General features: G+C 71.3%; 46 protein-coding genes and 1 pseudogene (1 of these 47 running past the window's edge). 29 read left to right on the top strand and 18 right to left on the bottom strand.

Annotated elements, in window-relative coordinates; genetic code table 11:
- The 4 genes from ABH937_RS32985 to ABH937_RS32970 all read left to right on the top strand — a co-directional run.
- A protein-coding gene (locus ABH937_RS32985) for a glycosyltransferase family 2 protein (RefSeq protein ID WP_370220325.1) crosses the window boundary here: on the top strand, window positions 1-402 show its end. 549 nt of this gene lie to the left of the window's left edge; only the last 402 of its 951 coding nucleotides appear in the window; the start codon falls outside the window, past its left edge; it ends in the stop codon at window positions 400-402.
- Between the two features lie 100 nt (window positions 403-502).
- On the top strand, window positions 503-1,909 hold the full coding sequence (gene tyrS / locus ABH937_RS32980) for a tyrosine--tRNA ligase (RefSeq protein ID WP_370220324.1): 1,407 nt from the start codon (window positions 503-505) through the stop codon (window positions 1,907-1,909).
- A gap of 81 nt (window positions 1,910-1,990) precedes the next feature.
- Window positions 1,991-4,090 (top strand): site-specific DNA-methyltransferase, encoded by a 2,100-nt coding sequence (locus tag ABH937_RS32975; protein WP_370220323.1) that lies wholly within the window; start codon window positions 1,991-1,993, stop codon window positions 4,088-4,090.
- Window positions 4,090-6,657, top strand: coding sequence for a DEAD/DEAH box helicase family protein (locus ABH937_RS32970; protein WP_370220322.1), 2,568 nt, complete (start codon window positions 4,090-4,092; stop codon window positions 6,655-6,657). Before ABH937_RS32975 ends, ABH937_RS32970 begins: the two co-directional genes overlap by 1 nt.
- Window positions 6,658-6,764: 107 nt before the next feature.
- Here ABH937_RS32970 and ABH937_RS32965 read toward each other — a convergent pair whose 3' ends face one another.
- From ABH937_RS32965 to ABH937_RS32955, 3 genes are all read right to left on the bottom strand, one after another.
- Window positions 6,765-7,202, bottom strand: a complete 438-nt coding sequence (locus tag ABH937_RS32965) for a restriction endonuclease (protein WP_370220341.1) — start codon at window positions 7,200-7,202, stop codon at window positions 6,765-6,767.
- 1,542 nt (window positions 7,203-8,744) lie between these two features.
- Entirely contained in the window at window positions 8,745-10,676 is a 1,932-nt protein-coding gene (locus tag ABH937_RS32960; RefSeq protein WP_370220321.1) for an ATP-binding protein, read from the bottom strand.
- A complete protein-coding gene (locus ABH937_RS32955; protein ID WP_280691736.1) occupies window positions 10,666-11,382 on the bottom strand; it encodes a response regulator transcription factor in 717 nt (238 codons plus the stop codon). Before ABH937_RS32955 ends, ABH937_RS32960 begins: the two co-directional genes overlap by 11 nt.
- A gap of 113 nt (window positions 11,383-11,495) precedes the next feature.
- On the opposite strand from ABH937_RS32955, the gene ABH937_RS32950 reads away from it, so the two are divergent.
- From ABH937_RS32950 to ABH937_RS32935, 4 genes are read left to right on the top strand one after another with little or no spacing between them, the layout of a single operon-like run.
- Window positions 11,496-12,224, top strand: a complete 729-nt coding sequence (locus ABH937_RS32950) for a hypothetical protein (RefSeq protein ID WP_370220320.1) — start codon at window positions 11,496-11,498, stop codon at window positions 12,222-12,224.
- Window positions 12,208-13,632, top strand: coding sequence for a peptidoglycan-binding protein (locus tag ABH937_RS32945; protein ID WP_370220319.1), 1,425 nt, complete (start codon window positions 12,208-12,210; stop codon window positions 13,630-13,632). Before ABH937_RS32950 ends, ABH937_RS32945 begins: the two co-directional genes overlap by 17 nt.
- On the top strand, window positions 13,629-14,315 hold the full coding sequence (locus ABH937_RS32940) for an ABC transporter ATP-binding protein (protein ID WP_280691739.1): 687 nt from the start codon (window positions 13,629-13,631) through the stop codon (window positions 14,313-14,315). The genes ABH937_RS32945 and ABH937_RS32940 overlap by 4 nt, the downstream gene beginning before the upstream one ends.
- On the top strand, window positions 14,312-15,589 hold the full coding sequence (locus tag ABH937_RS32935) for an ABC transporter permease (protein WP_370220318.1): 1,278 nt from the start codon (window positions 14,312-14,314) through the stop codon (window positions 15,587-15,589). Before ABH937_RS32940 ends, ABH937_RS32935 begins: the two co-directional genes overlap by 4 nt.
- Here the strand turns inward: ABH937_RS32935 and ABH937_RS32930 are convergent.
- From ABH937_RS32930 to ABH937_RS32920, 3 genes are all read right to left on the bottom strand, one after another.
- Window positions 15,532-17,133 carry an MFS transporter gene (locus tag ABH937_RS32930; protein ID WP_370220317.1) on the bottom strand — a complete coding sequence of 534 codons (1,602 nt, stop codon included), beginning with the start codon at window positions 17,131-17,133 and terminating at the stop codon, window positions 15,532-15,534. The two genes, ABH937_RS32935 and ABH937_RS32930, sit on opposite strands and share 58 nt — an antisense overlap.
- Before the next feature lie 64 nt (window positions 17,134-17,197).
- Window positions 17,198-17,983: an alpha/beta fold hydrolase gene (locus tag ABH937_RS32925; RefSeq protein ID WP_370220316.1), complete on the bottom strand. Its 786-nt coding sequence runs from the start codon at window positions 17,981-17,983 to the stop codon at window positions 17,198-17,200.
- A gap of 80 nt (window positions 17,984-18,063) precedes the next feature.
- Entirely contained in the window at window positions 18,064-18,543 is a 480-nt protein-coding gene (locus tag ABH937_RS32920) for a cupin domain-containing protein (protein WP_370220315.1), read from the bottom strand.
- Between the two features lie 266 nt (window positions 18,544-18,809).
- On the opposite strand from ABH937_RS32920, the gene ABH937_RS32915 reads away from it, so the two are divergent.
- Together ABH937_RS32915 and ABH937_RS32910 are read left to right on the top strand one after the other, a co-directional pair.
- Window positions 18,810-19,817, top strand: coding sequence for a helix-turn-helix domain-containing protein (locus ABH937_RS32915; protein WP_370220314.1), 1,008 nt, complete (start codon window positions 18,810-18,812; stop codon window positions 19,815-19,817).
- Window positions 19,818-19,937: 120 nt separating this feature from the next.
- Window positions 19,938-20,354 (top strand): ester cyclase, encoded by a 417-nt coding sequence (locus tag ABH937_RS32910; RefSeq protein WP_370220313.1) that lies wholly within the window; start codon window positions 19,938-19,940, stop codon window positions 20,352-20,354.
- A 71-nt stretch (window positions 20,355-20,425) separates the two neighbouring features.
- Here ABH937_RS32910 and ABH937_RS32905 read toward each other — a convergent pair whose 3' ends face one another.
- The gene (locus ABH937_RS32905; protein ID WP_280691746.1) at window positions 20,426-21,445 is read right to left on the bottom strand and encodes an aldo/keto reductase; all 1,020 of its coding nucleotides are present in this window, start codon (window positions 21,443-21,445) and stop codon (window positions 20,426-20,428) included.
- A gap of 198 nt (window positions 21,446-21,643) precedes the next feature.
- Window positions 21,644-23,758 carry a right-handed parallel beta-helix repeat-containing protein gene (locus ABH937_RS32900; RefSeq protein WP_280691747.1) on the bottom strand — a complete coding sequence of 705 codons (2,115 nt, stop codon included), beginning with the start codon at window positions 23,756-23,758 and terminating at the stop codon, window positions 21,644-21,646.
- Window positions 23,759-24,165: 407 nt separating this feature from the next.
- Between ABH937_RS32900 and ABH937_RS32895 the strand changes: the two genes are divergently transcribed.
- Window positions 24,166-24,771 carry a hypothetical protein gene (locus ABH937_RS32895; protein WP_370220312.1) on the top strand — a complete coding sequence of 202 codons (606 nt, stop codon included), beginning with the start codon at window positions 24,166-24,168 and terminating at the stop codon, window positions 24,769-24,771.
- A 29-nt stretch (window positions 24,772-24,800) separates the two neighbouring features.
- On the opposite strand, the gene ABH937_RS32890 is transcribed toward ABH937_RS32895, so the two are convergent.
- Complete coding sequence (locus ABH937_RS32890) at window positions 24,801-25,565, bottom strand: hypothetical protein (protein ID WP_370220311.1); 765 nt, start codon at window positions 25,563-25,565, stop codon at window positions 24,801-24,803.
- Between ABH937_RS32890 and ABH937_RS32885 the strand changes: the two genes are divergently transcribed.
- Complete coding sequence (locus ABH937_RS32885) at window positions 25,537-25,956, top strand: hypothetical protein (protein WP_370220310.1); 420 nt, start codon at window positions 25,537-25,539, stop codon at window positions 25,954-25,956. The genes ABH937_RS32890 and ABH937_RS32885 overlap by 29 nt on opposite strands.
- Window positions 25,957-26,332: 376 nt before the next feature.
- Entirely contained in the window at window positions 26,333-27,805 is a 1,473-nt protein-coding gene (locus ABH937_RS32880) for an aminopeptidase P family protein (RefSeq protein WP_280691751.1), read from the top strand.
- A 77-nt stretch (window positions 27,806-27,882) separates the two neighbouring features.
- Here the strand turns inward: ABH937_RS32880 and car are convergent, their stop codons facing one another.
- Together car and ABH937_RS32870 are read right to left on the bottom strand one after the other, a co-directional pair.
- The gene (gene car, locus ABH937_RS32875; RefSeq protein ID WP_370220309.1) at window positions 27,883-31,491 is read right to left on the bottom strand and encodes a carboxylic acid reductase; all 3,609 of its coding nucleotides are present in this window, start codon (window positions 31,489-31,491) and stop codon (window positions 27,883-27,885) included.
- Window positions 31,492-31,567: 76 nt separating this feature from the next.
- On the bottom strand, window positions 31,568-32,959 hold the full coding sequence (locus tag ABH937_RS32870) for an MFS transporter (protein WP_280691753.1): 1,392 nt from the start codon (window positions 32,957-32,959) through the stop codon (window positions 31,568-31,570).
- Window positions 32,960-33,175: 216 nt separating this feature from the next.
- On the opposite strand from ABH937_RS32870, the gene ABH937_RS32865 reads away from it, so the two are divergent.
- The 11 genes from ABH937_RS32865 to ABH937_RS32815 are packed head-to-tail and all read left to right on the top strand — an operon-like array spanning window position 33,176 to window position 44,145.
- Window positions 33,176-34,849 (top strand): 2-isopropylmalate synthase, encoded by a 1,674-nt coding sequence (locus tag ABH937_RS32865; RefSeq protein ID WP_370220308.1) that lies wholly within the window; start codon window positions 33,176-33,178, stop codon window positions 34,847-34,849.
- On the top strand, window positions 34,846-35,349 hold the full coding sequence (locus ABH937_RS32860) for a MaoC family dehydratase (protein WP_280691755.1): 504 nt from the start codon (window positions 34,846-34,848) through the stop codon (window positions 35,347-35,349). The genes ABH937_RS32865 and ABH937_RS32860 overlap by 4 nt, the downstream gene beginning before the upstream one ends.
- Window positions 35,346-36,338: an isopenicillin N synthase family oxygenase gene (locus ABH937_RS32855; RefSeq protein WP_280691756.1), complete on the top strand. Its 993-nt coding sequence runs from the start codon at window positions 35,346-35,348 to the stop codon at window positions 36,336-36,338. The genes ABH937_RS32860 and ABH937_RS32855 overlap by 4 nt, the downstream gene beginning before the upstream one ends.
- A complete protein-coding gene (locus ABH937_RS32850; protein WP_280691757.1) occupies window positions 36,335-37,180 on the top strand; it encodes a CoA ester lyase in 846 nt (281 codons plus the stop codon). Before ABH937_RS32855 ends, ABH937_RS32850 begins: the two co-directional genes overlap by 4 nt.
- A gap of 41 nt (window positions 37,181-37,221) precedes the next feature.
- Complete coding sequence (locus ABH937_RS32845) at window positions 37,222-38,127, top strand: hypothetical protein (RefSeq protein ID WP_280691758.1); 906 nt, start codon at window positions 37,222-37,224, stop codon at window positions 38,125-38,127.
- Complete coding sequence (locus ABH937_RS32840; protein ID WP_280691759.1) at window positions 38,124-39,038, top strand: alpha/beta hydrolase; 915 nt, start codon at window positions 38,124-38,126, stop codon at window positions 39,036-39,038. Before ABH937_RS32845 ends, ABH937_RS32840 begins: the two co-directional genes overlap by 4 nt.
- Entirely contained in the window at window positions 39,035-40,261 is a 1,227-nt protein-coding gene (locus ABH937_RS32835) for an aminotransferase class I/II-fold pyridoxal phosphate-dependent enzyme (protein WP_280691760.1), read from the top strand. The genes ABH937_RS32840 and ABH937_RS32835 overlap by 4 nt, the downstream gene beginning before the upstream one ends.
- The gene (locus tag ABH937_RS32830) at window positions 40,258-41,151 is read left to right on the top strand and encodes an ornithine cyclodeaminase family protein (protein ID WP_280691761.1); all 894 of its coding nucleotides are present in this window, start codon (window positions 40,258-40,260) and stop codon (window positions 41,149-41,151) included. The genes ABH937_RS32835 and ABH937_RS32830 overlap by 4 nt, the downstream gene beginning before the upstream one ends.
- Window positions 41,152-41,174: 23 nt before the next feature.
- The gene (locus ABH937_RS32825) at window positions 41,175-41,372 is read left to right on the top strand and encodes a hypothetical protein (protein WP_280691762.1); all 198 of its coding nucleotides are present in this window, start codon (window positions 41,175-41,177) and stop codon (window positions 41,370-41,372) included.
- Window positions 41,365-42,816: an amidase gene (locus ABH937_RS32820; RefSeq protein ID WP_370220307.1), complete on the top strand. Its 1,452-nt coding sequence runs from the start codon at window positions 41,365-41,367 to the stop codon at window positions 42,814-42,816. The genes ABH937_RS32825 and ABH937_RS32820 overlap by 8 nt, the downstream gene beginning before the upstream one ends.
- Window positions 42,817-42,819: 3 nt before the next feature.
- On the top strand, window positions 42,820-44,145 hold the full coding sequence (locus tag ABH937_RS32815; RefSeq protein ID WP_280691764.1) for a hypothetical protein: 1,326 nt from the start codon (window positions 42,820-42,822) through the stop codon (window positions 44,143-44,145).
- Window positions 44,146-44,200: 55 nt separating this feature from the next.
- Here ABH937_RS32815 and ABH937_RS32810 read toward each other — a convergent pair whose 3' ends face one another.
- Together ABH937_RS32810 and ABH937_RS32805 are read right to left on the bottom strand one after the other, a co-directional pair.
- Entirely contained in the window at window positions 44,201-46,921 is a 2,721-nt protein-coding gene (locus ABH937_RS32810; protein ID WP_370220306.1) for a LuxR C-terminal-related transcriptional regulator, read from the bottom strand.
- Window positions 46,918-48,360: an aminopeptidase P family protein gene (locus ABH937_RS32805; RefSeq protein WP_370220305.1), complete on the bottom strand. Its 1,443-nt coding sequence runs from the start codon at window positions 48,358-48,360 to the stop codon at window positions 46,918-46,920. The genes ABH937_RS32810 and ABH937_RS32805 overlap by 4 nt, the downstream gene beginning before the upstream one ends.
- Window positions 48,361-48,643: 283 nt before the next feature.
- Between ABH937_RS32805 and ABH937_RS32800 the strand changes: the two genes are divergently transcribed.
- The gene (locus tag ABH937_RS32800) at window positions 48,644-49,807 is read left to right on the top strand and encodes a nitric oxide synthase oxygenase (RefSeq protein WP_280691766.1); all 1,164 of its coding nucleotides are present in this window, start codon (window positions 48,644-48,646) and stop codon (window positions 49,805-49,807) included.
- 56 nt (window positions 49,808-49,863) lie between these two features.
- Here ABH937_RS32800 and ABH937_RS32795 read toward each other — a convergent pair whose 3' ends face one another.
- Together ABH937_RS32795 and ABH937_RS32790 are read right to left on the bottom strand one after the other, a co-directional pair.
- Window positions 49,864-50,685, bottom strand: a complete 822-nt coding sequence (locus ABH937_RS32795) for a hypothetical protein (RefSeq protein ID WP_370220304.1) — start codon at window positions 50,683-50,685, stop codon at window positions 49,864-49,866.
- 37 nt (window positions 50,686-50,722) lie between these two features.
- Entirely contained in the window at window positions 50,723-51,409 is a 687-nt protein-coding gene (locus ABH937_RS32790) for a spermidine synthase (RefSeq protein WP_370220303.1), read from the bottom strand.
- Window positions 51,410-51,567: 158 nt separating this feature from the next.
- On the opposite strand from ABH937_RS32790, the gene ABH937_RS32785 reads away from it, so the two are divergent.
- A complete protein-coding gene (locus ABH937_RS32785) occupies window positions 51,568-52,986 on the top strand; it encodes an aspartate aminotransferase family protein (RefSeq protein ID WP_370220302.1) in 1,419 nt (472 codons plus the stop codon).
- On the opposite strand, the pseudogene ABH937_RS32780 reads toward ABH937_RS32785, so the two are convergent.
- The 3 genes and pseudogenes from ABH937_RS32780 to ABH937_RS32770 form a co-directional block, all read right to left on the bottom strand.
- Window positions 52,968-54,194 (bottom strand): annotated as a pseudogene (locus tag ABH937_RS32780) (MFS transporter); the annotation flags it as partial. The gene ABH937_RS32785 and the pseudogene ABH937_RS32780 overlap by 19 nt on opposite strands.
- A 115-nt stretch (window positions 54,195-54,309) precedes the next feature.
- Entirely contained in the window at window positions 54,310-54,666 is a 357-nt protein-coding gene (locus tag ABH937_RS32775; protein WP_280691770.1) for a metalloregulator ArsR/SmtB family transcription factor, read from the bottom strand.
- 57 nt (window positions 54,667-54,723) lie between these two features.
- Window positions 54,724-55,914 (bottom strand): acyl-CoA dehydrogenase family protein, encoded by a 1,191-nt coding sequence (locus ABH937_RS32770; RefSeq protein ID WP_280691771.1) that lies wholly within the window; start codon window positions 55,912-55,914, stop codon window positions 54,724-54,726.
- Window positions 55,915-56,079: 165 nt separating this feature from the next.
- On the opposite strand from ABH937_RS32770, the gene ABH937_RS32765 reads away from it, so the two are divergent.
- The 3 genes from ABH937_RS32765 to ABH937_RS32755 all read left to right on the top strand — a co-directional run bounded on the left by ABH937_RS32765 (window position 56,080) and on the right by ABH937_RS32755 (window position 57,506).
- A complete protein-coding gene (locus tag ABH937_RS32765) occupies window positions 56,080-56,757 on the top strand; it encodes a TetR/AcrR family transcriptional regulator (RefSeq protein ID WP_280691804.1) in 678 nt (225 codons plus the stop codon).
- A 119-nt stretch (window positions 56,758-56,876) separates the two neighbouring features.
- Complete coding sequence (locus ABH937_RS32760) at window positions 56,877-57,032, top strand: maleylpyruvate isomerase N-terminal domain-containing protein (RefSeq protein ID WP_370220301.1); 156 nt, start codon at window positions 56,877-56,879, stop codon at window positions 57,030-57,032.
- A gap of 126 nt (window positions 57,033-57,158) precedes the next feature.
- Window positions 57,159-57,506: a hypothetical protein gene (locus ABH937_RS32755; protein ID WP_370220300.1), complete on the top strand. Its 348-nt coding sequence runs from the start codon at window positions 57,159-57,161 to the stop codon at window positions 57,504-57,506.
- The last annotated feature ends 165 nt before the right edge of the window (window positions 57,507-57,671 follow it).

The raw sequence follows: 57,671 nt of genomic DNA, 5'->3' as shown, positions 1-57,671 counted from the left end.
CGGCTCCACCCGGCGAGCATGACCGACCGGACCCTCAACGGTTCCTCCCAGCACTACCGCGCCGACGTCTGCGCGGACCTCGCCCGCCGTCTCATCGCCCTCACGGCCATCCCGCCCACCTGGGCCACCGCTGCCTCCCTGCGCCGCATCGCCTACCGCTATCGCGCCCGCTCCGCCGGCCACCGCGTGGAAGCCCGCCTCCAGCAGGGCGACCGCCTCCACACCCTTCGCCCTCTCGCCGCGATGATCTACCACTCCCTCCGCGGCCGCGCCCCCTTCACCGCCTGGCGCCGCACCCTCGCCAGCGTTGCCCGCGACCGCCCGCTCGCCCCACCGCCGCCGACCCTGGCCACCGTCCCGGCCTCGACGATCCCTCCGCTGCTCAACCGAAGCGCAACGTGATCAACTCAATGCGGCGAGGTATACCCCGATGCTAAAATCGCGTGCTTTCCCCATACCCGCTGGCCAGGCCAGCCGACAGACCCAGGAGCGTAACGACGCCATGAGCCGTCTCAGCGAGTCCGTAGTCCGCGCCATGGAGATCCTCAAGGGATCGGACCTGGCCGCGGACTATACGGTCGCCCGGCTCTTGGAAGAGACCTATCGTCGCCGCTCGCTGGACCTGACCGATCTCTCCCCAGCCGAACAGGCCGCGCTGGTCGAAGGCCGCGCGATCAACGTCATCCCCTCCGCGAGCGCGCTCGCGGAGAAGATCACCGCTGCCCAGGCAGAGGGCCGGCCGTTCGTGGTCAAGTACGGCATCGACCCGACGTCCCCGGACGTCCACCTGGGCCACTCGGTGCCGATCATCATCGCGTCCCGGTTCCAGCGCATGGGCCACCACGTCGTCTTCATCATCGGCGACGTCACCGCCAAGATCGGCGACCCGTCCGGCCGCTCCTCCGAGCGCCCGGAGCTCACCGACGCCGACATTGCCCACAACCTCAGCGGTTACCAGCAGCAGGTAACCCCGTTCATCGACTTCGAGCGTGCTGATCTCCGCTTCAACGGTGAGTGGCTGAACAAGGTCAGCCTCCCCGAGCTGGTGGGCATCCTGGCCCGTGTCCCGGTCTCGATGACCCTCCAGCGCGAGGACTTCCGCAGCCGCCTCGCCTCTGGCGACGGCCTGTCGGTCGCCGAGTTCGTCTACTCCGTCGTCATGGCCCTTGACTCCGTGGCCATCACCGCGGACGTCGAACTCGGCGGCGTGGACCAGCTCCTGAACCTCCAGATGTGCCGCAAGGTCATGGAGATCCGCGAGCAGGCCCCCGAGGTCATCATCACCACCCCGCTCATCGAGGGCACCGACGGCACCGGCGCCAAGATGAGCAAGTCCAAGGGCAACTATGTCGGACTCTCCTCCTCCCCGGACGAGATCTTCGGCCGCGTGATGTCCATCCCCGACCACCTCATCGAGCCCTACCTCAAGCAGCTCACCGAGTGGACCGACGAGGAGATCGCCACCGTCACGGCGCGCGTGGCCGACGGCACCGCGCACCCCATGGCCGTCAAGCGCATCCTCGCCGGTGAGGTCACCGCCACCCTCCACGGCCTGGAGGCCGCCGAGGTCGCCCGCGCCGAGTTCACTGCCCGCTTCTCCAAGCGGACCTTCGGCGAAGCGCAGAACCTCCCGGCCATCTCCCTCAAGGAGCACGCCGAGACCACTCTGGTCACTTTGCTCACCCAGGTCCTGGGCTTCGCCCCGAGCAACTCCGCAGCTCGCCGCGTCGCCGCCCAGAACGGCCTCCGTCTCATCGCCGAAACGGCGGACGGCGAACAGCACACCACCCAGCTCGACCAGGACGCCACCCAGCAGCCGCTGTCAGCACTCGTCAGCGAGGCCGACATCGACGGGGAAGCGACTTTCTACCTCAAGGCAGGCCGAAAGATCGCCCGCATCGACGCGTGACGAAACGTGGCGTGGTGGTGGGGCCGGTCTTGCCTCACCACCACGTATCCGAACGACTGGTTCATCACAAGGGATCTCTGCATGGCCTCGAACTCAACGCCCCGGCACCAGGGTCGCCTCGAACTGACGTGGACCGACAAGGACAAGACGCTCCTGTCGACCGGGGACGGTAGGTACGACTACACGTTCGTCGACCCGTCGGACTACCGCGTCTCCGAGGTCAGACTTCTCCACGAGGCCAGCCGAGTTGAGGCCCCGACACCGGAGACCCGCCCGGCAGACCTGCCAGAGCCGACCAAGGACAACCTCCTTCTCACCGGCGACGCGATGCACGTACTGGACGCACTCGCCAAGATCCCGGCATTCGCCGAGCAGTATCTCGGCCGGATCAAGTTGGTCTACATCGATCCACCCTTCAATACGGGGCAGGCATTCGCCCAGTACGAAGACAACATCCAGCACTCAATCTGGCTCACCCTCCTGCGGGACCGGATCCGCCAGATCAGGCCGTTGCTCGCCGACGACGGATCCGTGTGGGTGCATCTCGACCACATGGAATCGCATCGGTGTCGCGTTGTTCTCGACGAGGAGCTAGGGGAAAGCAACTTCGTCGCCGAGGTCGCGTGGCAGAAGGCGGACTCGCCCAGGAACGACACCAGAGGACTTTCGACATCTCAGGACACGATCCTGGTCTACCGGAAGACCGAGTCCTGGACCCCGAACAGAATGCCCAGGCTCGCGGCCTCGAACACGAGCCGCTACCAATCACGTGACGGTGACCCTGTGCCGTGGCGCGACGGGGATGCGACCGCGGGCAAGGCGGCGACGAACCATCCAATGGTGTACGCGATCCAGCACCCGGTCACCGGTGGTCTGATGTATCCGACTGCGGGCCGCTGCTGGGGGAAGGCCCAGTCGTGGATGCTGGAGCAGATGTCGGAATATGCGCCCTACGAGTTGCGCGACATCGGCGACGAGGTGGAGCGCGCGCGCATCTGCGGAACAACGCCGGAGAAGGTAAAGGCCGGTGTGCCAGCGATCATGCTGGCGGTACCCGTCGAAGAGGCAGCCAAGCTCGCCCGCGAGCGCTACGACGCCGGCCACTGGCCGGACATCGTCATGCTCGGCCTCCGCGAGCGGATCCAGCGCAAGAAGCACCTCGAGGACAACGGCCGCGTCCCCGAGACCCTCTGGCTGGGCAGCGAGGTCGGAGGGAACCTTCGCGGGAAGGTTGAGATCAAGGCCCTGTTCCCCGACGAGCATCCGTTCGCGACGCCGAAGCCCGAGCGCCTGCTGGCTCGCGTTATCCACATTGCGTCGAACCCCGGCGATATCGTCCTGGATTGCTTCGCTGGCTCAGGTACCACTGCGGCAGTCGCCCACAAGATGGGCCGCCGATGGGTGACCAGCGAACTGCTGGCCGACACCGTGGCCCGATACACGCTGCCTAGGCTCGCCAAGGTCGTCAACGGCCAGGACCCTGGGGGCATCACTACCGTCACCGAGCGGGTCCCGGCGATGGATGATGATGAGGACGACGAGGGCGGCCTTCCTGATGGAATGACCCCTGAGGAAGCGCAGGAGTTCAACCGTCTGCTCACCAAGGTCACCAAGGCCGTCGGAGCTGAGCTCGATGCCACTACGGTCAAGGCTCTCAAGGCAGCCACCAAGACCAAGAACGTCACGACCGTCAACTGGCATGGCGGAGGGAGCTTCACCCACCTTCAGGTCGGCGAGTCGATGTTCGTTGAGATGTCCGGGATGACTCTCCTTGCTGACTGGGCAACCCGAGGTGCGCTGGCCGAGGCGATGTGCGCCCAGCTGTCAGTCCCATACAGCCCGGAGGGGATCTTTGCAGCAAAGCAGAGCCGAACCCGCTACGTGGTCATCGACGGCATGGTCGGCGAAGGTACAGTCGCGGCGATCCTCGACCACCTGGTCGAGGATGAGGCGGTCGAGGTGTGGGCGACCCAAATTGAGGATGGTGCCGCAGAAGCGTTGAAGGCGGCACGTAGTGGGTCACGGCTCGAACTGATCCCGGATAAGGTGCTAGCCAACTACCGCCGGAAGTCAGCCCGCAGGTCGCCATTTGGCGCCGGCCACTCCGGCGCGCAGCCAGAGGAAAGCACCACCGGCGAAGCTGAAGCACCCGCACCTGTGAGCGAAGGGGAGAGCGCCTGATGGGTGAGTTGCAGTTCCAGTCCGACCTCCTGGATGAGGTGGCCCATCGCCTGGATCTTCGGGCACCGAATCGCAAGGCCATCGAGTCGGTCCTGCTCCGCACTTCTGATCACTATGACGTGCAGGGCAATTCTGAGCCGTACGAGTGCATTGTTGACTCGGCCACCGGTGTCGGAAAGACCTACGTGATGGCCGGACTCATGGAGTATTTCGCCGGGGCGGAGGCACCGGTGCGAAACTTCCTACTGCTGGCTCCCGGGCGGACAATCCGGGATAAGTCGATCCAGAATTTCACTCCGGGCCAGCGCAAGTCGCTACGACACCTGCTGCGATCCAATCCAGTTGTCATCACCGCTGACAATTTCAACACCCAGGCGACCCGGATCGCGATGGATGATCCGGCGGTTACGAAGCTGTACATCTTCACCGTCCAGGCCCTTACCTCCTCTTCCGGCGAGGGTCGCGCGACGCATGAATCCCAGGAGAACCTGGGAATGTCGTTCTTCGAGTACCTTTCGCGGCTCGACGACCTGGTGATTCTGGCGGACGAGCACCACTGCTACCGGGGCCCGGCATTCTCCCGGACCATCCGAGAGCTGAAGCCCGAGCTGGTGGTCGGCATGACGGCCACACCCGTGAAGGCTGACGAGTCAATGATCGCCTTCCGCTATCCGTTGGCCGCCGCCATCGCCGACCAACTGGTGAAGACTCCGGTCATGGTGGGTCGTCGCGACGACCGCTCCGACGTCGAGACGAAGTTGCTCGACGGGGTCAATCTTCTGCGCTACAAGACCCAAGCCGCCGATGCCTACTGTGATGAGAACGATCTGCCGCGGGTGAACCCGGTCATGCTCGTCATCGCCCGGAGCATCCAGGAAGCCGGAGAGTTCCAGGACGTCCTCGATTCCAACACCTTCGACGGCGGTGCATGGGTCGGGAAGACTCTTCTTGTCCACTCGCGGCTGACCGGAGAGGACAAGGAGAAGGCGCTCGCTGACCTCCAGGCCGTCGAGGACCCCGACTCAGCGGTCCGCATCATCATCAGCGTCGGGATGCTGAAAGAGGGCTGGGACGTCAAGAACGTCTACGTGATCGCCTCCATGCGAGCGTCGGTCTCGGAAGTCATGACCGAGCAGACCCTCGGCCGGGGCATGCGGCTCCCGTTCGGCAAATACACGAAGGTCGAGCTCCTCGACACCCTCGAGGTCCTGGCCCACGAGAAGTACACCGAACTGCTGGAAAAGCGGAAGGTCCTCAACGAAGCGTTCATCGACTACGGCACCTACGCCGAAATCCGGCGACTGGCGGATGGCAGCACCGTGGTCCGCCAGAAGACGGTGGAGGCCGAGTCGGAGGTCATCGGCCCTCAGGGGGCGGCTCCGAGCCCGGAAGGCGCCGGCACCAGCCAGGGCGGCGAGCAGGCTGCCGGCCAGCAGACCGTCAGCGAGCCCCCCAGGCCGGGCGGCGATGCCGAGCCCGCCAAGCCGACTGGCTCCGGTGCGGCAGCCGGAGTCGTGGACGTCGAAACCCGCACCCGTCAGGCACAGGAGGCCGCTGAAAAGACCTCTGTGGCAGTCCGCTACGAACCGCTGGCGGACCGAGAGCCGATTCTGATCCCGCTTCTGGTATCGGTGCCGCAGCCCGTCACGGTCAGCCTCAACGACATCAGTGACTACGGCCCGTTCGAACGGCTCGGGCGTGCCTTGACCACTGACATCTCGAACGAGTACAAGCGAACCAAGATCGTCGCTAGCCACGACGGACGCACAGCGCGGGTCAGCACTGAGACGGCTGCCGACAGGATAAGCTCCGCGCTCCCGATGGAGATCCCGCTGTCAGCCTCCCAGGAAGCCCTCGTCCACCGGGTAATGGCCGTTAAGGGCGTGCCGAACCGTCCTCTGGAGGTCGGCGCTGCCCAACGGATTGTCGGGCGCCTCGTTGAGTCGATGGGGGACAAGGCTGCCAACCACCTTTCAGCCTTCCTTGAGCGATGCGGACAGCGGCTCGCCGCCGAGGTCGCGAAGACGCTCCGGGACGCCAATTCGGGTCAGGTAACCTACTCCGACGACGTGAAACTGGTTGCCCTCTGCAAGACCCGCGAGGCACGCAAGCGGCGGGTTGCTGGACACGCAGACGGTTCGTTCGACAAGGCTGTTGCCTTCAACGGATGGAGCAAGAACCTCTACAGCCACGCCTGGTTCGACACCACGCCCGAGTTCAAGGCGGCCAACGCCATCGACAACGGCAAGAATGTCATCGTTTGGGCGCGTCTACACATCAACGACGTGCCCATCACGTGGACATCGGACAGTCGCCAGTACAACCCCGACTTCGTCGTCATCGAGGAGAAGGACGGGAAGCGCCACGGCTGGCTAGTGGAGACGAAGGCCGATAGGGACATGACCTCCGCCGAGGTGATCGGTAAGCGTCGGGCTGCCCAGAGGTGGGCCAACACCGCGAACTCCTCACCGGATGTCGACGTCATCTGGAGTTACCTCTTGGTGGGGGAGCAGGACGTCGAGGATGCGCAGGGAGACTGGGAACTCCTGAAGGGCTTCGGCCAGTAGGTTCGGCTAGGCCTGGATTGTCGGCCGTCGGCACGAATTCGGGCATCGCCAGCAGCGGTCAGGGCTGAGCTCCTTCGGTGGAGCCCAGCCCTGACGCGACCCGGGACTTATCGGCTGTCGGCTTGGTAGGTCTTCTTCCATCGGGCGCGATGGCGAGTATCACCTTGGCCTGCTCCGCTGACGTGAGCTAACGACTCCAGGCTGGCGCCGTTGTTCCAGACGCCGAAGTGGTCGCGATGGATGGCGATGATCCCGTTCTCCTGAGCGAACGTCTCGGCGGGGCGGGTGAATCGGGTTGTGGTGACGAAGATCGCGATGTCGGCCTTGAAGTGCTGCCTGGCACCCAGGAGGTCGCGGACTTCGCGGCTCGGGATGGAGGCGGTGGGCGCGTAGCGCTTGCACTGGATCACCATCGTGCGCCCGTCTGGCAGATGGCCGAGAACGTCGGCTCCGTTGTCGCCAGCCCCTCCTACTCGCTGGACCTCGGAGCACCCGTCGCGGCGGCAAAGGTCGGCGACCAGCTCCTCGAACTCGGTGCCGGTCATCTTGTCCACTTCCGCAAGGGTCCGGTGGCCGGCCCGAACGAGTTCCTCGGCCCTCCAACGCCGGTCGCCGCTGCGGAGAAGTCGGTCTGTGCGCCATAGCCTCCACGCCAGTGCTCCAACACCGCCGATCACAGCCCCGCCGAGCAGGTAGGGCCAGATCACTGACCAGAGCAGCGCGAGCAAGACGACCAGCAGAGCGCTACCGGCAAGCGCTACCCTCCACTGATTGTGCTGGCGCTTCCGTGCCGGTGATCGACGTCCACGTTGCTTGGCCATCCCGTCCCCTCCCATGGTTCTCCGGACAGTAGTGTTCAGCGTCACGTCGACCTTTGGGAAGGCCACGTCACGCCTGGTTGCCAGCGGCCATTGCTGCTGGCCGCTGGCACCACCGCCGAGCCTGGGCAGTTAATCGCGCAGGGGAGCCCCCGACGGGCCCCGGCCGACCACGACCGTTTCGGGCCGCGTCCGTTGATGCTGTCGCTCGAACGGGTGATGCCGGAGAGGATCCAGCGCAGGGGCCGCCTGGAAGTCCTACGGTCATCGAGGTGACGGTCGAATACATAAGCCACGGTGGCCCGCTGGATCAGTACCAGCTCACGCGGGCGGACCACCGGAGACAACAAGAAACTGAGCGGACCCATGCGTGGGTGGCCGAACAGGTTGCTAAGGCGCCGCCCATGTCCGAAGCGACCTGGAAGAGTCTCTGCGCGCTGCTTGGACCACCCAGTCCTCCATGGGAGTTCATGCGTTGGCGCGTCCGCCTGTACTGCGGACACATCGTCGAGGTCACGCGTCTACGGCAGAGCGAGCGCCGCGACCGTGGGGCGACGGACAAGGAACGGTGTCCGACGTGCGGCGCCGACCCATCGATCATCGTCGCCTTCGAACCTCTCGGCCCTCTTGCAGAGCCTCCAGCAAAGGCTTCACCAGACGCCCGGAGCGGCCAACCCCAGGACGCGCCGGTTACCAAACGACGTACGAAGGCTGAGCTGGAAGCAGAAAACGCTGCCCTGAGAGCCGAAGTCGAGGCACTGCGCGGCCGGGTCGCCGGCAGCACATAGCGCACGGTTGAACGCCATGGCTTTTGGGCAGACGCAGCCAGGGCACAGCCCTGTCGGTTGATCGTGGCAGCCCAATCTGTCGATTTCCCACGACTGACCGGCATCGTCCGAGAGGCGCGAGGCGCCTGCCCTATCGGCGAGGCGTTCAACGTGAGAGCCTGAGGCAGGCGCTACGTCAGCCCCAGGGGCGCAGGTGGGGGTTGGTGGGTGAGCTGATCTGGGCCGTGCCAGATCCGTGCCAGAACGGGCGGTGAAGGACGGTCAGCAGCGGTTGGAACTGGATCCGCCACGAACCCACCTGATCAGGTATCGCCGCAGGCCAGAGGCCATTTCGGCCCGAAGGACCAAGGATTCCCAAGCTTATAGCGCGAGTTCGATTCTCGTCGCCCGCTCCGAGGTAAAGCCCCAGGCCAGCGGCCTGGGGCCTCTTCATTATCTGGACCAATTTCGAGGGTCCGCAACACTTGCGCACCAGTGCCGGTCACCCCCCGTCCGTTCCGTCCGTCCTCGGCAGCCGCAGGGTGAAGACCGCGCCGTGGCCGGGTCGGCTGGCCGCGGTCACCGTTCCGCCGTGGGCGTGGGCGAGTTGGCGGACGATGGCCAGGCCCAGGCCGCTGCCGCCGGTCTGGCGGCTGCGGGACTTCTCGGCGCGCCAGAACCGGTCGAAGACATGGGGGAGCTCGTCGGGGCCGATACCCGTGCCGGTGTCCGTCACCTCGATGATGAGTTCGTCGCCCGCCGGGTAGGCTCCGACCGTGACGTTTCCGCCGCGCGGGGTGTGTCGCACGGCGTTGTCCACCAGGTTTCCGACGGCCTGGCGCAGCCGCACCGGGTCGGCCACCAACTCGGCGTCCCCGTCTGTGGACAGCACGTTCAGGAGCACGCCGGCGGCCTCGGCGCGGGCCCGGTGGGCCTCGGCGACCTGGTCGAGGAGGTCGGCGATCCGGATCGGCTCGCGGTGCAGGCGGAAGCTGTCCGCGTCGGCTGCCGCCAGGTCCCGCAGGTCGTCGATGATGTGTTGCAGCAGGAGTGCCTCCTCCAGCAGCGATGCCATCAACGACCGGTCGGGGGTGGCCACGCCGTCCTGGGTGGCCTCCAACCATCCTCGGATGTTGCTGAGCGGCGTGCGCAGTTCGTGCGCGACATCGCTGACCATCGCCTTGCGCTGCTCCTCGATCCGCTCGCGGCGTTCGGAGAGGTCGTTGAACGCGGCGGCCAGGTAGCCGATCTCGTCGTTGCCGGTCACCGGGACGCGGGCGTGTGGTTCGGTGGGGTGCTGGGCGGCGTCGGTCAGCGCGCGCAGCGGCCGGACCAGCCGGGTGGCCAGGAGGACTGAGAGCGCCACGGTGAGGGCCAGGACCAGGCCGGTGACGCCGGCGATGCGCAGGATTCCGGCTCGGGTCAGGTGGAAGGCCGTGGTGGTGGTTCCGTTGCGGTCGCTGATGAACAGCAGTGCGGCGGGGGCGACATAGGGCGCGAGTTGCTGGCGGCGGCTGGCGTCGACACAGGTCGCCACGGCCTGATCGGCGCTGTCGGCACTCGGGTTCGGCAACGGGGTGGGCGTGGTCGTAGGGGCGACGGTGGGGCCGGGCGGGGTGGCGGAACCGGTGGAGGACCATCCGGGGTTCTGCACCTGGGGTTTCGGTACTACCCCGCCTGGGCCGATTCCGAGCTTGACCGGCCCCAGCCCCTGGGGCGACAGGCAGGCGTCGACCAGCTCGCTGAGCCTGCTCAGAGCCGCCTGCTCGGTCGGGGTGGGAGCGGACAGTTGGGGAAGGGCACAGGCGGTGGCGGTGCTGTCGTCGGGGGCGAGCCCGGCGACGGTCACGTTCGGTCGGCCGCTGGGGTCGGTGCCGGTCTCGGCGGCGAATCCGCGCGTGCGCAGGCAGTCGGCGGTCCGGCCGGCCTGCGAGCGCAGGTGGGCGAGTTCATCGGCGGAGAGGGCGAACGGCCCGACGGCGCGCGGATCGATCCGGGTGGCGCCGCCGCCCGGTGCCAGCGTCTGGTCCACGTCGAGCGGGTCGATCACCGCCGACACGTTGGACGGGACCGGCGACACGTTGGACGGGCCCGGCGACGCGTGCGGGGCGGCGGCGCCACCCGAATCGACTGGCGTGCCGATGGGTTGGCGGCTCTGGGTGGTCAGGGCGATATGACGACCCGTCCTCTTCGCCAGGTCCGCCAGCACGGGGCCGACGCCGTCCCAGTCATGGTGGGTCGCCGCGTAGCCGAGCAGGGTCTCGTAGCTGCCGGCGTCGTCGGAGAGGGTCTGGACCCGTTCCTGCTGGATCTCCTGCGAAGTGGTGTTCACCGCCAGCCAGGCGGTGGCTGCGACCGAGCACACCGCGACCAGGATCGAGGCGGCCAGCAGCCGGACCAGCAGGCTCTTGCGCAGCGGGACCCTACGGCGCATGGTGGCGTCCGCCCGTGCCGTCGGTGAGCTTGTAGCCGACTCCGAAGACGGTCAGCAGGCGCACCGGGTGCCGGGGGTCGGGTTCGATCTTCCGGCGCAGGTTCATGATGTGTACGTCGATGGTGCGCTCGGATATGTAGGGGCCGAACCCGCCGGGGCCGCCCAGTAGTTGGGCCCGGCTGAAGACCTGCTCGGGGTGTGCGGCCAGGGTGCGGAGCAACTCGAACTCCCCTGGTGTGCACGGCACCGGGGTGCCGGCGACGCGGACCTCGTGGCGGTCGGGGTCCACCGTGAGATCGCCGACCCGCAGCACCGGGTCGGCCGGGCCGCCGCGCTGTGCCCGCTGCGAGCGCCGGAGCAGGACGCGCACCCGGGCCATGAGTTCACGGGGGCTGAATGGTTTGGTCATGTAGTCGTCGGCGCCCAGGTCGAGTCCGAGCAGCAGGTCGTCCTCGGCGGACCGGGCGGTCAGCACCATGATCGGGAGTTCGGACTCGCGGCGCAGGATGCGGCACACGTCGAGGCCGTCCACCCGGGGCATCATCACATCGACGATCAGCAGGTCCGGCTCACGCCGCCGGACCTCGTCGATCGCCGCGCGTCCGTCGTGGACGACGGCGGCGCAGTGGCCCTCCTGCTCCAGATAGCGACGGATAAGCTCGGCCTGCTTCGGGTCGTCCTCGGCCACCAGGACATATGCGCTCACGCTTTCGATCATAGGTGGACCGTTCTGGCATGACTTTCCATCAGGTCGTCACGTCATCGGAATCGAAAGACATCCTGACAAGTTCTTAAAATCCATTGGCGATCATCGCAGCCATGCCGAAGTCAACTGATGATCGTTCGCAGCGTCCGGACCGCCGGATGCCCCGGGCCGCGGTGCTTTCCGCCGTGCTGCTGGTCCCGCTGGCCGCGCTGACGGCGTGCGGTGCCGGTTCGGGCGCGCAGAGCAGCGCACGAGGCTCCGCCGTGGCCTCGCTCCCGAGCGCCGCGGCTCCGGGTTCGTCCGCCGCGGGCGCGTCCCCCGCGACGGGCGCGGCCGCCGGGACTCCGGCCCCCGGGACGAGCGCGGCCTCCGGGACGGGCACGGCCCCGAGCACCCCGGCGCCCGGGTCCACCGCCGACCGGCCGCAGGAGCGGCTGGACGACACGACCGCGCGCGATGCGCAACTGTGGGGCGCGTACAACGACTGCCTGGGCGCCAACGGAGTCCCATTGTCGGGCGGGATCTCCATGCCCGGACAGCCCGTGGAGAAGCAAGTGGCCCCGGGCGTTTCCATCCCCGAGGCCGCTCGCACGGCCTGCCTGCCCAAGATGCCGCTGCTGCCGCCGCAGACGGATCCGAAGCAGAACCCGAACTACGCCGCTGATTTCAGCGCCTGGGTCAACTGTATCAACGGCAAGGGCCTGAAGGTCAAGGCCTATGGCACCCCGGGCAGCGGGGACAGCGGGTGGAGCTTCGACGGGCAGCCCACGATGCCCCAGGCGCAGCAGGACCAGGTGATATCGACCTGCAAGATGGAGGCGTTCAGTGGCAGCGGGCACTGACGCCGCGAGGGCCGGCATCGACGGCGTCGGCGGCACTGACGGCATCGAGGGCGTCGGCGACATCGCCGACGTTCCCGCCACCGAGCCACCCCGGCGCGGAAAGCGCAGGCGGCGCGTGGCCGTGATCGTCGCCCTTGCCGTGACAGTCGGCATCGGAGCAGCCGGCGCGGTGGTGTTGAGCGGCCGAGGCAAGCCGCACGCAGCCGCGAGCAGCGGCGCGCAGGTGCGGACGGTCGCTGTGGTCAAGACGGATCTGTCGAACAGTCAGACCATCAGCGGCACCTTGGGTTTCGGCACGCCGCAGACCTTGACGGGTGCCAAGCAGGGCATCATCACCGCGCTCCCCGCCGCAGGAACCACCGTGACCAGGGGGCAGGAGCTCTACCGGGTGAACGACCAGCCGGTGCCGCTCTTCTACGGCGGAACCCCGCTGTTCCGGTCCCTCGACAAGCCAGGCCTGGTGGGGCGGGACGTCCAGGTGGTCGCAAGCAACCTGCAGGCCCTCGGCTACGACGTCGGTCCGCAGCCGAAGGCCGGATCCGTGATCACCCAGCCCGCAGCCGACCAGCCGTCCGGCAGCGGTACGGCTGCGCCGAGCAACGGGGGAGGAGCAGTGGCTCCGGCCGCCGGGACCAGCACGCCACCCTCCGGCGCGGCGGGCGCGGCTGCGCCCGCGGGCGGCACGAGTGCGCCCAGCGGCGGGCCGGCCGCGGGCTCGACCGCCGGTGGCAGCACACCGGCGGCGCCGACCAGGATCACGGTGGAATCGGGCGACGGGGTTGTCACCACTTCCCTGATCGCCGCGGTCAAGCGTTGGCAGGCGGCCGTCGGCCTGCAGCCGACGGGAAGCCTCGGTATCGGCGATGTGGTGGTTCTGCCGGGCGCGATCCGGATCGGCTCCCTGCAGACGCAGCTCGGCGAGCAGGGGACCCAGGCACTGATGTCGGTCACGCCGACCGACAAGGTGGTGACCGTGCCGGTGGATCCGGCGAACATCGGTTCGATCAAGCAGGGCGACAAGGTCACCATCACCCTGCCCGACAACTCGACGACGCCGGGAACGGTCGGCGGCGTCGACACCGCCGTCAAAGGAAGCACCTCCGGCACCGGCGCGGGTGCCTTGCCGGGTGGCCCGCCCACGGTCAACGTGACCGTGGCCATCGACGACGCCTCGGCGGTGAAGAGCTTCGACTCGGCCACCATCCAGGTGGCCTTCGTGTCGGGGACCGCGACCGGAGTGCTGGCCGTTCCGGTCGGCGCGCTCCTCGCGCTCAGCGGCGGCGGCTACGCCGTGCAACTCCAGGGCGGCGGGCTGGTGGCGGTCCAGACCGGGATGTTCGCGAAGGGCATGGTGGCGATCACCGGCAACGGCATCGCGGCGGGCACCCAGGTGGTGACCACCGCATGACTCCGGTGCTTGTGGTGAGCGGGGCCGGGATGGCGTATCCGGGCGGGGTCAAGGCCCTGGACGACGTCTCGCTGACCATCGACGAGGGCGAACTGCTGGCCATCCTCGGACCGTCCGGCTCGGGGAAGTCCACCCTGCTCAACATCATGGGCACCTTGGACCGACCGACCAGCGGCACGGTGGAGATAGGCGGCCACGACATCGCACAACTCTCCGACCGCCGACTGTCCGCGCTGCGCGGACGCTGGCTGGGCTTCGTGTTCCAGCAGTTCCACCTCACGGACGGACTCAGCGCCGTGGAGAACGTCGCCACCGGGCTGCTCTACGCCGGAGTGCCACGCCGCCGACGGGGCCCGCTGGCGCTGGAAGCGCTGGGCCGGGTCGGTCTGGCACACCGCGTCGGGCACCAGCCGCACCAGCTCTCCGGCGGCGAGCGGCAGCGGGTGGCGATCGCCCGGGCGCTGGTCAACGAGCCTGCCCTGGTGCTCGCGGACGAGCCCACCGGCGCCCTGGACACGGCCAACGGCAGAGCGGTCCTGGCGCTGCTGACCAAGCTGAACGACGAGGGAACCACCATCGCGATCATCACCCACGACCGAGGCATAGCCGAACTGATGCCACGTCAGATAGAAATCCTGGACGGGCATCTGGTGTCCGACAGCCGTACCGGGGTCAGCGCATGAGCAACGGCAGCACGCACAGGGGCGGCCCGCACGGCGACGGCCCGCACGGCGCCGCCACGCACAGGTCCGTCGCGAACCGGACCAAGCCGGTGCGGTTGGCCCCGGCCGATGTTCTCGGCCTCGGACTGCTGGGCATCCGCACTCGGAAGGCGCGCGCGGCCCTGTCGGCCCTGGGCATCTCCATCGGTATCGCCACGATGATCATCGTCATGGGAATTCCGGCGTCCAGCCAGCAGGCCCTGCTGGTACGGCTGTCGGCGCTGGGCACCAACATGCTGCAGGCCGCGGCCAACCCCGGCCAGAATCCGCCGGTGGTCTTCCCACCCGAATCGCCGGACATGGTCGCCCGGATCGGCCCGGTGACCGTCGCCAGTGCGGTCGCCAACACCAACACCGTCGTCGCACGCACCGACAAGGTCGACCCCGACGACGACACCGGCCTCGCCGTCCTGGCCGCCAAACTGAACCTGCTGCAGGCGGTCAACGGCAGAGTCCAGTCGGGCCGCTTCCTCGACGCGGCCACCGAGGGCTTCCCCACCACGGTGCTTGGTTCCGCGGCCGCGACCCGACTCGGCATCACCACGCTGCCACCCGGTGGGCCCGGCCCACAGGTCTACATCGACAGCCACTGGTTCACCGTCATCGGCATCCTCGCCCCGGTGCCACTGGCGCCGGACATCGACCATTCGGTACTGGTCGGCTGGGACGCCGCGAAGACCCAGCTGCGTTTCAACGGCGACCCCACCGTGATCTACGTCCAGTCCCAGGAGTCACAGATCGAAGCGGTGCGCGCGGTGATGCCCGCCACCATCGATCCGCAGGAGCCGGGCCTGGTGCAGATCAGCCGGCCCTCCGACGCGCTGGCCGCGAAACGGGATACCCAGACCGCCTTCTCCGCCTTGTTCCTCGGCCTCGCGGGCGTGGCCCTGCTGGTCGGGGGTATCGGCGTGGCCAACACCATGGTCATCTCGGTGCTGGAGCGGCGCAAGGAGATCGGACTGCGCCGGGCACTGGGAGCCAACCGAGGGCAGATCCGTGGCCAGTTCCTCGCCGAGTCGGTGGCGCTGTCCGGCCTCGGCGGTATCGCCGGCACTGTCATCGGCGCCCTCGTGACCTTCGGCTACGCCACTTCACAGGGCTGGCCGCTGGTCATCCCGCTCCAAGTGCTGCTCGGCGGCATCGGTGGGGCGGTCGTGGTCGGCATCGTGGCGGGCGTCTACCCGTCGATCCGCGCCGCACGACTCACCCCTACCGAGGCCCTGGCTTCGACCTGAACCCCCGAACCGCCCCTGCTGCTCGGCGCGGTCGTGGAATCGGTCGTGGAATCGGTCGTGGGATCGGTCGTGGAATCGGGCGTGGAATCGGGCGTGACATCGGGCGTGGCATCGGTCGGGAAGTGTGCGGCGACCCGGGCGGCGGTGGTGGTGGCGTGGCGGGTGGTGGTGGCCAGGCCGATCGCCGTGATCAGCAGGCCGCTGGTGGCCAGGATCCACCAGGCCGGGTGGCTGGCGGCGGCGAGTTCGGAGTGCCCGGGAGTTCGGGTGCGTGTGGTGACGATGGAGCCCAGGACGGCGACGCCGAGGTTGTTGCCGACCTGGCGGCCGGTGGTGGTGATCGCGGCGGACACGCCGGCCTGGGCGCGGGGCATGCCGGCCACGGCGGTGCTGGTGATCGGGGCGTTGACGAGGCCGAATCCGATGCCCAGCAGGACGTAGGCGGTGAGCAGGACCGTCCATGGCGTGGTCGCGGTGAGGGTGGTCAGCGTCAGTGCGGCCGCGGCGATCAGCAGGCCGGCGGCGACCAGGGGCGGGCGTGGGCCGCGGGCGGCGGTCAGGCGGCCGGACAGGGGTGAGGCGATCGCGGTACCGGCGGCCAGGGGGACGGTCAGCAGGCCGGCGTGCAGGGCGCTGTAGCCGCGCACGTCCTGCAGGTACAGGGTGTTGAGGAACAGGAAGCCGGACAGGACGAGGAACGCCGTGACGGCGGCGACGAAGGAGCCGGTGAACGGGAGCGAGCGGAAGAACACCGGGTCGATCAGCGGTTGTTCGCGGCGTCGTTCGTAACCGGGCAGGGCCGCGGTCGCGGCCGCGGCCAGGGTGAACAGGGCGATGATGGGGGTGCTGCCGTAGCCCTGGCGGGAGCCCTCGATGATCGCGAAGATCAGCGAGGTGAGGATCGTGACGACGAGCACCTGACCGACCGGGGCGGGGCGTCGTGGCGTAGCGGCGCTGGATTCGGGGACGAACACCGCGGCGAGTACCAGGGCGGCCAGGCCGACCGGGAGGTTGATCCAGAAGATCGAGCGCCAGCCGGCCGAGGCGACCAGCAGGCCGCCGACCACCGGGCCGGCGGCCAGGGAGAGGCCGACCGTGGTGCCCCAGAGCCCGATCGCGCGGGCGCGCTCGCGGGGATCGGGGAAGGCGTGGGTGATGATCGACAGGGCGACCGGGTTGAGCATGCTGGCGCCCAGGCCCTGGGCGATGCGGAAGGCGATCAGCCAACCCAGACTCGGGGCCAGGGAGCAGGCCAGTGAGCCGGCGGTGAACAGGGCCAGCCCGGCCTGGAACACCCGGCGCCGCCCGATCCGGTCGGCGGTGGATCCGGCCAGCAACATGAAGGCGGCGACCGCCAGGGTGTAGCCGTCGACGGTCCACTGAAGGCCGCTGACCGGGGCGTGCAGATCGCGGCCGACGGCGGGCAGGGCCACGTTGACGGCGGTGGTGTCCAAGGCGGTGATCAGCAGGCTCAGGCAGCACACCGCCAGCACGAGCCCTGCCCGCCGACGGCCGCCGTCCGTCGGGGTCTTGTGCGTCGTCATGTCCATCCTCCTGGATCGCGGGTGCAGCAGGGGCAGCAGGGCCGAGGGATGCCGGACTACAGCTCTACGCGGACGCCGGGCGCTCCCAGATCGCCCGGATGACCTGGTCGGGGGTCTCCTGCTGCGGGGCGTGGCCGGTCTCGGGGAGCAGCTGGAAGCGGGCCATGGGGATCGCGGCGGCGTAGGCGCGCCCGTAGGCGACGTCCACGATCCCGTCGCTCTCCCCCCACAGCACCAGGGTCGGGATCTCCAGCGACCCGAGACGCTCGCGAAGGGTGGGATCGGCCATGGCGGCCCCCGCGTAGACGGCGATCGCGGCCCGGTTACCCGCGGCGATCGCCTGTGCCGCGGGGGGCAGGGCCGTGGGGTCGATGCGGAAGGGCTCGGGGTTGTGGAAGGTGAGCTGGAAGACCTGATCCATGCTCAGGGAGAAGAAGTCGGCGACCGGGTGGCCGGGGACCTCGATCCCGACCGCGTCGATCAGGACGATGCCGCTCACCCGCGGCGACTTCAACAAGGCGATCTCGGCGGCGATCCAGCCGCCGATCGAATTGCCGATGACGGTGACGTCGCTCAGCGCCAACTCGTCGAGCAGCGCCTGGTAGAGCGGGGCCAGGCCGGCGACGGAGTCCAGCTTCTCGGGGCGCGCGGTGCCGCCGAACCCGGGGTGGGTCGGGACGAGCACGCGCACCTGGTGCGCGGCGGCGAACTTCTCGGCGAAGCCGGTGACCGACGCCGGTCCGGCCCCGCCGTGCAGCAGCAGGAACGGCTGTCCGGATCCGTACTCGGCGATCGGCACCTCGACCGGGCCCGTTCCGGGCAGGTTCACGCGATGGGTGACGGTGATCATGTCTGTCTCCTTGTTCGTTCTGTTCGTTGCTGATGCCGGGCGCCGAACGGTCGGCCCCGGGGTGAGCCGGTGGCACCCAACTACGGATGCGGGTGCGGGTCCTGGGCGAAGTCGGTGGCCGGCTCGGTGGCGTAGCGGCTCATCGCCTGGATCGTGGCCTCGGGCGTCAGCGGCAGGCCGCCGGCGATCATGTCGCGCAGGTCCCGGAAGTACTCGACGTAGAGGTCGGGGGTGAAGGTGTTGAGCATGACCGTCGGCTCGTCGGTCGGGTTGGCGAAGGTGTGCGGCGCTCCCGGCGGGACCATGACCAGCGTCCCGGCGGGTGCGTCGTAGGTGGTCTCGCCGACGGTGAAGCGCGCGGTGCCGGAGACGACGTAGAAGCCCTCGTCGTGCCGGGCGTGGCGGTGCTGCGGGGGCCCGTCGGTGCGCGGCGCGATGGTGATCTCACCGACTCCGAGCCGGTGCCCGGTGGTCGAGCCGTCCTCCAGGATCCGGATGCGGGTGGGGCCGAGCTGGATCGACTCGCCGTCGTCCGGACCCACGACCGAGACGTCTGTCATGTGACTCTCCAATTGGGATTGCTAGCTCTCATGGTGAGAGTTGACTCTCATCAGTGTGGAGCACTCCTGTGGATTTGCGCAAGCACACCCGCGCAGGAACCGGCTGCTGAGCGTCCCGCCGGGCCGGGTTGAGGGGTTGCCCCCGCATTCGAAGCCTAGGAACATCGGCACAGCACGGGCTTGGACCACAGCGCCAGCCAGGCAGAACATCGGCGCCAGGCAGCGGCTCCAGGCAGCGGCGGAGCGACGAAGGGGGACGGCCGTCGATGACCAGTACGGGAGTGGAGACCGACGGGCCGGGCGGGGCGGTCGGCGGGGATTCCGCAGCCCCCGACACCGCGCCGCGCGCATTCGACGCCTTCCGCAGCGGCTGGGAGACGGAGATCGGCGACGGCTTCCCGCTGCCGACCTTCAGCGCGGCCACGACCCGTGACTTCCGGGTCACGAGCCGCGCCACCAAGGTGGGCGACGTGGCCATCACCGATCTCCACGGCGACTCGGCCATCCGGACCGAGGGCCCGCTGAACGGCGTCGAGGACCAGGTGCGGATGTACGTCGTGCAGCGCGGCTCCTGGACCTTGGGCGCTCCGCTCGCGCGCGGCGAACAGACCGTGCGGGCCGGGCAGTTCCTCATCCGCCACATCGGACGGCCGCTGCACTTCGAGACGGTTCCGGACACGACGGCGAAGGTCCTGGTGCTGCCCGCCGCCATGCTGACACCGCTGCTCGGGGCACGGCAGAGCGTCAGCGGGCCGGCCGACAGCGCGGAGGTGCGGCTGCTGGTGGCCCACTCGAACATGATCTACGAAACCGTCGCCGACCTCGGGCCGGCTGGAGTGCAGGCCGCCCACAACACGCTGATCGAACTGGCCAAGTCGGTGGCGAGGTGCCGGGTCGACGACGCGGAGCCCCAGCTGGCTCCCGCGCTCGCTCAGGCCGCGAAGGACCTGGCGGACAGTCACCTGGCCGACCCCGAGCTCTCCGGGACGATGCTGGCCCGTGAACTCAACGTCTCCGTCCGCAACCTGCAGCGGGCGTTCGCCGCGGCGGGGGAGTCGGTGACCGCGTACATCCGCCAGCGGCGGCTGGAAGAAGCCCGATTGGCCCTCACCGCACCCTCCGGGCGACTGAGCGTCTCGGAGCTCGCCGCGCACTGGCAGTTCGCCGACAGCAGCCACTTCATCCGAGCCTTCAAGAAGCACTACGGCCGGACACCCACCGAGTACGCCCGCTCGGCCGTCCCGGCGCGGAACCGAGCCGGGACGGGCGGCTGACCACTTCTTGCAGTTACCGCAAGCCGGTGGACCCGGCGCCGCCGCACGGCAGATGCTCGCAGCGGACGGCAGAGCATGGGCGACCGTGCGAATTCACCGAGACGGAACGGGTGGTGCGCGATGACCGGACAGCGATCAGCGGAGGACCGGATGCGGTTCTTCGTCGAGCAGGTGCAGGAGCGGGGACGGTTCGAGCTGATCGACGATCTCTTCCACCCCGACTTCCGCAACCGCACGGCGGCGCCTGGGCAGCGCGATGACCGGGAGGCGGTCCGGGAGCTCATGACAGCCCTGCACGAGGCCTTCTCCGACCTGCGCGTCGAGATCCTGCACTGCGTCGCGGACGGGGACCTGGTGGCCACCCACAAGGTGTTCCGCGGCAGGCACACCGGATCGTGGCTCGGTGTCCCGCCGTCCGACCGCCAGGTCGAGTTCAGGGTGATGGACATCCTTCGCCACCAGGACGGGCAGTGGGTCGAGCACTGGGCCGTCGCCGACGGGGTCAGCCTGCTGCGCCAGACCGGCGCCCTGCCCTAGGACCTTGTCCGGCCGTGAAGCGGGCGAGTCCCGCACGGATGCCGTGCGGGACTCGGGGGACTCGGGGGGCGTCAGCGGCGCCGCAGCGACGGGTCGAGCAGGGCGGGCGGGGTGTCGAGCTTCTCGTGTGCGGCGAGGTCGGTGCCGGGGGCGACGATCGCGTCGATGGCGTCGAGCACATCGGCGCCCAGCACGGTGTCCGCGGCGGCGAGTTGCGCGTGCAGGTGCTCCAGCGTGCGGGGACCGATGAGCGCGCTGGTCACGGCGGGGTGCGCGGTGACGAATCCGAGCGCGAGCTGGATCATCGTCAGGCCGGCCTGGTCGGCGACCTTGGCCAGCTGCTCGACCGCGTCGAGCCTGGCCCGGTTGGCGGGGACGGCGGTGTCGAAGCGCTGCGGCATCATGGCCGAGCGGTTGGTGGTGATCTCGCGGCCCGCGCGGACCGCGCCCGACAGCCAGCCCGAGCCCAACGGGCTCCACACCAGCACGCCGAGCCCGTACTCCTCGGTCACGGGCAGCACGTGGGTCTCGACTCCGCGCTGCAGGATCGAGTAGCTGGGCTGCTCGGTGACGTAACGGCTCAGGTGGTGCTCACGGGCGGCCCACTGGGCCTGCACGATGCGGTAGGCCGGGAAGGTCGAGGAGCCGAAGTGCCGGATCTTTCCCGCGCGCTGCAGGTCGGTCAGCGCCGACAGCGTCTCCTCGTCGCCGGTGCTGGGGTCCCACCGGTGGACCTGGTAGAGATCGACGTGCTCGACGCCGAGCCGGCGCAGACTGTCGTCCAGCGCGGTGACCAGCCAGCGGCGCGAACCGCCCCGGTGGTTGCGCTCCTCGCCCATCGGCAGGCCCGCCTTCGTGGCCAGCACGATGTCGTCGCGGCGTCCGGCGATGGCCTTGCCGACCATCTCCTCCGACTCCCCGCCGCTGTACATGTCGGCGGTGTCGATGAGGTTGATCCCGGCCGTGAGGGCGGCGTCGACGATGGCGGTGACCTCGTCCCGGGTGGTCTGTCCGATCCTGCCGAAGTTCATCGCGCCGAGCGCGAGCGAGCTGACCTGCACACCGGTGCGGCCCAAAGTGCGGTACTGCATGACCGTGTTCCTCCAGTCACTGCCCTGACATCCCGCACAAGCGGAACGTTGCTCCACTTACGATACGGAACGCCGTTCCGCATCGCAAGGCGGAAAACGTGGAGGCGGGCCCGGGTGCATGATGGTCACTGCGAACGACGTCGGCCCCGGTCCGCGCACGAAGGGCGCGGACCGGGGCCGACGATGGGGCTGAGACCGTCAGTAGGCCTGGTAGCCGAAGAGGTCCACCACCAGCTGAACGCCGGCGCCGGAGGCGTTGTAGAACGAGACCTTGCCGTCCTTGACCGGGACGACGACCTGGTTGGGGATCGTCTCGCCGGCGGTCCAGTTGAGGTTCGAGGCGTCCGGTGCGGCGTCCCCGTGCGGGTAGACCGTCAGGTGGCCGTCGGCACCCGGCTCGGTCACGGTGACGTTCAGCGTGACCGACGTCGCGTTGGGCGGGAGTTCCGCCGTCGAGATGTCGAGCGTGCCCCAGGCCGGGACAGCACCGGCCGGCCGGTTCGAGCCGTCCTCGAAATACGTGGTCTGCCGGGTGTCCATCAGACGCGCCGGCCCGCTGGGCTGGTACGTATTGCGTCCCGTCGTGCTGTAGTAGCCGGCGAGGTCGGCGATCAGGTGCACGGTGCCGCCGGAGGCGTTGTAGAACGAGACCTTGCCGTCCTTCACCGGGACGGTCACCAGGTTGGGGATCGTCTCGCCGGCGGTCCAGTTGAGGTTGGACGCGTCGGGTGCCGCGTTCCCGTGCGGGTAGACCGTCAGGTGGCCATCGGCACCCGGTTCGGTCACGGTGACGTTCATGGTCACCGCGGTGACGCCGGTGGCCGGGACGCCGGCGATGCCGGTGACCGGGAGGTCGACGGTGCCCCAGGCGGGGACGGCGGTGGCGTTCGGGACGCCGATCGGGACCCGGGTGTCCAGCAGGCGGGTGGGACCGGCCGAGGTGAACAGGCTGCCGGTCGTGCTGTAGTAGCCGGCGAGGTCGGCGACCAGCTGCACGGTGCCGCCGGAGGCGTTGTAGAACGAGACCTTGCCGTCCTTCACCGGGACGGTCACCAGGTTGGGGATCGTCTCGCCGGCGGTCCAGTTGAGGTTCGACGCCTGCGGCAGGGGGTCACCGTGGGGGTAGACCGTCAGGTGGCCGTCGGCACCCGGTTCGGTCACGGTGACGTTCATGGTCACCGCGGTGACGCCGGTGGCCGGGACGCCGGCGATGCCGGTGACCGGGAGGTCGACGGTGCCCCAGGCGGGGACGGCGGTGGCGTTCGGGACGCCGATCGGGACCCGGGTGTCCAGCAGGCGGGTCGGACCGGCCGGGGTGAACGCGCTGCCGAAGCCCTGGAACTCCTGCGCGCCACGGTCACGGTAGCCGCTACCGGTGCCGGTGTTGGGCACCGCCGGGTCGTCCACCGGCGGCCACTCCCAGGCGTCGGTGCTCATCATGCCGGGGGCGTTCTCGTCGGCGGAGTCGACGATCGGCGAGAGCGAGTCGTTCGGACCGTGCTGCCACACCTTGTTCGGGTCCGACACGTAGTCGTGCGAACCCTGGCCGGTCGCCGTGGTGAAGTCCTGCTGGGCGGTGTACGTCGTGCCGCCCCAGTTGTAGGCCGGACCGCCGCTCATCGGCGAGACGGTGTCGTAGTCCTCCTTGGTGCCCGTGACGGAGTCCGGGGAGACCGAGATTCCGGTGTCCGAGGAACCGGCCGGGCAGGGCTTGCCGCTGCTGGCCGAGGTGTCGACCACGTTGTTCTCGAGGACGGCGTCCGTTGAACCACCGCTCAGGACGATGCCGGCCGAGCAGCCGGTGAGGAGGGTGTTGCTGACGACCACGGTGCCCGGTGCGTTGGACACCTGGATGCCGGTCTGGTCGGTCGTGCTGTTCGGCTGCACCATGTTCGTGGACACGACCGTCCCGGTCGAGCCGCCGTCGACCTGGATCAGCGGACCGGCCGCGTAGCCGAACTGCCCGTGGCCGAAGAAGACACCGCTGGAGTTGTCGGTGACGTGGACGCCGCCGCCCCACGCCTGGACGCCGGTGATCGAGACGTCCTGCGCGTTGTCCACCACGATGGACTGCTTCTGGTTGGAGGAGACGACGAGGTTCTGGATCCGGAGGTGTTGGGCACCCTTGATGACCAGGCCGAAGTCCGGGGAGTTCGGCGCGCCACCGGTGAACGAGGCGCGCGCCCCCTGCAGGCCGGGGCCCGGGTCCGGGCCCCGGAAGGTGATCGGAGCCGTCGCCGTGCCGGAACGGGTGAGGGTCAGCGCGGTGTCGTTGTAGCTGCCTGCGGCGATCTCCACCGTCTGACCCGGCATGACCACCGCGGCGGCGGCCGCGATACGGCAGAACGGCGCCGCCTGGGTGCCGGTGCCGGCGTCCGAGCAGTGGGCCCCGGCCGCGTTGTTGACGTAGAGGGTGGTCGCGTCGGCGACGGCGCTGGTCGAGCTCAGGGCCGGGACAACGGCTATCCCGAGCAGTGCGGTCCCGAGCAGTGCGGCAATGCGGTTCTTGATGATGCCCCCAGGGAAAAGCGAAGTTGGAGCCGTTCAGAGCGGCGGGCCTTCGACCGTCGGGAATCCGCCTTCGGCGAAGGGCGAACGGATTCTCGCACAGGGGTTCGCAGGGCGGCGAGCCAGATTCGTCAGCGGAGCCGCGCTGGGTGTTTCGTGGGACCGGGCACCCTGGCTGACGCGCCGTGCCGGGGGCTGGTAGGTATGGGAGTGTGCGCTTCGACCTCGTGCCCATGCCGCTCGCCGTCCAGGACCGACCGCGGGATGAGCGCGGCTATCCGGTGCCTGCCATCACTCCGTGGGAGGACGGGCAGCCGCAGTTCGCGCTGACCGACTACGGCCGCAGTGCCGAGTGCGCTCGGGAGCGGCTGTGTTCGGTGTGCGACGCGCTGATGCCGCGCGGGCCGGTGTGGCGGGTGGTCGGGGCCAGTGAGAGTGCCGCGATCGGGGAGGCGCTGGCGGCCGGGCGGCCGTACCGCAACCTGGCGCCGACGTTGGAGGGTCCGGGGCACCGTGCGTGCATGTTGTACGCGTCGATGGTGTGCCCGTATCTGGCCAGGCCGAACGCGCGGCGGGGCCTGGGGGCCGAGCAGCCGGACGAGTTGACGGAGCATGTGGTCCGTGGGGCGGTCCGGGGCGCGCTCGGTGCGGTGGTGGGGTTCGGTGACTACGAGTTCGCGGTGACCGGGACGAAGGTGATGTTCCGCTTCTTCGACGTGGTCGAGTACCTGCCGCACGACAACGCGGACGCGCATCTGGCCGAGTTGCGGGCCGAGTTGGCCCGGAACGGCCGCGGGCCCGCTCAGCCGGCCGGCTGAACGGGCCCACGGGCGAGGCGGCTTGGGCCTCAGCTGTGACGGTAGGCGGGCAGGCCCTGGTAGCCGGAGATCAGGGTCGGCGCGGCGGAGCCGTTCGCGGGGAGGGTGACGATGCCGTTCGCGGTCCGGGCGGCGATGGTGGTGCCGCTCGGGGACCAGGCCGGCTCGGTGTAGTCGGTGGTGGCGTGCGGGGTGAGGTCCTTGGCGGTGGCGGTGGCGCCGCTGTTGGCGCTCTCGAAGAGGTGGTCGTGCCCGTCCACCGAGCGGACGAAGACGATCTGCTCGCCGTCCGGCGACAGCGCGGGCTCCGAACCCTTGGTCACCGGGCCGCCCTGCTGGCGCAGGGACTCGTCGCGGATGAAGACCTCGCCGGTGTCGCTGTTCGCGTAGACGGAGCTGCCGTAGGGGCCGCCGCCGTTCGGCCACAGGTTGCCGGTCTCCGGGTTCGGCTGGGTGTTGTCGCCCGAGTAGCCGCCGAGACCCAACTGCTGCGGCGTGCCGTCGACCGCGGTGGCGGGCACCTTCTCCAGCTGGGAGACGCCGTTCCTGGCCGCGACGAAGAACAGGTTGTCCTTGACCGGGTAGTAGCCCTGCGGCGAGGCCGCCGCGACCTGCCAGGCGGGGTGCGACCAGGTCTCACCGGCCGGGTGCTTGGCGACGGTCACCCGCCCGCTGCCGTCCGGGTTGGCGACGGCCAGGTCGCCCGCGCCGTCGACGAACGCGGCCTTGTGGCCGTCGGGGGACCAGACCAGGTCACGGACCGCGGTGCCGAAGTCGACCGTGGTGCCGTTCATCACGACGTACCGGCTGCCGTTGCTGATGGTCAGGCCGTTGCGGGCGGTGCCGTTCAGCGGCGTCGGCGAGTTGCCGGTCGCCGGCGCGCTCGACGGCGTGGCGGATGCCGACCGGCTCGGCACCGGGCCGGACGACTGCGTCGGCGTGCCGGCGGCTGCGGTGGGCGAGGCGCTCGGCGTGCCGGTCGTGGGAGAGGCGGACTGCGTCGAGGACGGGGACGGGGTCGAAACGGCGCTCGGCGAAGCGGAGTTGGCAGCAGTGGAGGTGGTCGAAGGGCCGCAGGAGGTGAGCAGCAGGGCCGTCCCGGTGGTGACGGCGACGGTGAGGCTGACGGCGGCGGCGTGGCGGCGGGCGCGAGCGGACATGACGGTTCCCCCCGAGGAACTGTGAGGCGGTCTGTGGGTCTCGCCGGAGCCTTGCCTCCCCTGCCGGCGTCCGTGCCCGTTCGGTGGCTCGCTGCTCTGTGCGATAGGAGAACTCTGTCGAACGGGGGTCCGGGAAGCGTCTGCCTCCTGTCACAGGTGTGCAACCGCGGTTGGTGGCCGATCGATGGTCGCCGGCCGGGCCGGTTCCCGGACGAGCACACGGCATGCCGGGGTTCGTTAAACCAAACGTTGAGGCGACTGCAACCTTACGGAAGGCGGGTCGATTCCTCTTTCTCCCTGCCTGTGTTCGGTATACCGTACGGATTGCGCCAGCGGGCGAGGCGGCGATGCCGATCGCGCGAAAGGCAGCTTGGACCGATTCGATTCATTCGATTCAGGAGATGGTTGTGACCGAGCGGACATCCGAGAGCCGGCAGCCCGAGGCCCCCGTGAGCGAGCGCAAGAAGCGGAAGAACGGCGTGCTCCCGGGAGTGAGCGACGAGCTCGCCGAGCACATGAAGCAGGGCTGGGCCGACACCGAGCTGCACGATCTGGAGCCGATCCCGCAGGCCGCGCACACCGCGCGCCGGCGGGCCGAGCTGTCCGCCCGCTTCCCCGGCGAGCTGCTGGTGATCCCGTCCGGCAACCCGAAGGTCCGCTCCAACGACACGGACTACCCGTTCCGGCCGTCCTCCGAGTACGTGTATCTGACGGGTGATCAGTCCGAGGACGCCGTCGTGGTGTTGGAGCCGGGGCCGGACGGCGGGCACCAGGCGATCGCCTACCTGCTGCCCCGGTCCGACCGGGAGAACGGCGAGTTCTGGCTCGACTACCACGGCGAGCTCTGGGACGGCCGGCGCAACAGTCTCACCGAGAACGAACGGCTGCTCGGCCTGCCCTGCCGTGATGTCCGCACGCTGGTCGAGCGGCTCGGCGCGGTCGCCGGCCCGGTCCGCGTGCTGCGCGGGCAGGACGCGGCCGTCGAGGCCGCCCTGCGGGGTGCGGTGACCGCCGAGCGCGACGAGGAGTTGCGCGTCTTCCTCTCCGAAATGCGCCTGGTCAAGGACGAGTTCGAGATCGCCGACCTGCGCTTCGCGTGCGCGGCCACCGCCCGCGGCTTCGAGGACGTGGTCCGCGTCCTCGGGACGGACACGCCGACCGGCGAGCGGGTCATCGAGGGCACGTTCTTCCTGCGCGCGCGGATCGAGGGCAACGACGTGGGCTACACGACGGTCTGCGCCGCGGGGCCGCACGCCACGACGCTGCACTGGGTGCGCAACGACGGCCAGGCCCGTCCCGGTGATCTGCTGCTGCTGGATGCCGGCGTGGAGACCAACAACCTCTACACCTCCGACGTGACCCGTACGGTGCCCGTCAGCGGCCGCTTCACCCCGATCCAGCGCAAGGTCTACGACGCGGTGTTCGCGGCGCAGGAGGCCGGCATCGCCGCGGTCAAGCCCGGCGCCGGGTACCGGGACTTCCACCACGCCGCGCAGCGGACCCTCGCCGAGCACCTGGTCTCCTGGGGTCTGCTCGGCGACCGGTCGGTGGACGAGGTCTTCGAGCTCGGCCTGCACCGTCGCTGGACCCTGGCCGGCACCGGTCACATGATCGGTCTGGACGTCCACGACTGCGCCGTGGCCCGCACCGAGCTCTACGTCGACGGCACGCTGGAGCCCGGGATGGTGCTCACCGTCGAGCCGGGGATGTACTTCCAGGCCGACGACCTGACCGTGCCCGCGGAGTACCGCGGCATCGGCGTCCGGATCGAGGACGACATCCTGGTCACCGCCGCCGGCAACGAGAACCTCTCGGCCGCGCTGCCCCGGACGGCGGACGACGTGGAGGCCTGGATGTCCCGACTGCGGGGCTGATGGCGCCTGCCGCTGACCGGACCTGACGGCCGACCGCACCACCGGGTGCGGTCGGCCGTTGCGATGTGCGGCGCCCGTCAGAGCAGGCCGAGCAGCTCCAGGTCCGCGACGCACTTGGCGATGAACTCCGGTGCGAGCGACGGCACCTGACCGCTGCCGGCACCGAGACTGCCGGCACCGAGACTGCCGACGCCCGGGCGCCCGAGGTCCGGACTCCCGACGCCCAGGCTCCCGACCGCCGCGGTGAACCGCGCGGCCGGTACCGCCGACCCCTCTCTCGGCTCGCCCGGGCGGGCGTAGGCCTGCATCAACGGCAGCAGCGACAGCCGGCGCTGGTGGTCGGGAAGGCCGCGCAGCGCCGCCTCGAAGCGCATGTGCCACTCCCGGTGATCGTCGAACCGGGTGATCGGGTGCCCGGCGCTGATCAGCCAGTCGACGATCTCGTCCAGGGAGATGCCGTCGTCGTTCGCGTTGACGGTGTTGTACGTGAGGTACCCGTCCGCACTCCGGGCGCCGAGCGAGGCGATGGCTTCGGCGGTGAAGTCGACGGGCAGGCCGCTGTAGTGAGCCCGGCGGCGGTTGCCCTGCTCGTCGAGCCGGTAGAAGGAGCGCGGCGCCATGCCCGTCGCGATGACGCTGAGGATCAGCCGGGTGAACCGGTCGGGCAGGTTCAGCTGGCCGGGCAGGCGGCTGTGGGCCAGGATCATGTCGGGTCGGAACACCGTGACCGGCAGGCCGGTCCGTTCGTGCGCCTCGCGCAGCAGGACCTCGCCGGCCCACTTGCTGGTGGCGTACCCGTTCGCGTCGGAGGTGCTCAACCGCCGTGTGGGGGAGGACGAACGGATGTCGACCGCCTCGTCGAGGACGGACCCGTCGGGCTGCATCGCGGCGGCTATGGTCGAGACGTAGACGAACCGTTTCTGCCGTCCGGTGAGTGCCAGTCGGATCAGCTCCGCCGTCGCGGCGACGTTCGGCTCGAACAGCCGGCTGTACGGAAGCACGTGGTTGACCAGGGCCGCGGCGTGCACGATCTGCTCGGTCTCGGCGGCGAGCCGCTGCCAGGCCGCGTCGTCCAGGCCCAGCTGAGGTGCCGACACGTCCGCGGCCAGGACTTCGAGATGCTCCGCCGCGACCGCGTCGAACCAGTCGGCGCAGTCGGCCTGGCCGGCCCGGTCGCCCCCGTCCCCCGACGCCGCGCGCAGGCACCGGACCACGCGCTGCCGGGCGGCCGCGTCGTCGGTGGCGCGGGCGAGGCAGGTCAGCCGCCCGCCGGTCCGGGCGACGCGCTGGAGCCATTCGATCGCCAGGAACCGTCCGAGGTAGCCGGTCGCCCCGGTGAGCAGGACCCGCTCGGCCGGACGATGCTCAATACCAGAGCGCTCGACAAGGAGCCGCTCGTCCAGGAAGTGACCAAGGGTCAGGTCGCTCGCCCGCACCTCCACCGCGTCGCGACCGTGCACCGAGGCGAACGTGGCGCGCAGCTCCCGGGCCCCGCGCGCCGCGCCGAGGCGGTCCGCGATGCGGGCCAGCGTCGAGCCGGGGCCGAGGACGGCCTGGACCGGGACCTCGACGTCGAAGAGCTGCTCGAGAACGGTCGAGAAGGTGTGCGCTGACAGCGAGTCACCGCCCAGCTCGGTGAAGTTGGCCTCCGGCCGCACCAGCGACGAGGGGTAGCCGAGGGTGATCTGGACCGCGCTGAGGACCGCCTCCAGCGGTGTGACGTCGCGGCCCTCGGCCCGCAGTGCCGCGAACTGGCCGGCCCGGCCGGTCGCGATGTCCGCGTACAACTGCTCCAGCCGGGCGCCGTAGTGCTCCTTGAGGGCGGGGCGCAGGAGCTTGCCGACCCCCGACAGCAGTCCGTTCCCGATCGTGAACGGCTGCCGTTCGACCAGCACGTCGTGCGGGACCTCGTAGGCGTTCAGGCCCGCGCCGTGGGCGAGTTCCCGCATCGAGTCGAGGACGGTGGCCCGGATCGCGGCATCGTCGGCCTGCCCCAGGCGCTCCCGGTCGGGGACCACCACCGCCAGTAGGAACGCCTGCTCGGGGCTGCCGTAGACGTAGAGCTGCGCGATGGACGGGCTGGTCGAGTAGAGCGCCTCCAACCGGGACACGGCGACGAACTCCCCCTGGGAGAGCTTCACGACGTTGTTGATCCGGTCGACGTAGACCAGGCGGTCGGGTGCGATCTCGGCGAACACGTCGCCGGTCCGGTAGTAGCCGTCCTCGTCGAAGGTGCGTGCGCTGGCGTCGGGCTGCTTGTAGTACCCAGGGACCAGCCCGACCGACTTCAGCCGCAACTCGCCCCGGGGGTACGGCTTGTCGGTCGCGAAGTAGCCGAGCTGCGGCACGTCGACCAGCCGGTAGTCGAGCACCGGCGGACGGCGCACCTGCTGGTCGACGACGACGGCCCTGGTGGTCTCCGTCGACCCGTAGCAGTCGATGATCTTCGTGTCGAGGACCGAGGCCATGAACGTGTGCATCGCCGCCGACAGCGGCGCGCTGCCGCACAGGGCGCTGACGATCCGGCCGCCGAGCATGCCGTCGCGGACCTGCTCGCGGGCGGCCGCCTCGGCATCGGGTCGGGCCAGGCCCGTGCGGCAGCGGCGGTCGGCTTCGAGCAGGTACCGCTGGTGGACCATGTCGCAGATCCTCGGGACCAGGCTCAGCACGGTGGGTCGCGCCAGGCGCAGGTCGTCGAAGAGCGTCGACATGTCGCTGCTGGCGGTGAAGAAGCCGATGCCGCCGCAGGAGAGCCCGGAGACCAGCCAGGAGCGGCCGTTGACATGGCTCATGGGCATGTAGTGCAGGATGATCGTCGGCACCGGCGTGCTGCCGCCCGCCGGGCCGCTCATGCCGCCGCAGCCGTTCTGCCACATGCGCGTGATCATGGACGTGGTGTAGATCGCGCCCTTGGGCGTGCCGGTGCTGCCGGAGGTGTAGATCAGGCCGAGCAGCCGGTCCGGATCGCCGTCGTCATACGGTGGCACGGCGGGCAGTTGGCCGCCACGGCCCAGTTCGTCCCGCAGCGAGACCACCGTGGCTCGCTCGCCCAGCTTGTCGACGGCGGCCCGCAGCGCCTCGCGGTGGTCGTCCACGCGAAGGTCGCAGTCGAAGACGACCAGGCGCTCGATGGAGTCGGACGCCAGGACGGTGTCGACCGCGGCGTCGATCGAGCCGAGGTCGGCGGCGAGCAGCCGCGGCTGCGTTTCGGTGACGACCGGGGCCAGCCGTACCGCGGACGATCCGGTGGCCAGCGGGACCGACACCGTCCCCAGGTACATGCAGGCCAGATCGATCGTGGCGTAGTCGACGCTGGTGAAGCCCAGCGTCGCGACGAAGTCGCCGGCGCGCAGGCCGCCGCCGGCGGGGTCGGCCCAGGCGGTGGCGAGGCGGCCGACCCGCTGCCACAGCTCGGCGTAGGTCACCGTCTCGAAGCCGGGCAGGAGTTCGAGGGTGCGACGGCCGGTCGCGGGGTCGTGGACGATCCGCTCGGCCCGGCGGGCGAGCGCCGTCCGGTCGGCGTAACCGTCCATCGCGGCCGCGATGGTGCCGATGAGGCTGCCGGCGCGCTGCCGGATGGCGTCGGCGACGGCCGGCGACGGGGCGGCTGCGGCGAATTCGGGATCGTTCGCGTGCAGTGCCGCGGTCCGGGACGCGAGGTCGCGACCCGTCTGGTGCTCAGACATGAGTGCTCCGGTGTGTGATGGAGTCCGATGAGGCTCCCGCCGGACCGGCCCTGCTGGACCGTGCCCCCCACACGCCCTAGGCCGGGTCGGCGGGCAGCCGGCGAGCGCCGAGGCCGACGGCCAGCGCCATCAGCAGGTAGATCAGAACGGCCGCGAACGCCGGTGCGGCGATGCTGTTGCCGGACTTGAGGCCGCCGATCAGCGCGACGCCGATGGTGGTGCCGGACGACCGGCCCGCCGACATCAGTCCGCTGGCGAGGGCCGAGCGGTGCGCCGGGGCCGTCGCCATCACCAGGGTGATCTGCGGAACGGTCGCCAGACCGAAGCCGAGTCCGATGAACGCGAGCCCGATGCCGGTACCGATCGGGGTGTCACCGCCGATGAAGACCAGCAGCACCCCGCCGACCAGGGTCAGCAGCACCGCGATGCCCAGCACCCGTGGCGCGCCGAGTCTGGCGTGGACGCGCCCGGCGACCAGCGGCATCAGGGTGATCGGCAGCGCGGAGGGCAGGAAGCAGAGTCCGGTGGTGATCGGGCCGTACCCGCGCACCTGCTGGAGGAAGACGCTGATCGAGAACAGCAGCCCGTAGTAGCCGGCGAAGAGCAGCAGGCCCGCCGCGACGAAGCCGCGGAACCCCGGGGCCCGGAACAGGTCGCCCGGGATCATCGGGAACGCGTACGTGCGCTGCCTGACCACGAAGGCGGCGAGCGCGAGGACGGCCGCCACCGCCGCCACCATCGGCAGCGGCCGGGTCCAGCCCAGCTCCCGCCCTTCGGTGAGCGCCAGCGCGATGCCGGCGAGGAAGGCGGCGGCGAGCAACTGGCCCAGCACGTCCTGGGGTTCCTTGCGGACGTTCGCCCCGGCTCGGGGCATATGACGGGCCGAAAGCCACTGGATCACCAGCACGGCCGGCACGTTGACCAGGAAGATGCTCCGCCACCCCACCGCCGCGACCAGCGTGCCGCCGAGGATGGGACCGAAGGCGACCGGGCTGCCGGCGACCATCGCCCAGATGGAGATGGCCTTCGCACGGCCGTCCGGGTCCCGGTAGGTGTCGGTGAGCATCACCAGCGTGGCGGGCGTGAGCAACACCCCGCCGAGCCCCTGCAACGCCCGCGCGACGACGAGCGCGGGACCGTCGGGAGCCAGTCCGCACAGCACGGACGTCACCCCGAACACGGCGACGCCGAGCCGGAACATCCGAACGGCGCCGAACCGTGCGACCATCGCGGCCCCGGCCAGCACCAGGCTGGCGAGGACGATCGCGTACGCGTCGACGACGAGCTGCATCATCGGCAGGCTCGCCCGCAGGCTGGCGCGGATCGCCGGGATCGCGACGTTCACGATGCTGATGTCGATGACGATCATCCCGGTCGCCAGGCTGGCCACCGCGAGAACGCGACGGGGTCTCACGGGGGCCTCGGCCAGGTCCGGCGCGTCGCTGTCGAGACTGGTCGAGTTGGCCATGGGCCGCCATTTCAGGTGAGACGAATGAATTCCTGCCGATCAGTGCTGCGAAATCCTAGACCCGCGGCCGGCCGTGGCGTCAACCGGCAGCCGTCGAACTGACCGGAAAGCGCCGGAATAGTCCGATTCCAGGGTCCGGTCTAGAAAATCCTCTGTTTCCGACCGAGCCGGGCGCTCCGTAGTGTCGAAGCGTCGAGAACAGCGAGAGGAGGCAGCATGGGAGCACGCGGAACGGGTTCACCACTGCCTTTCCCGGAGCGGAACCGGGGAATTCCGCAGCGTCCCTCGTCCATGCCGTTCCACCGCTATGCGCGGAACGGGCCTACGCCTACCACCGGTTGGCTGCGACGTTGGCCGGACCGGGCGCTCGAGCGGGCTCCGGTGTGGGCCTCGGTCGATCTCCGGGACGGAAATCAGGCGCTCGCCGAGCCGATGGACCCGGGCCGGAAGAAGCGGCTGTTCGAGTTGCTGGTCGCGACCGGCTTCAAGGACATCGAAATCGGATATCCGGCGGCCAGCACCGACGACTTCGATTTCGTCCGGGAGCTGGTCGGCAAGGACGGAATTCCGGACGACGTGACGGTTTCGGTATTCACGCCGGCCCGGCCCGATCTCATCGAGCGGACCTTCGAGGCGATTCACGGAGCCGACCGCGCGACGGTGCATCTGTGCCATGCGACGGCGTGCCTGTGGCGCGAGGTGGTGTTCGGCCTGGAGCGGCCCGAGGTGCTGCGGATGGCCGTCGAGGGCGCGCGGCAGCTGGTGCGCCTCGCGGAGCGGGCGACCGGGACGGACATCCGGTTCGAGTACTCGCCGGAGACCTTCAACCTGACCGAGCCGGAGTTCGCGCTGGAGATCGCGGACGCGGTCACCGAGATCGTCGGCGCCACCCCCGACCGGCCGCTGGTGCTGAACCTGCCGACCACCGTGGAGACCCACTCGCCCAACGTCTTCGCCGACCAGGTGGAATGGATGCACCGCAACCTCGACCGGCGCGAGTCGATCATCCTCTCGGTGCACCCGCACAACGACCGGGGCACCGCCGTCGCGTCGGCCGAGCTGGCGCTGATGGCCGGGGCCGACCGGGTCGAGGGCACCCTCTTCGGCAACGGCGAACGCACCGGCAACGTCTGCCTGGTGACGCTCGCGCTCAACCTGTTCAGCCAGGGGGTCGACCCCCAGCTGGAGCTCTCCGAGATCGACGCCGTCCGCGAGATCGTCGAGGACTGCAACCGCCTGCCGGTGCACCCCCGGCACCCCTACGCCGGAGACCTGGTGTACACCGCCTTCTCCGGCACCCACCAGGACGCCATCGCCAAGGGCCTGGCCGCGCTCTGCGCGCAGGCCGAGCGCGAGGGCCGCGAGGTCGCGGAACTGCCCTGGCAGGTCCCGTACCTGCCGATCGACCCCAAGGACGTCGGCCGGGACTACCAGGCGATCATCCGGGTGAACAGCCAGTCGGGCAAGGGCGGCATCGCCTATGTGCTGAAGGCCGGTTGGGGGATCGACCTGCCCACCGACCTGCGCCGGGACTTCGCGGCCGTGGTGCAGAGGGCCACTGACGCGCTGGGGCGCGAACTGGAACCGGCCGAGCTCTGGCAGCTGCTCCGGGGCAACTACTGCCTCGACGACTCGCTCGCGGCACCGTCCGGCGCCGACGAGCACCAGGTCGTCGCGGAGCACGCCACGGCGCACGGCGTCGAGTTCACCCAGTTCGTGGTCACCGCCACGACGGTCGCCGCCGGTGAGCCGACGGCCTGCTTCGCGGCGCTGGACGCGGGCGGCCGCACGGTCTGGGGCATCGGCCTGGCGGCGACGGCCGCCGACGCGGCGCACCGCTCGTGCCGGTCCGCACTGCGCCGAGCCGGCATCCGAGGAGGAGAGCTGTGAAGGGCAACGCCTACCGCACCGTCGGCCCCGGGATCTACCGGGAGGACGGCGGCCTGCTCTACGAGGACTTCGTCCCCGGCGAGGTCATCGAGCACCGGCCGGGCCGGACGATCACCATGAGCGACAACGTGTGGAGCTCGCTGCTCTGCCTCAACCAGCATCCGCTGCACATCGACGCCGTCTACGCCGAGCAGACCCGGTTCGGGCAGGTGCTGGTGTCGAGCCTGGTCACCTTCGGGATCGTCAACGGGATGACGGTGGCCACCATCAGTGCCAAGGGCATCGCCAACCTCGGCTGGGACCAGGTGCGGCTGACCGCACCGGTGTTCGTCGGCGACACGCTCTACGCGCGGACCCGCATCCTCGCCAAGCGGGAGTCCGCCAAGCGGCCCGGCGAGGGCATCGTGACCGTCCACACCACCGGCCAGAACCAGCACGGCGCGACAGTGATCGAATTCGAGCGGACGATTCTCGTCCCGCGGCAGGAGGCGGACCGATGATCCCGATCATCACGCTGGAACCCGAGCTTGCCCGGGCGGAGCGCGAGGATGCCGAGCAGACGACCGCCGAGCGCGAGGCCGCCGAACGCAAGGTGGCCGACGAGATCTCGGACGCCTGCCGGCACAGCGGGTTCTTCGTCGTGCGCGGCCACGGGATCGCCCCCGAGGTCTTCGACGACGCCTACGCCGCGTCGCTGCGCTTCTTCGGGCTCCCGCTGGACACCAAGCACCAGCTCGCGATGCGGACCAGCACCGCGCGCGGCGACAACGACTACAGCCCGTACGGATACAGCGCCCTGCTGGCCGAGAACGCGTACGCCTACACCGGCAAGCAGGGCATGCCGTCGGACTACGTCGAGAAGTTCAGCGCCGGGCGGCTGATCCTGAACGACGCCGAGGACCTGCCCTTCCCGGCGGACGAGCAGGGTGCGCAGCTGCGCGCCGCGCTGAAGCGGTACTTCGCGGCCTGCGAGACCATGGCGGACCGGATCGCCGAGCTGCTGGCCCTGGCCCTGGACCTGCCGCGGGACTTCTTCGCCGGCCGGACGAACACCTCCAACGACTCGCTCCGCTCGCACCTCTACCCGGGAGTCGCCCCGGAGTTCCGCAACGACCAGGGCATGGGGCAGCACACCGACGGCACGCTGATCACCCTGCTCACCCAGGACGGCCCGGGCCTGCAGCTCCAGGACCGGGCCGGCCGCTGGCTGGACGTCGAGGTCCCGGAACGCGACAGCTTCATCGTCAACATCGGTGACCTGATGGCCCGTTGGTCGAACGACGAGTACGTGTCGACACCGCACCGGGTCCGGCTCGCCGACCGGCGGCGGCAGTCGATCGTCTTCTTCAAGCTGGCCAACGACGACGCGGTCATCGAGTGCTTCCCGAAGTTCACGGCAGAGCGCCCCGCGAAGTACCAGCCGATCCGCTACGAGGACTTCTCGCTGCAGAAGATGAACCTGCTGTTCGGCCGGGAGGGTTCGCGGTGAGGTCGTACGCGAGCCTGCTGTACACCCCGGCGCTGCGGCTGGCCTCGGTGGCCGAGCCGGGCCGGGTTCGCGCGGACCTGCTGGTCCTGGACCTGGAGGACTCCGTCCCCGGGGCGAAGAAGGCCGAGGCCCGCGCGCTGCTGGCCACGGCGGACCTGAGCCGGGCCGGGCTGCCGGGGCTGGGCCTGCGGGTCAACAGCATCGCGACCCCCGACGGCCTGGCGGACCTGCGGACGCTGCTCGAACTGGACGCCGTGATCGGCGGCGTCCCGATCGACGTGGTCTTCATCCCCAAGATCGCCGGCCCCGGCGACGTGGCGATCTACCGGGCGCTGCTGGCCCGCACCTCGAAGCCCCCGCAGATCTGCAGCTTCATCGAGACCGTGGACTCGGTCGAGAACGCCTTCGCCATCGCCGCGGTGAGCGACGGACTCTGCTTCGGCCAGGCGGACCTGACGGCCGAGATGTACGCCGAGAACGCGGCCTATCTCGACTACGCGCGGGCCCGGCTCTGTGTCGCGGCGGCCAGGTACCGGCTGCCCGCCATCGACACCAACTCCTTCGAGCTGCACGACCTCGACGTGGTCGCGGCGACCTGCCGGGCGGCCCGGGACGCCGGATTCACCGGCAAGGCGGCCATCCACCCCCGGCAGGTGGAGGTGATCGCCGAGGCGTTCACGGTCGGCCCCGACGAACTCGCCGAATACCGGCGGGTGGTCGCGGACTACGACGCCCTGCCCTCCGGCTTCACGGTCGAGAAGGACCGCGTGCTGGCCCCGCCGTTCGTGCTGCGGGCCCGGCGCATGCTCCAGTTCCACGCGGCCGACGCCGCCCGCTCCTGACACCCGCCCCAGCACCCGCAATGACGAATCGGGGAAGCCCAGTGAAGACCCTGCCGCAGTACGCGATCATCGACGTCTCCACCCACCCGACCGAGCTGGTCGACGGCCGCCTGCGGGCCGTCGGCGACGAGCTCGTCACCGAACTGGTCCGGCTGGTGACCGAAGCGGACGGCGTCGCCGTCTGCCACGGCGTCGCCCGGACGCTGGCGAGCCACGGGCTGGACGTCCACCAGGAGCAGGACGCGGCGGTGGGCCGCGACTACCTGGAGTCGCTGTTCCGCGCCTTCGGCGCGCGGGTGGACGTCGCCGCCTTCAGCCCGGTCGTGATGGACTACGACCGGATCGCCGGGATGGACGTCGACGGCTACAACAAGAACAAGCACTTCACCCCGAACGGCGACCACACCACCGAGCGCGAGTTCCTGACGACCAAGTGCGTGCACTTCGACGCCGCCACGCCGTTCGTCGGGAACATCTACGGGCCCAACACCAACATCCAGGGCGGCACTCCGGTGGTCTGCGACACCCGGGCCTACTGCGCGGACTCGGGGGTGGCTGCGGCCGACCTGATCGAGCTGATGCCGCACAGCTTCAACGTCGCGGTCCGGGAGGAGCACGCCGAGCGGATCCTGGCCGGCTACGCCGGCGCGGTCGACGTCGACCTCGCCGCGGACCTGGTGCTGGTCGTGCTGCTCAACGAGGTGGCCGGCGGGTTGGCGCACGCGGGCTCCGAGCCCCGCGCGGTCGATCCGGGCAAGCCCGCCCGGCGCCCGATCCGGCACCTGGAGTACCAGTTCGCCGAGGGCGTCGAGCTGGCGAAGTGGTACCGGCACTACAACCTGGAGATCCCCGCGCCCAGCCTTCAGGTGCCGGACGAGGCCGCGCGCGAGCGCTACCACCGCGGCATCGACCCGGTCGGCGCCGAGGGCGGGGCCGGGTCGCGATGACCTCCACCGAAACCGGTGTGCCGGTCATGTCCGGGAGCGACGTCGCGGAGCTCGAAGAGCTGCTGGCGGCGCTCTCGGCGGACGACTGGCCCGACGACATCGACCAGGCCCGGGCGTTCTACGACGCCTGGGGCGCGCCGATCGCCGCCGACGTCCTGGTCGAACAGCGCGCCGGCGGCTACCTGCTGACCCCGCCGAACACCGAGGGCGCCCGGATCGGGCTCTACCTGCACGGCGGCGGCTACGTCTACGGATCGCTGCGCAGCCACGGCGCGATGGTGGCGGAGATCGCCCGGGCGGCCCACTGCCCGATGTTCTTCGTGGACTACCGGCGGGCCCCCGAGCATCCCTACCCGGCGGCGCTCGACGACGCGCTGGCCGCCTACCAGGGCCTGCTGGCGAGCGGGTTCGCCCCTGCGGACGTGGTGTTCACGGGGGATTCGGCCGGCGGCGGCCTGGTGCTCGCGACGCTGCTCAGGCTCCGGGACCTGGGGCTGCCGCTGCCGGTCGCGGCGGCCTGCGTGTCGCCGTGGACCGACCTGGCCGGCACCGGGGAGAGCTACCGCACGCTGGCGGACGAGGACCCGCTGATCAGCCACCACGTGGTCGCACTCGTCGCCGAGTCCTACCTGGCGGGCACCGAGCCGACGACCCCCTACGTCTCCCCGCTGTACGGGGATCTCGCCGGTCTGCCGCCGGTGCTCATCCAGGTGGGCAGCCGCGAGGTCCTGCTCAGCGACGCGCAGCGGTTCGCGGACGCGCTCCAACGCGCCGGGTGCGTCGGCACGTTGGAGGTGTGGCCCGGCATGGTCCACGTGTGGCATCTGCACCACGCGCGGCTGGGCAAGGCCCGCCAGGCCGTCGCCCGGCTCGGCGGCTGGCTCCGCGCCCGGGCCGGTGGCGGGCGATGAGCGAGCAGATCACCGGTCCGCACCGGTACCGGAACAACCGGAAGATGGTGCCGGCCAGCGAGGCCGCCTGGGGTCTGGCCCAGGAGCACGGGATGCTCGGCCTGGTGGTCGAGGCCGTCGACGGCCAGAACCGGCTGCGCGAGACCCGCACCGGGCACGAGTTCGCCAACCTGTCGTCCTGCTCGTACCTGGGGCTCAACAGCCACCCCGCGGTGGTCGAGGCGGGGCGCGCCGCGCTGGCCGAGGAGCGGATCACCGGACTGTCCATGGGCGAGTTCCGGATCCGCCTGGGGATCATGAACCGGCTGGAGGAGGAGCTCGCCGAGCACTTCGGCGCCCAGGTGCTGCCGTCGGTCTCGTGCGGCGTGCTGAGCGCGGCGATCCTGCCGCTGCTGGCCTCCGGTCATCTGACCGGCAGCGAGCCGCTGGTGGTGGTCTTCGACCGGTTCGCGCACTTCTCGATGAACTTCCTCAAGCCGATCCTCGCCGACGAGACGCTGGTCCTGACCTGTCCGCACGACGACATGGCGTACCTGGAGGACATCTGCAAGCGGTACCCGCGGGTCGCCTACGTCTGCGAAGGCGTCTACTCGGTCGGCGGGCAGGCGGATCTGCCGGGGATCAGGGAACTCCAGGACCGCTACGGCCTGTTCGTCTACCTCGACGACTCGCACTCGCTGTCGACGGTGGGCGAGCGCGGCGAGGGCTACGCGCGCACGGTGTTCGACGTCCTCGACTCCCGCACGATCGTGGTCGCCTCGATCGCCAAGGCATTCGGCAGCACCGGCGGCATCGCCATGATGGGCGACCGCGAGATCTTCGAACTCCTCTACCGGTCCGGGCCGTTGGCCTGGTCGCAGGGGCTGCGGACCGCCGCGGTCGGCACCACCCTGGGGGCCCTGGAAGTCCACCGGAGCCCGGAGCTCGGCCGGCGGCAGCGGCAACTCGCCCGGAACATCGAGCTGTTCGACGAACGGCTGCGCGGGCACGACCTGCGGGGCACCGGATCGCACATCAAGTTCGTCGTGACCGGCGACAACGACCGGGCGGTGCGGCTGTCCACCGAGCTCTACCGGCGCGGCTACTACTGCTCCGCGATGTTCTTCCCGATCGTGGCCCAGGGCCAGGCCGGCGTGCGGATGATGCTGCGGGGCGACATGCCGACGGAGCTGACCGAGCGGTTCGCGACCGACCTGCTGGAGACGCTGGCAGGACTCGGATGACCCTGGTCCGCTCGGTGGCACACGCGGCGGGCGAGGTCACCGCCGTCGCCGAGCTGATCCGGACCGCGCTGCGCGGCGGCGCGGTGCGGCGGATGACCGTGCCGCTGCGGCAGGTCGTCGAGGACGGGCACGGCGCCAAGTTCCTGGTGATGCCCGCCGTCTGCGCCGACTTCGGGCTCTACATCGCCAAGACCGCCACCATCACCGACGGGCCGGGACCGACCGTGACCTCCGTGGTCCCGGTGTTCTCGACGAGGACCGGGGAGTTGCTGGCGGTGCTGGACGGCGCGGCCGTCACCAACCTCAAGTGCGCCGCCGTCACGGCCGTGGTCACCGATCGCTGCGCGGCCCGGGACAGTTCGGTCCTCGGCATCGTCGGATCCGGGGTCCAGGCCTGGCAGCAGTACCTCGGCGTCTCGGCGGTGCGGGAGATCACCCGGGTGCGGGTCCACTCCCGCACCGCCGGGCACGCCGAGGCGCTCTGCGAGCGGATCAGGGCGGCCGGCCGGGCCCGGGCCGTGGTCTGCGCCTCGGCCGCCGAGGCCACCTCGGGGGTGGACGTCATCGCCACGGCGACGACGTCCGTGCTCCCGCTGCCGATCGCCACCGACCTGCCGGAGCACGTGCACATCAACTGCATGGGCGCGCACACCACGCGGTCGCGCGAGCTGCCGCACTCGCTGCTGGCCGCCGCCACGCTCGTGGTCGAGGACATCGAGACCGCCGTCGCCGAGGCCGGCGAGATCCACCGCACGGCGATCGACCTGGCGGCCCTGGAGAGCGGTGGCCACACCGGGCTCGACGGCCGCCCGACCGTCTTCAGCTCCACCGGCCACGCCTCGCTGGACCTGATCACCTGCGCGCACCTGGTGGGGCGCACGCACCGCTGAACGTATCGAAGGGAAGACCGCACGTGGCAACCACCGGCAAGGCAGGCAAGGCAGGCAAGGCAGGCAAGGAAGAGGACACCGCAGCGCACGAGTTCGCGGTCACCCTCGCACGGCTCGGCATCGAGATGCCGCCGGACCTGGCACCCGGTGTGCTGGCCGGCTACCGCCCGCTGCGGGCGATGATGGAGCTGCTGCGCACCGTGGAGATCGCGGATGTCTGAGCTCGACACCGCCGGACCCGGCGCCCTCGCCGAGCTGTCCGTCGCGCGGGCCGGAGCGCTGCTGCGCACCGGGGCGATCAGCTCGGTGCAACTGGTGGAGCACGCGCTGGGCCTGATCGAGGCCTACGACCAGGAGCTGCACTCCTTCGTGCTGGTCACCCGGGACCTGGCCCTGCGGCGGGCGCGGCAGGCCGACCGGGAGTTGCGCGAAGGCGTCGACCGCGGGCCGTTGCACGGGATCCCGTACGCGCTGAAGGACGTCTTCGCGGCCGAGGGCCTGCCCACCACCAACCAGTCGTGGCTGACGCTCTCGGACGTCGCCGCGCAGGACAGCGCGGTCGAGGCCCGGCTGCGGGCCGGCGGCGGCGTGCTGCTCGGCAAGCTGGCCACCTATGAGTTCGCGCTCGGCGGGCCGAGCGCGGACCTGCCCTTCCCGCCGGCCCGCAATCCCTGGAACGGCGAGCACATTCCCAGCGGTTCGTCCTCGGGTGCTGGGGTCGCCGTGGCCGCCGGGTTCCTGCGGGTGGCGTTCGGATCCGACACCGCCGGCTCGATGCGCGGCCCGGCGTTCCACTGCGGGACCGTCGCGCTGAAGCCGACCTACGGCGCCGTGTCCGGACACGGCGCCACCCCGCTGTCGCACACCATGGACCATTTCGGGCCGCTGGGCTGGACGGTGGCCGACACCGCCGCCGCGTTCCAGGTCGTCGCCGGGCCCGATCCGCGCGATCCGCGCACCCGTGACGCGCCGGTGCCGGACGTCCGCTCCGGGCTGACCGGGCTGACCGGGGACGTCCGGGGGCTGCGGGTGGCGTACTCGACCGCCTGGTACGGCGCGGATCCGGCGACCCTGCCGGAGATCACCGAGGCCATCGAGCGGGCGCTGGCCCACCTCGACAAGCTCGGCGCGATCGTCGAGGAGTGCGAGCTGCCGCCGTACGAGGTGTTCAACGCCTGCGGCCGGATCATCCTGGCGGCCGAGGGGTTCGCCGTGCACGAGGCCAACCTGCGTGCCGCGCCCCGGGAGTTCGGCCGCTTCACCTACCAGAAGCTGATGCCCGGCGCCGGGGTCGGCGCGAGCGATCTGCTGCGCGCGTTGGAGGTGCGCCGCGGGCTCGCCGCAGCGCTCGACCGGCGGGTCTTCGCCGACCACGACGTGCTGATCACCGCCTGCGGCCAGACCACCGCGGCCCGGTTCGACGACTTCCCCGTCAACTGGCCGCCGCCCAGGCTGGCCAACGACATGCAGACCATCCCGTTCGCGCTCACCGGACACCCGGCCATGTCCCTGCCCCTCGGGTTCGCCGGGAACGGCCTACCGATCGGGCTGCAACTGGTCGGGCCCCGGTTCGGCGAGGCGAGCCTGTTCCGGGCGGGCACCGCGCTGGAGGCCGAGTTCGGCCGGCGCGACACCCGGCCCGCCCTGACCGCATCCCAGGAGTAGCGCATGGACCACAGCTCGACGGCTCCACAGCTGATCACCGCCGCTGATCCCCGGCTGCTGCTCAACGCGTTCGACCACCAGTTCCGAGGCTTCCGCAGCTTCTGGTTCGATCGGATCGCCCCGGCCGGGCCCGTCCTGCTGCCGGCCGCCCGCGGTGCCGAACTGGAGAGCGCGGCCGGCCGCCTCGTCGACCTGCTGCGGCGAGCGGCCTGGAGCCTGGGCGACGACTGCGCGGCCCGGCACCGGGCGCTGGGCCTCGACGAACGGCTGACGGCCTTCTACGGGGACGAGGAGGTCGAGCGGACGTACGCGACGGCCATCGGGCGACCGGACCTGATCCTCACGGAATCCGGCTGGAAGTTCATCGAGTTCAACTTCTGCTCGGCCACCGGCGGCCAGGTCTACACCCACCTCCTCAACGAGGTGTGGCGGCAGCTGCTGCCCGGCCAGGCGTCGGGCTCCGTCACCCTCGCGGATCCGCTGACCGCGCGCAACGCGTTGCTCCACGCCGTCCTCGCGGAGCACGGCCTGGAGCCGCGGGTGGCGCTGGTCGGCCACCTCGCGGACGTCGGCGTGCGCAGCCGCCGGTACTACGAGATCGAGATCGACGCCCTGCGGACGGCGGGGATCATGGCGGAGTACTTCGAGGCGGACGAGTTCGCCGCCGCCCTCGACACCCGCGCGGGCGACTTTCCGCTGGTGCTGGAGCGGATGGTGCCGCAGGAGTGGCTCGACGCGGGGCGGGACCTGGGCCCGCTGCTGCGGATCAGGAAGTGCGGCGCCCTGGTGCTGTCGCCGCAGAGTTCCTACCAGGTGGCGAACAAGCAGCTGTTCGCCGTGCTCTCCACGGGAGCGGACTGGATGACCGACCGGGAAAGGGAGTTCGTCCGGACGTACCTCCCCTGGTCGCGGGGGATCCGCGAGGAACGGGTGGAATACCAGGGCGAGACCTGGAAGTTGACCGATCTGCTGGTGAGCCGGCGGGCGGACTTCGTGCTGAAGCGCTCCGACGGCGACCAACGGGCCGACGTGCATCTCGGCTCCCGCACCGGCGCGGCCGCGTGGGAGGCGGTCATCGCCAAGGCCAGGCGGGCCGGCACCTGGATCGCCCAGGAGACCGTCCACAGTGCCGAGATCGGCGCGGACGTGCTCGACTGCGAGCGCGGCGAGTACCTGGGCATCTCGACCCGTGCGGTGTTCGGCCCGCTGGTCATCGGCGGCCGGATGTCCGGCTGCTCGGTGCGTTACGAGGTTCCCGATCCGCGGAACGCCGCGGCTCGGCCGGGGGATTCGAGCATCCTGGGCACCGTCGGCTGGTACTCCGGCTGAACCGACCGGCTGAACCGACCGGCCGAACCGACCGGCGGCGGGCGGCGGTTGGGGTTCACCGGTCCGAGTGGCGCTCGTCCTTGCGGGCGAGCGCCACCAGTTGGACCCGCGAGCGCACCTCGAGCTTGCGGTAGATCCGGGTCAGCACCGCCTCGACGGTCTTGACGCTGACGTACTGGGCCGCCGCGATGTCCCGGTTGCCGTACCCGTCGGCGACCAGCTCGGCGATCCGCTTCTCCGCGTCCGTCAGACCCGCCAGCCAGGACGGTGCCCCGCTGTGCTCCGCCCTGCCCGGCCCCCACAGCGGCGCGCCCGCCTCGCGGAACACCGCCTCGGCCGCGGCCTGCAGTGCCCTGGCGCGGGCCGGATGCCGGCGCCGTCGCTCGACGGCCGAGCGGGTCAGCAGCACCCGGCCGCGCTCCAGCGGATATCCCAGCTGCTCGAAGGCGTCGAGCGCGCGGACCAGCAGCTCCTCGGCCGGCCCGAACTCGCCGGCCGCCGTGCGGCACAGCGCCTCGGCCCGGTCGAGCGAGGCCAGCACGCCGCGCCGCCCCAGCTCCTCGGCCCGGCGCCGGGCGGCGGCGACGGTCCGGGTGGCGGCCGCCAGATCCCCGGCGGCGACCAGGGCCTCGGCGAGATCGGCGTCGTAGCGGATCACCGCCGGATCCCCGACGGCCAGGTCCCGCACCAGATCCCGGACCCGGAGCAGATCCGCCAGCGCCCCGGCGGTGTCCCGCAGCAGCAGCCGCGTCAGGCCGGACAGGTGCAGGCAGTGCGCGGCGAGGACCAGGTCGGTCTCCTCCTGAGCGGCCGTCAGGCCGAGCCCCGCGTAGGCGAGCGCCTGTTCCAGGGAGCCGCCCACGAGTTCGGCACTCGCCGCGGCGTACCAGGGCGGACCGGGCGAGGCGCCCAGCTCGCGGGCCAGGGCCAGCATCCGGCCGGCCTCCTCGCGGGCGAGCCGGCCTGCACCGCGCTGTGCGTGGAGGTGGACGGAGCGGCCCAGCAGCCAGAGCAGATCGGCGCGGCCGCCGACCCGTCCGACCACCGGGCGCAGCTCGTCGAGCAGTCGCCCGGCGTCGGCCAGTTGGTCGTCCAGCAGGGCGAAGCGGACGGCGGCCCGCCGCGGATCGGCGCGCCGGTCGAGCCGGTCGGCATCGCGGCCCGCCGCGCCCGGGCCCAGGGTGAGGGGGAGAGCCGCGGTACGGTCCGGCGAGCCCCGGCCCTGTTCGAGCCGGGCGATCAGGCTCAGGGCGGCGGCGCGGGATTCCGGGTCGCCGGCCCGCTCCGCCCACGCGACGGCGTCGCGGGCGTGCGTCACGGCCTCGGCGTTGAAGCCCCGGTTCAGGTGCGTGCTCCAGGCCAGCCGCAGGTGCGCCGCCGAGATCAGCGCCGGCTCGTCGCCGGCGGTGGCGTCGGCCAGGGCTTGGGCCGCGATGTCCTTCAGCAGCGCGGCGCCCCGCCCGGCGGCGTCGACGACGGCGATCCGGGCCCGGGCCCGCGCGGTGGCGTCGGCCCCGGTCCGGGCCAGCCGCTCCATGGCGGTCCACGCGAGGTCCAGGCGCCCGGCCGCCTCGGCGTCCCGGGCGGCCGCGACCAGCAGGTCGGGCCGGGCGCCGCCGACGCGGTCGCCCGCCAGCAGGCCGAACTCCGCGGCCCGGGCGCGGTCGCCGCGCTCCCGCGCGGCCCCGGCGGCGTCGGCCAGCGTGGCGACCAGGCGGGCCGGGAGCTCGGCCGGGGCCAGCGCGGACGCCTCGTGCCAGGCCCGGTCGTCCGGCTCGGCCGAGGCCGTCGCCAGTAGGTGATGGGCTCGGCGCACCGCCTCGTCGCCGGCTTCGGCGACCAGGCTCTCCCGCACGACGGGTGCCGGGAAGAGCACGGTGGCGTCGGTCACCCGGACCAGCCCGGCGGCCTCGGCGGCCGCCAGCGCCGCGTCGGCCGGTGGCCCGGCGGCGCGCCGGACGGCGTCGAGCGACGGATCGGCCGCGAGGGCCGCCAGCAGCAGCACCGGCCGCACCCCTTCGGCCAGGTCGGCCAGCCAGGCATGCGTCGCCTTGCGCGCGAACGGGGCCAGCGGCTGGACGTGCAGCGTCGGCGCGGATGTCCCGGTCCTGGCCAGTCCGGCGGCGATGTCCGAGACCAGGCGCGGGTTGCCGCCGGTCGCGGCGTGGATCCGGCCCGCGGTCCGCAGCGGGAGCCCCAACGCCCGTACGAGGGCCGCCGACTCCTGCGGGCTGAGCGTGGGGATCCCGATCTCGACCGCGCCGCCGCCGAGCACGTCGTGGGCCGCCGGGCCGTCCGGCCGCAGCGCCGCCAGCAGCGAGACGCTGCCCCGGCTGCGCCGCGCGGCGAACCGGAAGACGTCCAGGCTGCCCGGCCCCCACCAGTGCACCTCGTCGGCGGCCAGCAGCGGCCGGGCCCGGCGCCCCCAGGCCTGCAGGCAGGACAGGACCGTGACGCGCAGGGTCGTGGCGTCGGGTTCGGGCCCGACGACGCGCCGCATGACCCAGTCGATCGCCGAGCGCTGGAGCTCCGACAGCTCGCCGGACACCTCGGCCGGACAGGCGGTGAACAGGTCCACCAGGGGCGCGTAGGCGATGTGCGCGTCGGCGGGCGCGGAGCTGAGCCGGACCACCGGATCCCCGGCCGCCTGCCAGGCCGTGCACACGGCGTCCAGCACCGCGGACTTGCCGAACCCGGTGGGCCCGACCACCGCCACCGCGCCGACCTGCCGCAGTTCTCCGCAGACCCGGTCCACCAGCGGGCTGCGCGCGGTCATCTCCGCGACGCTATCCAGGCCTCGACCTCGTCCGCGTCGCGCGGCAGGCCGGCGGACAGGCACGTTGCGCCGTCGGCCGTGATGAGGAAGTCGTCCTCGATCCGGACGCCGATGCCGCGCAGTTCCTCGGGGATCGTCAGATCGTCGGGCTGGAAGTACAGGCCGGGTTCGACGGTGAGGACGTGGCCGGGCTCCAGCACGCCGTCCAGGTAGCGCTGTTGGCGGGCACTCGCGCAGTCGTGGCAGTCCAGGCCGAGCATGTGGCCCGAACCGCAGACGGTGTACCGGCCGTACAGGGCGGTGTCGGCCGGCACCGCGTCGCCGCCGGGTCGCAGGCCCCAGCTGTCGAGGCCTTCGACGATGACGCTCGTCGCGGCGTCGTGGAAGTCGCCGAACCGCGCGCCGGGCCGCAGCGCGGCGATGCCCGCCGACTGGGCGGCGAAGACCAGGTCGTAGACCCGGCGTTGAACGTCGGTGAAGCGTCCGCTGACCGGCAGCGTCCGGGTGACGTCGCCGGTGTAGCAGGAGTCGGCTTCGACACCGGCGTCCAGCAGCAGCAGGTCCCCGTCCCGCACCGGACCGTCGTTGCGCATCCAGTGCAGCACGCAGGCGTGTGCCCCGGCCGCCGCGATGGTCTCGAAGCCCAGGCCGTAACCGTCCAGCCGGGCCCGCCGGTTGAAGGTGCCCTCGATCCAGCGCTCGCCCCGTTCGAGGCCGGTGGCGTGGCGCAGCTCGCCGGCGACGTCGTGGAACCCGGCGACCGTGGACCCCACGGCGGCGCGCAGCTGCTCGATCTCCCACGCGTCCTTGACCAGCCGCAACTCCGAGAGGAAGGTGGCCAGTTCGGCCTCGGCCTGGGGAGCCGGCGGCACCAGCGCGTCGACCAGCGCGTCCTCGCCGCGCAGCACCCGGGTCGGCACGTTCCCGGCCAGGGCCCGTTCCAGGTCGTCGCGTTCGGCGGCCTCGACGCGGAAGGCGTCGGCGGTCTCCGACAGCGTCCGGCGCCGCCCGACCCAGAACTCGCCGTGCCGCCGGTCGCGGTAGAACGCCGCCGGGTCCGCCCCGCCGTCGCGCCGCGAGCGCGGCCGGGTGAACAGGGTGACCGCGTGGCCCGTCCCGGTGGGCTCGAAGACGAGGACGCTGTCGGGAACCGCCTGCGTCGCCTGCTCGGCGGTGAGATGGATGAACGCGGAGTGCGGCCTGAACGGGTAGTCGAAGTCGTTGCTCCGGGCCTTGAGCCCACCCGAGGGGACGATGATCCGCTCGCCGGGGAACCGCTCGGAGACCGCCGCGCGCCGCTCGGCCGCGTACAACGCCCCGGGCACGGGCGGCAGTTTCCGGCTGCTGTCCGCCCACCCCTGGCGGAAGGATTCGGCCAACGCGGCCGGCACCGCGCGATCGTGGCTCCCGACGCCGCGCAACCCGCCCTGCTGCTCCACCGCACGCTCCCCGTTCGTCGTGGTCCGCTTCTCAGCGAAAGTATCATTTCACATATGACACTTTCTAGATCGTGGGTTCAGGTGGTGGCCGATTCCCGTCGTCCGGTCAACTTCTGACGTGTGCATGGGTTCTATCAAAGGACGGCCTGCGGGCTCGGTTTCGTCTACCCGTTGGGCTAGCGTTCGACGGCGGCCGGATGTTTCGTACAGGTGAACTGGATGTCCACACCGTGCCGTTCACGGGGGTGGACATCCATACGTCGTCGTTGACAGGGGACCCATCGTGACAAGCGCAGGCGCGTTCGCACCACCGTCCTCACCTTCCGCTCCGCTCGATCACGCGGCGACCGCCGAGGCCGCCGAGCTGCTGCGCCAACTCGCCGCCGAGGGGCACCTGGCGCCCGCGGACGCGGAGCAGCGGCTGCGGGTGGTGCGGGAGGAGTTGGCGGGGCGGGGGAGTTATCGCCAGACGACGGATGAGCTGCTGCACGGGACGCGGATCGCCTGGCGGAACAACCCGCAGTGCATCGGGAAGTTCTACTGGAAGGCGCTGGAGGTCCGGGACTGCCGCGAGGTCGGCGGTGGCGGGGACGAGGGCGAGCTGTTCGAGGCGCTGGTGGAGCATCTGCGGCTGAGCTGGAACGGCGGACGGATCAAGCTGCTGCTGAGCCTCTTCGCCCCCGACGAGCCGGATCGTCCCGGGCCGCGGGTCTGGAACGGGCAGTTGATCCGCTACGCGGGCTACCGGCAGCCGGACGGGTCGGTGCTGGGCGACCCCGAGACGGTGCGGCTGACCGAGACCGCGCGGCGACTCGGCTGGCGTGGCCCGGGCACGGAGTACGACGTGCTGCCGCTGGTCATCCAGTGGCCGGGGCGCGAGCCGAGGTTCTTCGAACTGCCCGCCGACGCGGTGCCCGAGGTGCGGATCAGTCACCCGGACCATCCGTGGTTCGAGCAACTCGGGCTGCGCTGGCACGCCTTCCCGACGATCTCCGACCAGGTGCTGGAACTGGGCGGCCTGCGCTACCCGTTGGCGCCGTTCAGCGCCTGGTACACCTGCACCGAGATCGGCGCGCGCAACCTGTCCGACACCAACCGCTACGACAAACTGCCGGCGATCGCCCGGGGCATGGGACTGGACACCGGACGGGACCGGACGCTGTGGCGGGACCGCGCGCTGCTGGAACTCACCGCGGCGGTGCTGCACTCGTACGACCAGGCCGGTGTCTCCATCATCGACCACCACTTCGCCACCAAGCAGTTCGTCCGCCACGAGGAACGCGAGCAGAAGAACGGCCGCAGCTGCCCGGCCGACTGGTCCGCCATCGTGCCCGCCACCAGCGGGTCCACCACCCCGGTGTGGCAGCGCCGTTACGAGCCCACCAGGCAGCGGCCCAACTTCTCGCCGCACCCGGCGCCTTGGCCGGCCGGTGGTGTGCCGGACTGAGTGGACGCCGCCCGGCGCGTTCGTGGTGCCGGGCGGCAGCCGCTGGCCGGCCCTGCTCAGCAGGGTGCGGCGGTGATCGTCAACAGCGTCGACGGGCCTTCCAGCCGGGCCGGTCGCCAGGCGCGCGGCCGGGGCCGGCGCTGCGGATCCGTGTCGCGGATCAGCAGCCCGTCGCCGGCCCCGCCCAGCTCGGGCTGCAGGTGGCTCCCGACGCGGTGCGGCAAGGTGGAGCGGAGGATCTCCCAGCGCTCCCCGCCGACCTGGTCCGCGTGCACTCGGCCGATCGAGACCTCGCAGTCCAGCAGCGCGGCCGCCGCGGCCCGGTCGGCGCAGCCGAGGACCTGCTCGCGCAGCGGGACCAGGGGTGCGGGCAGCGGTCCGGAGCGGTCCCTGGCGTAGCCGAACCAGGAGCCCGCGCGGACCAGCAGGCCCGTGCTGCCCTCCGCCGGATCCTCCAGCAGGACGGCCGCCGTGCCGCCGCGCTCGACGGGTTCCCAGTGCTCCAGGTAGTCCTCGTGCACGCCCTCCTCGACGAGCACGCCGTCCTGCCACCGCAGGGTGCCCGCGTCGGGCAGCGCGGCCGGCGGGTGCAGGTCGATCCGGCGGAGCCAGCCGAACGCCCCGTCGTCCGCACTCAGAGTGCCGGCGAACGCCTTCTGCTCGCACAGCGCCAGCAGGAGCGGGCGGTCCAGCTCGCTCGGGTGCGCGTCGCCGACCAGGTCCGGCAGGCCGGGCGGCTGGCGCAGGTCCGCGAAGATCGAGGGGCCCTGGATCCAGACGGCGTCGGTGACCCGATCCGTCGAGCCGTCCGCTTCGCGCGCGAGCGTGCGCCGCCAGACGCCGGGCAGATCCGCGAGGACAGGGTGGGACGGGGACATCCGTACTCCCGGAGGGTGTGAGGAGGTTGACCGGGCGTCAGGTCCGGCGGGCCAGGTGGACCACATCCGGCACGCCGCGGCTGACCGCGATCTCCAGAGTATGGACGTCGGTGAACCCGGCTGTGCGCAGGGCGGCTTCGAAGGCCGGTGAGGGCTGTGCGCTCCAGACCGCGAGGATGCCACCGGGGTTCAGCCGAGCCCGGGCGTCGGCCAGGCCGTGCGGGCCGTAGAGGCCGGAGTTGGCCTCGGTGACCGTCCAGTCGGGGCCGTTGTCGATGTCGAGGCAGAGCGCGTCGTAGCGGTCCGAGGTGCCGGCGAGGTACTCGACCAGGTCGGTCTGCAGGATCGCCACCCGCGGATCGGCCAGCGCGCGCGCCGAGATGGCGCCGAGCGGCCCGGCCCGGTGCCAGTCGATGATCGCCGCCTCCCGCTCGGCCACCACGATCCGGCCCCAGCGCGGTTCGGCCGCCGCGTGCGCGAGCGAGAAGCCCACGCCCAGGCCGCCGATCAGCACGGCGGGGCGGGCCGCGGTCAGCCGCTCCAACGCGGCGTCGATCAGCAGGCGTTCGGAGCGGCCGTCCGCGGTGTCCATCAGGAAGCAGCCGTTGGCGATGATCTCGTGGTCCACGCCCCGCCGGCGCAGCACCACCTCACCGTACGGGCCCTCGCGGCGGTCGAGCACGACGGCCTCGGCCGCCTGGTCCCTGGTGGGCGGTTCGGACATCTCTGGTTCCCTCGGTCCTGCTGGTGGCTGCTTGGACGATTATGCCGTCGTGCGCGGAAGGCGGCAGTCCAATTTCCCGCGATTGGCCCCGGACGGGTGCGCCCGGCCTCGGTAGCGTCAGGACGCAGTCGATCGGTCGGGGCGCGACGGAGGTTCCTGTGCATCCACAACTCAAGGCGGACCTGGAGCAGTTGCCGCAGCTGCTGGAGGAGACGCGGCAGCATGCCGTCGCCTACGTGGACGGGCTGGCCGAGCGGCCGGTGCTGCCTGCGCAGCGGGTGCCCGGGCCGCTGCCGCTCGCCGGGTCGGGGGTCGGACTGCGGGCGGCGCTGGCGCAGTTCGCGCAGCGCTGGGAGGGGAGCCTGTCGGCCGGCGCGGGGCCGCGCTACCTGGGCTTCGTCACCGGTGGGGCCACGCCGGCCGCGCTGGCCGGGGACTGGTTGACCGCGACCTTCGACCAGAACTCCAACTCCTCGCTGGATCCGGCCGGGCAGCGGCTGGAGCGCGAGACCGTCGGGTGGCTGCGGGAGTTCTTCGGGCTCTGCGCCGACCACCACGGAGCCTTCGTCAGCGGGGCCACCATGGCGAACACGGTCGGCCTGGCGATCGCCCGCGAGTGGCTGGGGGAACGGCTCGGGGTGAGCGTGGCGCAGGACGGGGTGGGCGCGCTCGGACGGGTGCGGGTGCTGTCGGGCAGCGCGCATTCCAGCGTCGGCAAGGGGCTGGCGATGCTGGGCCTGGGCCGTGGCGCGCTGCTTCCGGTGGCCACGCTGCCGGGCCGAGAGGCCGTCGATCTCGCCGCGCTGGAGCGGGAGTTGGGGCGGCAGCCGGGACCGTGCGTGGTGGTGGCCAACGCCGGGACGGTCAACACGGTCGATTTCGACGAGCTGCGGGCGATCGCCGCGCTGCGTGCGCGGTACGACTTCTGGCTGCATGTGGACGCCGCCTTCGGGGCCTTCGCCGCGCTCTCCCCGGACCACGCGCACCTGGTGGACGGCCTCGACCTGGCCGACTCGGTCTGCGTCGACCTGCACAAGTGGCTGAACGTGCCGTACGACAGCGCGGTGCAGTTCACCCGCCGCCCCGACCTGCAGGCGCGGGTGTTCCGCAACGCCGCCGCCTACCTCGGCCCTGTCGGCGAGCACCCCGATCTGGTGCACCTCACCCCGGAGAACTCACATCGGCTGCGCGCGCTCGCCGCCTGGTTCACGCTGCGCGCCTACGGGCGGGCGGGGCACCGGGAGATCGTCGAGCGGTGCGTGGCGGGCGCGCGGGCGCTGGGGGAGGCGGTGGCGGACATCGAGGGGCTGCGGCTGCTGGCACCGGTGCGGCTGAACGTCGTCTGCTTCACGCTCGCCGCGGACCCCACCGCCGAGCGGCTGGCCGAACTGGCCCAGGCGGTGGCGGCGGAGGTGTTCCTGACGCCCACGGTCCATCAGGGGGTGCCCGCGCTGCGGGCGGCGTTCAGCAACTGGCGGACGACCGAGGCCGACGTCCGCCGGGTGATCGACGCGCTGGCCCGGGCGGTGCCGAAGTCGGCGGAGCGGACCGGGCCGGTGGCCGACGGCTCGTCCTGACCCGCACCGGCCGGCCAGACGCGGACGGCGCCCACCGTGCCGATCAGTGCGAGCGCGCCGAGTGCCAGATCGGCGGCGAGCAGGCCCGACCGCGCGCCCAGCCAGCCGGCCAGCGGGTAGGTGAGCAGCCAGCAGCTGTGCGAGAGGGAGAACTGGGCGGCGAACGCGTCGGCCCGCTGCTCCGGTGTGGTGCAGCGGCGGATCAGCCGCCCGGCCGGTGCGTTGATCACCGCGCCGGCCGCGCCCAGCGCGGCCCAGCCGGCCAGCAGCAGCGGCCACTGCCAGGCACCCCGTCCGGTGGCGCTGAGCAGGGCGAGCGGTCCGCACAGCAGCCCGGTGATGGCCCAGCCGGCGGGCAGCATCACGGTGCGCTCCCGGGCCCGGTCCAGTGCCCGGGGCAGCAGCAGGGCGGCCGTCATCGAGCCCGCGCCGTAGGCGCCGAGCGCGAACGGGACGTCGGCGGCGGCGCGGTGCAGGTGGTCGCGGACGTAGACGATGGTGTTGACGAAGACGAGCGCCCCGCCGGCCGCCACCGTCAGGTTGAGCGCGAGCAGGGCCCGCAGCCGCGGGGTGCCCCAGAACAGCCGGGCGCCGTGGCCGGCCCGGGCCAGCGGGCCCCCTTCGACCGGCGCCCGCAGCGGCTTGGGCAGCGCGACCGAGACGACCAGCGAGGCCGAGGCGAGGAAGCCGGCCGTGGTGCCGAGGAAGAGCTGGTGGTAGCTGACCACGGTGATCAGGCCCGCCGCGAGGGCGGGGCTGAAGAGGCTCTCCAGGTCGTAGGCGAGGCTGGAGAGCGACAGCGCGCGGGTGTAGTCGCGCTCGGCGGGCAGCACTTCGGGGATGACCGACTGGAAGGCCGGAGTGAAGGCGGCTGAGGCGGCCTGCAGCAGGAAGATCAGCAGATAGACCTGCCAGACCTGGTCGACGAACGGCAGCAGCACGGCCACCGCGGCCCGGATCAGGTCGGCACCGACCAGTAGCAGCCGCCGGGGCAGCTGGTGGGCGTAGGCGCTGATCAGCGGCGCGAGGCCGACGAACGCGACCATCTTGATCGCCAGTGCCGTCCCCAGTACCGAGCCGGCGTTCGCGCCCGCGATGTCGTACGCGAGCAGGCTGAGCGCGACCGTCGCGAGGCCGGTCCCGACCAGGGCGATGACCTGGGCGGCGAAGAGGTGGCGATAGGTGCGGTGGCGGAGCACGGACAGCATGGCGTCCCTCGCGGGCCGACGACACGGTGACCCGAGCATCATAACCAACATGTCAGCACCTGTGCACATGTTGGCGGATCGGGATCGCGGTTGCCTGCGGAGGTCGTGGTCGGGCTCAGTCGTGCGCGGGCAGCGAGCCGATCTCGTGGTCGGCGACGTTCAACGCCTCGTCCACCAGGCGGCGCAGGTGCCCGTGCCGCAGCGCGTAGACGACCCGGCGGCCGTCCTTGCGGGTGGTCACCAGGCCGGCCAGTCGCAGCTTGGCGAGGTGCTGGCTGACCGAGGTGCGCGCCGCGTTGCAGGCCTCGGTGAGCGTGGTGACGTCGGCCTCGCCCTCGCCGAGACGGTGCAGCAGCGAGAGGCGGGTGCGGTCGGCGAGCAGTGCGAGGATCCCGGCGGCGATCTCCAGCCGCTCCTCGGTGACCGGCTGCTGCGTGTGGTTCGCACCTGGGATCTGCATGCCGTTGCTCATGGGGTCATCGTAGGTGGGGCGGCCCTGCCTACGATGACCCGATGACCCCATGACGCCTCAGCGGTAGGCCGACTCCCCGGTGATCGCCTCGCCCAGCACCAGCGTGTGGATCTCGCTGGTCCCCTCGTAAGTCAGCACCGACTCCAGGTTGTTGGCGTGCCGCAGCACCGGGTAGTCCGTGGTGATCCCGTTCGCGCCCAGCACCGTCCGGGCACTGCGCGCGATCTCCAGCGCGGTGCGCACGTTGTTGAGCTTGCCGAAGCTCACCTGCGCCGCCTTCGCCCGGCCCTCCTCCTTCAGCCGCCCGATCCGCCAGGCGACCAGGTAGGCCTTCTCCAGTTCCAGCGCCATCTCCACCAGCTTCTCCTGGGTGAGCTGGAAGGCCGCGATCGGGCGGCCGAACTGCACCCGGCTCTTCGCGTAGTCGAGCGCGCTCTGGTAGCAGTCCCGGGCCGCGCCCACCGTGCCCCAGAGGATCCCGTACCGGGCCTCGTTGAGGCAGGAGAGCGGTCCGCGCAGCCCGCTGACCCCGGGCAGCACCGCACTGCCCGGCAGCAGCACCTCGTCGAAGCTCAGCCCGCTGGTCACCGAGGCCCGCAGCGAGAGCTTGCCGTGCACGTCGGTGGCGGTGAAACCGGGCGTGTCGGTGGGCACCACGAACCCGCGCACCCCGTCCTCGGTCTGCGCCCAGACCACGGCGACGTCCGCCACGCTCCCGTTGGTGATCCACATCTTGCTGCCGCTGAGCACCCAGTCCGCGCCCTTGCGCCGTGCGGTGGTCCGCATCCCGGCCGGGTCGGAGCCGAAGTCCGGTTCGGTCAGGGCGAAGCAGCCGATGGCCCGGCCGGCCGCCAGCTCCGGCAGCCAGCGCTGCTTCTGCTCCTCGGAGCCGAAGGCGTGGATCGCCCGCATCGCCAGCGAGCCCTGCACCGAGACGAAGCTGCGCAGCCCCGAGTCGGCCGCCTCCACCTCCAGGCACGCCACCCCGTAGGCCACCGCGCCGGCCCCGGCGCAGCCGTAGCCGTCCAGGTGCATGCCGAGCAGGCCCAGCTTGCCCAGTTCGGGCGCCAGCTCGCGGGCCGGGAAGTGGCCGCGCTCGAACCAGTCGGCGATGTTCGGCCGGATCAGGTCGTCGGTGAACCGGCGGACGGTGTCCCGGATCAACCGCTCCTCGTCGGTGAGCAGGTCGCCCACGGCGAGCAGGTCGATCGGGTCGGGGCCACCCGGGCGGGCGGTGCTGGCGGACATGCGGCGCTCCTGAGGGTCTGTGGGGTTGAGGTCCTGTACAGGACCTAGGTTGCGCGGTGCCGCACCATCCGTATCAGGCTTTACGCTGGCCGGAAAGCAGTCGCCGGTCGGTCACAGGGAAGACGGTGGTGGGCAGTGACGGATCCCACGACGCACACGACGCAGGTGCCGGGCGCGGGCGTTGACGTCCCGCGCGCCGACGCCGGGGCCGATTCGACCGACGGCCGGGTCCAGAAGGGCAACGAGACCCGGCGGCTGGTGCTCGCCCGGGCCGTCTCGATCGCCTCGGTCGAGGGCCTGGGCGGGCTCTCGCTCGGGCGGCTGGCGACCGAGCTGTCGCTGAGCAAGAGCGGGGTGTTCGCGCTCTTCGGCTCCAAGGAGGAGCTGCAACTGGCGACCGTGCGGGCCGCCCAGCGGATCTACCGGGACACCGTGATCGAGCCGGTGCACCGCCGGTCGGCGGGGGTCGGGCAGCTGTGGGAACTGGCGGAGCGCTGGCTGGAGTACTCGCGCGGCCGGGTCTTCGCGGGCGGCTGCTTCTTCTACGCGGTGGGTGCCGAGTTCGACGCGCAGCCGGGTCGGGTGCGCGACGTGCTCGCCGAGGGCAGCCGGCGCTGGCACCGCATCGTCCTCGACCTCTTCGAAGCCGCCCGGGCGGCCGGGCAGTTGCACCCGGACGCGGACCTGGAGCAGCTCGCCTTCGAGCTGGTCAGCTTCCTGGAGTACGCCAACGCGATGTCGCTGCTGCACGAGGACGAGGTGCCGTACGCGCGGGCCAGGCGCGCGGTGCTGCTGCTGCTCCGCTCGGAGGCGGTGGACGAGTCGCTGCTGCCGTCGGCCTGAACCGCCCGACCGGAGCCGATCCGGCAGCGATTTGTCATTCCTCCAAAACTGACCGAACGATCGTGCTAGCTTCAGACATGCAGCCCGCATCCGGCCCTCAGCTGACGGAGGCACCGCGCATGACGACCCCGACCACCCTCGCCCCGGCCCACGCCCGCGCGCTCGCCCTCGCCGCGCCCGTGGTGGCCGCCATCCGCCCCGAACACCTGGACCTGCCCACCCCGTGCGGCGACTGGGCGCTGCGCCGGCTGCTGGCGCATGTGATCGGCCAGTAGTACGGCTTCGCGGCGGCCGCCCGCGGCCAGGGCGCCGATCCCGCGGTCTGGGCCGACCGGCCGCTGGTCGCCGGCCCGGGCGCGGCCGGCGCTGCCCTTGCCGCCTTCGCCGACTCCGCGAGCGAGTTGGCCGAGGCCTTCGCCGCGGCCGAGGCCACCGGTGCGACGGTCGAGCTGCCGGAGATCCTGCCGGGCCACGCCTTCCCGGCCACCCAGGCGATCGGCTTCCACCTGCTGGACACCCTGGTGCACGCCTGGGACCTGGCGGTCACCATCGGCCTGCCCTTCGAGCTCGGGCCGGACCTGGCCGCGCTGCTGCTGAACATCGCCGAACTGGTCCCGAACGACCCCGCCGCCCGCGCCCCCGGCCGTGCCTTCGCCCCCGTTCGGCCGGCCACCACCGAGGCGACCGCCCTCGAACAGGCGCTGCTGCTGCTCGGCCGCGACCCGCACTGGCAGCAGCGGGTCCGCTGATCGGACCCGCTGCCCCCCGACCCGACCCGCTGCCCCCGACCCGCTGCCCCCCGACGCGGGGGGGGGGGGGCCCCCCCCCCCCGGGGGCCCCCCCCCCCCCCCGCGGGGGCCCCCCGCGCAGCCGCCCCGCGTTCGCCGGGCGGGGGGGGTGGCCCCCGCCCCCCG

It is taken from the genome of Kitasatospora sp. GAS1066B (assembly GCF_041262605.1).
In the GTDB taxonomy this organism is placed as follows: Bacteria; Actinomycetota; Actinomycetes; order Streptomycetales; family Streptomycetaceae; genus Kitasatospora.
This window is presented reverse-complemented; position numbering and strand designations above follow the sequence as displayed.

What these genes read in the sequence shown, in the direction of transcription:
- ABH937_RS32900 (WP_280691747.1), bottom strand. Translation starts at nt 23,758, where the DNA reads ATGCCGGGTCAGACGGTGGAGATCGCCGCAGGCAGCTACAACGACACC.
- ABH937_RS32810 (WP_370220306.1), bottom strand. Translation starts at nt 46,921, where the DNA reads ATGACCGCGCGCAGCCCGCTGGTGGACCGGGTCTGCGGAGAACTGCGG.
- ABH937_RS32970 (WP_370220322.1), top strand. Translation starts at nt 4,090, where the DNA reads ATGGGTGAGTTGCAGTTCCAGTCCGACCTCCTGGATGAGGTGGCCCAT.
- ABH937_RS32855 (WP_280691756.1), top strand. Translation starts at nt 35,346, where the DNA reads ATGATCCCGATCATCACGCTGGAACCCGAGCTTGCCCGGGCGGAGCGC.
- ABH937_RS32820 (WP_370220307.1), top strand. Translation starts at nt 41,365, where the DNA reads ATGTCTGAGCTCGACACCGCCGGACCCGGCGCCCTCGCCGAGCTGTCC.
- ABH937_RS32795 (WP_370220304.1), bottom strand. Translation starts at nt 50,685, where the DNA reads ATGTCCCCGTCCCACCCTGTCCTCGCGGATCTGCCCGGCGTCTGGCGG.
- ABH937_RS32775 (WP_280691770.1), bottom strand. Translation starts at nt 54,666, where the DNA reads ATGAGCAACGGCATGCAGATCCCAGGTGCGAACCACACGCAGCAGCCG.
- ABH937_RS32915 (WP_370220314.1), top strand. Translation starts at nt 18,810, where the DNA reads ATGACCAGTACGGGAGTGGAGACCGACGGGCCGGGCGGGGCGGTCGGC.
- ABH937_RS32950 (WP_370220320.1), top strand. Translation starts at nt 11,496, where the DNA reads ATGCCGAAGTCAACTGATGATCGTTCGCAGCGTCCGGACCGCCGGATG.
- car (WP_370220309.1), bottom strand. Translation starts at nt 31,491, where the DNA reads ATGTCTGAGCACCAGACGGGTCGCGACCTCGCGTCCCGGACCGCGGCA.
- ABH937_RS32815 (WP_280691764.1), top strand. Translation starts at nt 42,820, where the DNA reads ATGGACCACAGCTCGACGGCTCCACAGCTGATCACCGCCGCTGATCCC.
- tyrS (WP_370220324.1), top strand. Translation starts at nt 503, where the DNA reads ATGAGCCGTCTCAGCGAGTCCGTAGTCCGCGCCATGGAGATCCTCAAG.
- ABH937_RS32790 (WP_370220303.1), bottom strand. Translation starts at nt 51,409, where the DNA reads ATGTCCGAACCGCCCACCAGGGACCAGGCGGCCGAGGCCGTCGTGCTC.
- ABH937_RS32890 (WP_370220311.1), bottom strand. Translation starts at nt 25,565, where the DNA reads ATGAACGGCACCACGGTCGACTTCGGCACCGCGGTCCGTGACCTGGTC.
- ABH937_RS32830 (WP_280691761.1), top strand. Translation starts at nt 40,258, where the DNA reads ATGACCCTGGTCCGCTCGGTGGCACACGCGGCGGGCGAGGTCACCGCC.
- ABH937_RS32930 (WP_370220317.1), bottom strand. Translation starts at nt 17,133, where the DNA reads ATGACGACGCACAAGACCCCGACGGACGGCGGCCGTCGGCGGGCAGGG.
- ABH937_RS32965 (WP_370220341.1), bottom strand. Translation starts at nt 7,202, where the DNA reads ATGACCGGCACCGAGTTCGAGGAGCTGGTCGCCGACCTTTGCCGCCGC.
- ABH937_RS32865 (WP_370220308.1), top strand. Translation starts at nt 33,176, where the DNA reads ATGGGAGCACGCGGAACGGGTTCACCACTGCCTTTCCCGGAGCGGAAC.
- ABH937_RS32935 (WP_370220318.1), top strand. Translation starts at nt 14,312, where the DNA reads ATGAGCAACGGCAGCACGCACAGGGGCGGCCCGCACGGCGACGGCCCG.
- ABH937_RS32880 (WP_280691751.1), top strand. Translation starts at nt 26,333, where the DNA reads ATGGTTGTGACCGAGCGGACATCCGAGAGCCGGCAGCCCGAGGCCCCC.
- ABH937_RS32940 (WP_280691739.1), top strand. Translation starts at nt 13,629, where the DNA reads ATGACTCCGGTGCTTGTGGTGAGCGGGGCCGGGATGGCGTATCCGGGC.
- ABH937_RS32770 (WP_280691771.1), bottom strand. Translation starts at nt 55,914, where the DNA reads ATGTCCGCCAGCACCGCCCGCCCGGGTGGCCCCGACCCGATCGACCTG.
- ABH937_RS32975 (WP_370220323.1), top strand. Translation starts at nt 1,991, where the DNA reads ATGGCCTCGAACTCAACGCCCCGGCACCAGGGTCGCCTCGAACTGACG.
- ABH937_RS32925 (WP_370220316.1), bottom strand. Translation starts at nt 17,983, where the DNA reads ATGATCACCGTCACCCATCGCGTGAACCTGCCCGGAACGGGCCCGGTC.
- ABH937_RS32835 (WP_280691760.1), top strand. Translation starts at nt 39,035, where the DNA reads ATGAGCGAGCAGATCACCGGTCCGCACCGGTACCGGAACAACCGGAAG.
- ABH937_RS32870 (WP_280691753.1), bottom strand. Translation starts at nt 32,959, where the DNA reads ATGGCCAACTCGACCAGTCTCGACAGCGACGCGCCGGACCTGGCCGAG.
- ABH937_RS32920 (WP_370220315.1), bottom strand. Translation starts at nt 18,543, where the DNA reads ATGACAGACGTCTCGGTCGTGGGTCCGGACGACGGCGAGTCGATCCAG.
- ABH937_RS32840 (WP_280691759.1), top strand. Translation starts at nt 38,124, where the DNA reads ATGACCTCCACCGAAACCGGTGTGCCGGTCATGTCCGGGAGCGACGTC.
- ABH937_RS32760 (WP_370220301.1), top strand. Translation starts at nt 56,877, where the DNA reads ATGACGACCCCGACCACCCTCGCCCCGGCCCACGCCCGCGCGCTCGCC.
- ABH937_RS32905 (WP_280691746.1), bottom strand. Translation starts at nt 21,445, where the DNA reads ATGCAGTACCGCACTTTGGGCCGCACCGGTGTGCAGGTCAGCTCGCTC.
- ABH937_RS32960 (WP_370220321.1), bottom strand. Translation starts at nt 10,676, where the DNA reads ATGCGCCGTAGGGTCCCGCTGCGCAAGAGCCTGCTGGTCCGGCTGCTG.
- ABH937_RS32910 (WP_370220313.1), top strand. Translation starts at nt 19,938, where the DNA reads ATGACCGGACAGCGATCAGCGGAGGACCGGATGCGGTTCTTCGTCGAG.